At 63.2% G+C, this 51,638-nt stretch carries 45 protein-coding genes, 1 tRNA gene and 1 pseudogene (1 of these 47 cut by a window edge); 20 read left to right on the top strand and 27 right to left on the bottom strand.

Translation table 11 applies throughout. The features are described from left to right. Positions 1-73: 73 nt before the first annotated feature. The 4 genes from AAFX91_RS00540 to AAFX91_RS00525 form a co-directional block, all read right to left on the bottom strand. Positions 74-751, bottom strand: a complete 678-nt coding sequence (locus tag AAFX91_RS00540; RefSeq protein WP_130580909.1) for a class I SAM-dependent methyltransferase — start codon at positions 749-751, stop codon at positions 74-76. Positions 752-1,000: 249 nt separating this feature from the next. Then, the gene (locus tag AAFX91_RS00535; protein WP_394565225.1) at positions 1,001-2,371 is read right to left on the bottom strand and encodes a sensor histidine kinase; all 1,371 of its coding nucleotides are present in this window, start codon (positions 2,369-2,371) and stop codon (positions 1,001-1,003) included. After that, complete coding sequence (locus AAFX91_RS00530; protein WP_394565224.1) at positions 2,368-3,042, bottom strand: response regulator transcription factor; 675 nt, start codon at positions 3,040-3,042, stop codon at positions 2,368-2,370. Before AAFX91_RS00530 ends, AAFX91_RS00535 begins: the two co-directional genes overlap by 4 nt. 76 nt (positions 3,043-3,118) lie before the next feature. Next, positions 3,119-5,926, bottom strand: a complete 2,808-nt coding sequence (locus AAFX91_RS00525) for a cation-translocating P-type ATPase (RefSeq protein ID WP_394565223.1) — start codon at positions 5,924-5,926, stop codon at positions 3,119-3,121. Positions 5,927-6,146: 220 nt separating this feature from the next. On the opposite strand from AAFX91_RS00525, the gene AAFX91_RS00520 reads away from it, so the two are divergent. Beyond that, a complete protein-coding gene (locus tag AAFX91_RS00520; protein ID WP_394565222.1) occupies positions 6,147-7,049 on the top strand; it encodes a universal stress protein in 903 nt (300 codons plus the stop codon). Between the two features lie 206 nt (positions 7,050-7,255). On the opposite strand, the gene AAFX91_RS00515 is transcribed toward AAFX91_RS00520, so the two are convergent. The 7 genes from AAFX91_RS00515 to AAFX91_RS00485 form a co-directional block, all read right to left on the bottom strand. After that, a complete protein-coding gene (locus AAFX91_RS00515; protein WP_394565221.1) occupies positions 7,256-8,341 on the bottom strand; it encodes a UvrD-helicase domain-containing protein in 1,086 nt (361 codons plus the stop codon). Further along, the gene (locus AAFX91_RS00510; protein ID WP_394565220.1) at positions 8,328-9,980 is read right to left on the bottom strand and encodes an ATP-dependent endonuclease; all 1,653 of its coding nucleotides are present in this window, start codon (positions 9,978-9,980) and stop codon (positions 8,328-8,330) included. Before AAFX91_RS00510 ends, AAFX91_RS00515 begins: the two co-directional genes overlap by 14 nt. 165 nt (positions 9,981-10,145) lie before the next feature. Continuing rightward, on the bottom strand, positions 10,146-10,799 hold the full coding sequence (locus AAFX91_RS00505; protein ID WP_394565219.1) for an ABC-type transport auxiliary lipoprotein family protein: 654 nt from the start codon (positions 10,797-10,799) through the stop codon (positions 10,146-10,148). After that, positions 10,765-11,247: an MlaD family protein gene (locus AAFX91_RS00500; protein WP_394565218.1), complete on the bottom strand. Its 483-nt coding sequence runs from the start codon at positions 11,245-11,247 to the stop codon at positions 10,765-10,767. Before AAFX91_RS00500 ends, AAFX91_RS00505 begins: the two co-directional genes overlap by 35 nt. A gap of 13 nt (positions 11,248-11,260) precedes the next feature. Continuing rightward, entirely contained in the window at positions 11,261-11,992 is a 732-nt protein-coding gene (locus tag AAFX91_RS00495) for an ABC transporter ATP-binding protein (RefSeq protein ID WP_394565217.1), read from the bottom strand. A gap of 2 nt (positions 11,993-11,994) precedes the next feature. Next, complete coding sequence (locus AAFX91_RS00490) at positions 11,995-13,116, bottom strand: MlaE family ABC transporter permease (protein WP_394565216.1); 1,122 nt, start codon at positions 13,114-13,116, stop codon at positions 11,995-11,997. A gap of 232 nt (positions 13,117-13,348) precedes the next feature. Next, on the bottom strand, positions 13,349-14,221 hold the full coding sequence (locus AAFX91_RS00485) for an NmrA family NAD(P)-binding protein (RefSeq protein ID WP_394565215.1): 873 nt from the start codon (positions 14,219-14,221) through the stop codon (positions 13,349-13,351). Between the two features lie 151 nt (positions 14,222-14,372). Between AAFX91_RS00485 and AAFX91_RS00480 the strand changes: the two genes are divergently transcribed. Then, the gene (locus AAFX91_RS00480) at positions 14,373-14,750 is read left to right on the top strand and encodes a winged helix-turn-helix transcriptional regulator (RefSeq protein ID WP_394565214.1); all 378 of its coding nucleotides are present in this window, start codon (positions 14,373-14,375) and stop codon (positions 14,748-14,750) included. A 13-nt stretch (positions 14,751-14,763) separates the two neighbouring features. Here AAFX91_RS00480 and AAFX91_RS00475 read toward each other — a convergent pair whose 3' ends face one another. The 11 genes from AAFX91_RS00475 to AAFX91_RS00425 all read right to left on the bottom strand — a co-directional run bounded on the left by AAFX91_RS00475 (position 14,764) and on the right by AAFX91_RS00425 (position 26,854). Next, the gene (locus AAFX91_RS00475; RefSeq protein WP_394565213.1) at positions 14,764-15,429 is read right to left on the bottom strand and encodes an energy transducer TonB; all 666 of its coding nucleotides are present in this window, start codon (positions 15,427-15,429) and stop codon (positions 14,764-14,766) included. 308 nt (positions 15,430-15,737) lie between these two features. Beyond that, entirely contained in the window at positions 15,738-17,474 is a 1,737-nt protein-coding gene (locus AAFX91_RS00470; protein WP_394565212.1) for a chemotaxis protein, read from the bottom strand. 4 nt (positions 17,475-17,478) lie between these two features. Beyond that, positions 17,479-18,570, bottom strand: a complete 1,092-nt coding sequence (locus AAFX91_RS00465) for a chemotaxis response regulator protein-glutamate methylesterase (RefSeq protein ID WP_394565211.1) — start codon at positions 18,568-18,570, stop codon at positions 17,479-17,481. Between the two features lie 80 nt (positions 18,571-18,650). Next, on the bottom strand, positions 18,651-19,493 hold the full coding sequence (locus tag AAFX91_RS00460; RefSeq protein WP_394565210.1) for a CheR family methyltransferase: 843 nt from the start codon (positions 19,491-19,493) through the stop codon (positions 18,651-18,653). A gap of 16 nt (positions 19,494-19,509) precedes the next feature. Beyond that, positions 19,510-19,995, bottom strand: a complete 486-nt coding sequence (locus tag AAFX91_RS00455) for a chemotaxis protein CheW (protein ID WP_394565209.1) — start codon at positions 19,993-19,995, stop codon at positions 19,510-19,512. A 104-nt stretch (positions 19,996-20,099) separates the two neighbouring features. Further along, positions 20,100-21,914: a methyl-accepting chemotaxis protein gene (locus tag AAFX91_RS00450; RefSeq protein WP_394565208.1), complete on the bottom strand. Its 1,815-nt coding sequence runs from the start codon at positions 21,912-21,914 to the stop codon at positions 20,100-20,102. Between the two features lie 83 nt (positions 21,915-21,997). Further along, on the bottom strand, positions 21,998-23,695 hold the full coding sequence (locus tag AAFX91_RS00445; protein ID WP_394565207.1) for a methyl-accepting chemotaxis protein: 1,698 nt from the start codon (positions 23,693-23,695) through the stop codon (positions 21,998-22,000). Positions 23,696-23,733: 38 nt separating this feature from the next. Beyond that, positions 23,734-24,204, bottom strand: coding sequence for a chemotaxis protein CheW (locus tag AAFX91_RS00440; protein ID WP_394565206.1), 471 nt, complete (start codon positions 24,202-24,204; stop codon positions 23,734-23,736). Next, positions 24,205-26,244 (bottom strand): chemotaxis protein CheA, encoded by a 2,040-nt coding sequence (locus AAFX91_RS00435; protein WP_394565205.1) that lies wholly within the window; start codon positions 26,242-26,244, stop codon positions 24,205-24,207. It lies immediately after the preceding gene. Further along, positions 26,241-26,537 (bottom strand): response regulator, encoded by a 297-nt coding sequence (locus AAFX91_RS00430; RefSeq protein ID WP_394565204.1) that lies wholly within the window; start codon positions 26,535-26,537, stop codon positions 26,241-26,243. The genes AAFX91_RS00435 and AAFX91_RS00430 overlap by 4 nt, the downstream gene beginning before the upstream one ends. Further along, positions 26,537-26,854 (bottom strand): lipid asymmetry maintenance protein MlaB, encoded by a 318-nt coding sequence (locus AAFX91_RS00425; RefSeq protein WP_394565203.1) that lies wholly within the window; start codon positions 26,852-26,854, stop codon positions 26,537-26,539. The genes AAFX91_RS00430 and AAFX91_RS00425 overlap by 1 nt, the downstream gene beginning before the upstream one ends. Before the next feature lie 297 nt (positions 26,855-27,151). Here AAFX91_RS00425 and AAFX91_RS00420 point away from each other — a divergent pair, with 297 nt between their 5' ends. Together AAFX91_RS00420 and AAFX91_RS00415 are read left to right on the top strand one after the other, a co-directional pair. Then, positions 27,152-28,234, top strand: a complete 1,083-nt coding sequence (locus AAFX91_RS00420) for an HD domain-containing phosphohydrolase (RefSeq protein ID WP_282530085.1) — start codon at positions 27,152-27,154, stop codon at positions 28,232-28,234. Positions 28,235-28,532: 298 nt separating this feature from the next. Beyond that, entirely contained in the window at positions 28,533-28,787 is a 255-nt protein-coding gene (locus AAFX91_RS00415) for a hypothetical protein (protein WP_130577804.1), read from the top strand. A 426-nt stretch (positions 28,788-29,213) separates the two neighbouring features. Here the strand turns inward: AAFX91_RS00415 and AAFX91_RS00410 are convergent, their stop codons facing one another. Continuing rightward, positions 29,214-29,555 carry a hypothetical protein gene (locus AAFX91_RS00410; protein WP_394565202.1) on the bottom strand — a complete coding sequence of 114 codons (342 nt, stop codon included), beginning with the start codon at positions 29,553-29,555 and terminating at the stop codon, positions 29,214-29,216. Positions 29,556-29,584: 29 nt separating this feature from the next. Further along, entirely contained in the window at positions 29,585-30,415 is an 831-nt protein-coding gene (locus AAFX91_RS00405) for a hypothetical protein (RefSeq protein WP_394565201.1), read from the bottom strand. Positions 30,416-30,467: 52 nt separating this feature from the next. On the opposite strand from AAFX91_RS00405, the gene AAFX91_RS00400 reads away from it, so the two are divergent. The 9 genes and pseudogenes from AAFX91_RS00400 (at position 30,468) to AAFX91_RS00360 (ending at position 45,120) form a co-directional block, all read left to right on the top strand. Then, positions 30,468-31,652 (top strand): efflux RND transporter periplasmic adaptor subunit, encoded by a 1,185-nt coding sequence (locus AAFX91_RS00400; protein WP_130577801.1) that lies wholly within the window; start codon positions 30,468-30,470, stop codon positions 31,650-31,652. Then, a pseudogene (locus AAFX91_RS00395) lies at positions 31,649-34,764 on the top strand (efflux RND transporter permease subunit). The gene AAFX91_RS00400 and the pseudogene AAFX91_RS00395 overlap by 4 nt, the downstream one beginning before the upstream one ends. Before the next feature lie 122 nt (positions 34,765-34,886). After that, positions 34,887-35,042 carry a hypothetical protein gene (locus AAFX91_RS00390; protein ID WP_282530090.1) on the top strand — a complete coding sequence of 52 codons (156 nt, stop codon included), beginning with the start codon at positions 34,887-34,889 and terminating at the stop codon, positions 35,040-35,042. Positions 35,043-35,285: 243 nt separating this feature from the next. Beyond that, a complete protein-coding gene (locus AAFX91_RS00385) occupies positions 35,286-36,509 on the top strand; it encodes an MdtA/MuxA family multidrug efflux RND transporter periplasmic adaptor subunit (RefSeq protein ID WP_394565200.1) in 1,224 nt (407 codons plus the stop codon). Beyond that, positions 36,506-39,613: an MdtB/MuxB family multidrug efflux RND transporter permease subunit gene (locus tag AAFX91_RS00380; protein ID WP_394565199.1), complete on the top strand. Its 3,108-nt coding sequence runs from the start codon at positions 36,506-36,508 to the stop codon at positions 39,611-39,613. Before AAFX91_RS00385 ends, AAFX91_RS00380 begins: the two co-directional genes overlap by 4 nt. Positions 39,614-39,616: 3 nt before the next feature. Beyond that, positions 39,617-42,904 carry an efflux RND transporter permease subunit gene (locus tag AAFX91_RS00375; protein ID WP_394565198.1) on the top strand — a complete coding sequence of 1,096 codons (3,288 nt, stop codon included), beginning with the start codon at positions 39,617-39,619 and terminating at the stop codon, positions 42,902-42,904. 85 nt (positions 42,905-42,989) lie between these two features. After that, the gene (locus AAFX91_RS00370; RefSeq protein WP_130577796.1) at positions 42,990-44,447 is read left to right on the top strand and encodes an efflux transporter outer membrane subunit; all 1,458 of its coding nucleotides are present in this window, start codon (positions 42,990-42,992) and stop codon (positions 44,445-44,447) included. Between the two features lie 55 nt (positions 44,448-44,502). After that, the gene (locus AAFX91_RS00365; protein ID WP_130577795.1) at positions 44,503-44,799 is read left to right on the top strand and encodes a hypothetical protein; all 297 of its coding nucleotides are present in this window, start codon (positions 44,503-44,505) and stop codon (positions 44,797-44,799) included. Between the two features lie 9 nt (positions 44,800-44,808). Further along, positions 44,809-45,120 (top strand): BA14K family protein, encoded by a 312-nt coding sequence (locus AAFX91_RS00360; RefSeq protein ID WP_282530096.1) that lies wholly within the window; start codon positions 44,809-44,811, stop codon positions 45,118-45,120. Between the two features lie 142 nt (positions 45,121-45,262). Here the strand turns inward: AAFX91_RS00360 and AAFX91_RS00355 are convergent, their stop codons facing one another. Then, positions 45,263-45,508: a hypothetical protein gene (locus AAFX91_RS00355; protein ID WP_394565197.1), complete on the bottom strand. Its 246-nt coding sequence runs from the start codon at positions 45,506-45,508 to the stop codon at positions 45,263-45,265. Positions 45,509-45,703: 195 nt separating this feature from the next. Next, entirely contained in the window at positions 45,704-45,931 is a 228-nt protein-coding gene (locus AAFX91_RS00350; protein WP_130577792.1) for a hypothetical protein, read from the bottom strand. Between AAFX91_RS00350 and AAFX91_RS00345 the strand changes: the two genes are divergently transcribed. The 6 genes from AAFX91_RS00345 to AAFX91_RS00320 all read left to right on the top strand — a co-directional run bounded on the left by AAFX91_RS00345 (position 45,918) and on the right by AAFX91_RS00320 (position 50,975). Further along, a complete protein-coding gene (locus AAFX91_RS00345) occupies positions 45,918-46,220 on the top strand; it encodes a BA14K family protein (protein WP_394565196.1) in 303 nt (100 codons plus the stop codon). The two genes, AAFX91_RS00350 and AAFX91_RS00345, sit on opposite strands and share 14 nt — an antisense overlap. A 213-nt stretch (positions 46,221-46,433) precedes the next feature. Further along, on the top strand, positions 46,434-47,498 hold the full coding sequence (locus tag AAFX91_RS00340; RefSeq protein WP_394565195.1) for a ketopantoate reductase family protein: 1,065 nt from the start codon (positions 46,434-46,436) through the stop codon (positions 47,496-47,498). Between the two features lie 193 nt (positions 47,499-47,691). Beyond that, a complete protein-coding gene (locus tag AAFX91_RS00335; protein WP_394565194.1) occupies positions 47,692-48,471 on the top strand; it encodes an alpha/beta fold hydrolase in 780 nt (259 codons plus the stop codon). Positions 48,472-48,589: 118 nt separating this feature from the next. Further along, entirely contained in the window at positions 48,590-49,015 is a 426-nt protein-coding gene (locus tag AAFX91_RS00330; RefSeq protein WP_394565193.1) for an OsmC family protein, read from the top strand. Between the two features lie 530 nt (positions 49,016-49,545). Next, complete coding sequence (locus tag AAFX91_RS00325; RefSeq protein WP_394565192.1) at positions 49,546-49,935, top strand: DUF1330 domain-containing protein; 390 nt, start codon at positions 49,546-49,548, stop codon at positions 49,933-49,935. A 197-nt stretch (positions 49,936-50,132) separates the two neighbouring features. Further along, positions 50,133-50,975, top strand: coding sequence for a class I SAM-dependent methyltransferase (locus tag AAFX91_RS00320; RefSeq protein WP_394565191.1), 843 nt, complete (start codon positions 50,133-50,135; stop codon positions 50,973-50,975). Between the two features lie 46 nt (positions 50,976-51,021). Here the strand turns inward: AAFX91_RS00320 and AAFX91_RS00315 are convergent. Next, positions 51,022-51,131: transfer RNA gene (locus tag AAFX91_RS00315), tRNA-Arg, on the bottom strand. 140 nt (positions 51,132-51,271) lie between these two features. Between AAFX91_RS00315 and AAFX91_RS00310 the strand changes: the two genes are divergently transcribed. Next, positions 51,272-51,638, top strand: the 5' end (the start) of a protein-coding gene (locus AAFX91_RS00310; RefSeq protein WP_394565190.1) for a helix-turn-helix domain-containing protein. It continues 782 nt past the right edge of the window; 367 of the gene's 1,149 nt are visible here — the first part of the coding sequence; its start codon is at positions 51,272-51,274; the stop codon falls past the right edge of the window.

Raw genomic sequence — 51,638 nt, 5'->3', positions numbered from 1 at the left:
ACCGCGCGAAACTACTTCGCCGTCGTCGCCATTGCCGCCACTCTGCTCTGGATAAGGTAACTGTCCACACGGCCTAGCCCGGCTCCAGGACTGTTGGCGTATCCACCAATCGCGGGCGCAGCCCGAAATCGTCGAGCTGCGACTGATCCTCGATCGCGCCGGAACGCAGCGCGGACAAGCGGGACGGCGCGCGCCGCACCAGCCGATAGACGGAAGCCGGCGGCAGATTGCTCATGGTGCGGCCGACCAGCGTGGCCTTCAGCCCGAGCCGATCGAGGATCGGCCGCGGGATCGGCGCCCTCGGTCCATAGGTGAACTGATAGAACGCGCCGTTCGGACGCACATAGCGAAACGCGCCGCTTACGATCGACAGCACCTTGCGCGGCGACATCGTGAGCAACGGCAAGCCGCTCACGACCGCGCCGACCGAGCCGTCGTCAGCAAGCTTCACCGTGCCGAGCCGCGCCGCGTCCATCCACAGCACGCGCGCGCCGGGAAAGCGCAATTGCAGGATCTGGACGAATTCGGATCCGTATTCGACGATGGTGAGATCCTGCTGCCGAATTCCCTTCTGCAATAGCTTGTAGGTGAAGACGCCGGTGCCGGCGCCGAGCTCGATGATCGGGCCGGATGACGGCGTGATCTCGCGGGTGATCAGCTCAGCGAGCGCATTGCCGGATGGGGCGACCGCGCCGACCCGGCGCGGGTTGAACAGCCAGGAGAGAAAAAACGATGTGGCATCGTGAGACATGAGTCCATGACCTTGCAATAATAAGCACAGTGTCCCGGCGCCGCGCCGCAAGCCCCAGATGCGATTCGGATCAAGACGCGCTCACCATCCACGCTTGGCATTGCGAGAGCATTGCGTGTTGTGAGGAGATGATGTGATCACACGAAAGGCGCCGTAGCCCGGGTGGAGCGTCAGGGTAACCCGGGACCGGTCGTCGATATTGATGCAGATGTCCCGGGTTGCGCTTCGCTTCACCCGGGCTACGGATCGTCAGGCCAAAGCGGGGAGCGCGATCGGTGGGAGGGAGATGCGGAAGCAGGCGCCGTGGCCGCTTCGTTCGGTGACGCTCACCTCGCCGCGATGCAGATGGATGATCTCGCGCACGAGGTTGAGGCCGAGGCCCGCGCCGCGGTGCCGCGGCTGCAGGCGGTGGAACGGCTCGAAGATGCGCTCGCGCTCTGAAGCCGGAATGCCGGGGCCCTGATCGCGGACTTCGACCGTCGCCGGCGCGCTCACGGCAACGACGATGGCACCGCGATGACCGCCATGCTGGATCGCATTCTGGACCAGATTGACGACGGCGCGTTCGAGCGCGCCGCGATCGCCCCACACGTCGATGCGCGCGCCCTCATGCTGCAACGAGATCTCATAACCGGCCGCAATCGCGAGCGGCGCGAGATCGGCGATCACCTGTGCGCAGAGACCTGCAAGATCGATGGCGGATGATTGTGCCAGCCGCTGCTCGAGCCGCTGCAGATCGAGCAACTGCTCGGTCAGCGTCGCAAGCCGCGAGACGTCCTCGATCAGGCGCGCCTTCTCGGTGCTTTGCGGCAGGCCTTCCAGGCGCGTGGTGAGGATCGCGATCGGCGTCCGCAATTCGTGAGCGGCGTCGGCGAGGAAGCGTCGATGCCGCTCATAGCCTTCATCGAGCCGTCCCAAGGCGTCATTGACGGCGGTCACCAGCGGCGCGATCTCGGTGGGGACGGCGCCGACCGGCAGCCTGGCGCCGCGCTTGTCGATGTCGATCTCGCCGGCCTGATGCGCGGCTTCGTCGAGGCCTGCGAGCGCGTTGCGCACCACGAGCGGGGTCGCCACCAGCGTCGTCAGCGCCATCAGGGCAAAGCCGGGCAACATCAGCCCGAAGAAAGCCAGCGTGATCTGCAGCAGCGACTGCGCATCCGAGATCCTGATCTCGCTGGTGACGATGATCTGCACCGGGCCTGCTGCGGTCTCGACCACTTTCATCTGCCCGCTGATGTGACGCGAATCGTCACGGGCGCGATCCCAGCTCCGATCGCCATCGACATCGCCGCCGCCGAGACGTCCAAACTCCGGCGGCACGTTGCCCTCGGAGAGCGAATGGCCGGACTTGTCGTGGATCACGAACCACAAATTCCGCGTATCGCCGCGCAGCTCCTTCAGCGCCGGGGTCTCGCGCAGGAAAAGCGTTCCGTCGGTGCTGCGCGCCACCGCGTCGCGCAGCACGTCGATGCCGCGCCCATCATCGCGCCGATACACGCAACCGGACGCCCACAGAGTTGCAATGAGCAAGACAACAAAAGCGACGAGCAGCACCGCATGCAGCGGGATCAATCGGCGGATCAGGCGCGAGCGCAGTGACGCCGTATTCATGGCCGTCATGATGCCGCCCTCAGGAGATAGCCGACGCCGCGGATGCCGTGGATCTCGACGCCGGCGCCGGCCTCGGTGAGCTTGCGGCGCAACCGCGAGACATGCGTGTCCAGCGCATTCGACTGCACCTCTTCGTCGAGCGAATAGACGGCGGCCTCGAGCGAGGAGCGCACGACCGTGCGCCCCATCCGCCGCATCAGGGTCTGCAGCACCAGCAATTCGCGGCGCGGCAATTCCAGGAGGCGGCCGTCGACCTCGGCTTCGCAATGGTTCAGATTGAAGCTCAGTCGCCCGAGCCTGACGATATCGGGCTGCAGGTCGGCGGACCGCCGCCACACCGCGCGCAGCCGCGCCAGCAATTCCTCGGCCGCAAACGGCTTGGCCAGATAATCGTCGGCGCCGGTGTCGAGGCCGGTGACGCGGTCCGACAACTCGCCCCGCGCCGTCAGCACGATGACCGGGGTCGGGATCGCCTTGGCGCGGAGCTTCGGGATCAGGCTGATGCCGTCGCCGTCGGGCAGGTTGCGGTCGAGCAGGATCGCGTCATAGGCTCCCGCCACCATGATTTCCGCGGCGTCCAGCAGCGAGGTCGCCCGGTCGGCCAGCATGTCGTAGCTTTTCAGGACCGCAGACAAGGCCGACGCCATCTCGTCTTCGTCCTCAACCAGAAGTATTCGCACCACCCTGACCCAGGCAATTCAAGTTGACCTGGTTCCATAGAGCAGCTGGATTGCGGCTACATTGCGTGTTTGCCGGTCATCGGGGCGCCAAATGGTGGCTCGAACGGCCGCCGAAGCCCCGCATCGCGAGCTTGCTCAGTTCGCGCAGCCACAGCACCGAGGTTGCGACCGCTGCACAGAACAGCCAGTCGCCGACGCTCAGACTGACGGTCGAGAACGCTTGCTGGAGGAAGGGCGCATAGATCACGAATGCGTGCAGCAGGAGCGAAAGCGTCACCGCCGCCCAGAGCCAGCCATTGGTGAAGAGGCCATGGAATGCGCTGAGCTGGTCGGAACGGGCGTTGAAGACGTTGAAAAGCTGGAACAGCACCAGCGTCGTGAAGGCCATGGTTCGCCCATAGGCGATCGTGCCTGAACCTTCGATCAGGCCGCCCGGAAGCGCGGCGTCCAGCACCAATAGCGTGCCTGATGCCATGATGATCCCGACCAGGAAAATCCCGCCCCACATCTGCAGCGTCATGACGCCCTCATCGCGCGGGCGCGGCGGGCGCTGCATGATCGCGGGGTCCGCCGGGTCGACCGCGACGGCAAGCGCGGGCGCGCCGTCGGTCACCAGATTGATCCAAAGGATCTGCGTCGCCAAGAGCGGAAGCACGACGACACCGCCGGCGGCGGCAAGCCCGATACTGTCCGCCAGCACGACGCCGAAGAACATCGTCAAGACCTCGCCGATATTCGACGACAGCAGATAGCGCAGGAATTTCCGGATATTGGCGAAGATCGCGCGGCCCTCCTCGACCGCGGCGACGATGGTGGCAAAGTTGTCGTCGGCGAGGACCATGTCGGCCGCCTCCTTGGAGACGTCCGTGCCCGTAATTCCCATGGCGACGCCGATGTCGGCGGCCTTCAGCGCCGGCGCATCGTTGACGCCGTCCCCGGTCATCGCCACGGTTTCCCCTGCCCGCTGCAACGCCCGCACGATGCGGAGCTTGTGACTGGGATTGACGCGGGCATAGACCGAGACCTCCTGGACAATGCGGTCGAGTTCTTGCTCCGTCATGGCTTCAAGCTCGGCGCCGGAAACCGCACGCTGGCCTGATGTGATGATGCCGAGTTCGGCGGCGATGATCGCCGCGGTCTTGGGATGATCGCCGGTGATCATGATGGGGCGGATGCCCGCTGCCCGGCTGCGTGCAACCGCATCGCGCGCTTCCTGGCGCGGCGGATCGATCATGCCGATCAGGCCGAGAAAGACGAGATCCTGCTCCACATTCTCGTCGAATGCATCAGGCTGCGACCTTTCCGCGGGCAGCGAGCGGAACGCAATGCCAAGCGTCCGCAACGCTTCCGCAGCCAGCGCATCATTGCTCGCCATGATCTCCGACTTACGCGCGTCGGTGAGCGTGACCGCATCTGGTCCGACGAGTTCGTGGGTGCAGCGCGCGAGCAGGACATCGGGCGCGCCCTTGGTCACCGCGATCAGGCGGTCGCGCCGCTCCGCATCCGTATGCACCGTGCTCATCAATTTGCGTTCGGACGAGAACGGAATCTCGCCGATCCGGGCGAAGCGCTGATCGAGCGCGGCGGGCAGCAGGCCGGCCTTGCAAGCGGCCACGATCAATGCGCCTTCGGTCGGATCGCCCTGCACGATCCAGGCGCCATCGCGTTCCTCCAGTATCGCATTGTTGGCGCGTTCGGCCGCCGTCAGCGTGCGCTCGAGTTCGAACTGCAGCGCGCCGTTGTCCGACGCATCGCCGACCAGATGCACGTCTCCCTCCGGCGCATAGCCGGTGCCGGAGAGATTGGTGCAGCCGCTCGCCGTCACGACCCGGCGCACCGTCATCTCGTTCCTGGTCAAGGTGCCCGTCTTGTCGGATGCGATGACGGTCGCCGAACCGAGCGCTTCCACGGCGGCGAGACGACGGATGATGGCATTCTTCTTCGCCATCCGCTGCATGCCGATCGACAGCACGGCCGTGACCACCGCCGGCAGTCCTTCCGGAACCGCGGCCACCGCCAGCGCCACGCCGAGCAGCAGCACGGCGAAAATCTCGGAGAAGCCGCTGACGTCGCTGACGAGAAAGATCGTGCCGATCATGGCCACTGCAATCAGCACGACGGTGATCGCAAGCACCTTGCCGACGCGCGCGAGCTCGCGCTGCAACGGCGTGGTCTCCTGCGGCGCCTCCCGCAGCATGCCGGCGATCCGGCCCATCTGGGTCCGCATCCCCGTGGCGGTAACCACCGCGCGGCCATGCCCATAGACCGCGGTGGTCCCGCTGAAGATCATGTTGTGCCGGTCGCCCAGCTCGGCCTTGTCAGCCACCGGCGCGACGTGCTTGCTCACCGGCAGGCTTTCGCCGGTGAGCGCGGCCTCCGCCGTCTGCAGCGCGGCTGACTCTATCAGCCGGGCGTCGGCCGGAATGGTGTCGCCTTCCACGATGAGGATGATATCGCCCGGCACCAGCTCTGCCGCCGGGATGTTGCGCCGCTCGCCATCGCGGACTACGTTGGCGTGCGCGGCGGACATCTCACGCAACGCGGCTGCGGCGCGCTCCGCCCGGGCCTCCTGGATGTAGCCCATGAGCGCGTTGAGCAGCACGATGGCAAGGATCGCGATGGCCTCGTAAGGCAGCGCGGTTTCGTGCTCATTCAGCCAGATCGCGATCGAGATCACCGCCGCCGCGATCAACAGGAGCACCAGCACGTCGGTGAACTGATCGAGGAATTTCAGCCATTCGGGACGCGGTGGCGCCGTATCCAATTCGTTTCGGCCATCGCGCGCCAGGCGCTGGGCGGCCTCCGCACTGCTCAGACCGCGCTCGGCATCTGTATGCAGGGCGGCCACCGTCTCCGCCGCCGTCTGCCGGTATGCCTCGTGCATCGTCGGATCGGAGGATTTTCTGTGCATGCTGCAATGATACGTTGCGACGACGTTTCCTGGTACCGGGAACCGCGCCTGCCGGGATGATCCATGTCAATCGACACGACGCGATCGGCGCTGCAGGATGAAGCTGAACGAAATGTCGCAGCCAAGATCGTTGCGGTCTCGCGCCGGAACCCGGACGATCGAAGCCGGCCGCATGGCTGAAAGGTAGCGTCACATGAGCGAAGCAAGCCCGACGAAAGAACCGCCGAGATCAATTCTGCTCGCCACCGATCTCAGCCCCCGCTGCGACCGCGCGCTCGATCGCGCCGTGCTGCTGTCGCAGTCGTGGCAGGCAAAGCTGGTGATCCTGCACGTTCTCGAAAAACTTCAGGATGCGGATTTCGATCCGACCGTTCCATCCTGGCGACGCCCTCCCGATCCCGTCAGCGTGGCGGCAAAGCAATTGCTGGCCGATATCGGCCCGCTGGCGAAGATGGCCGATATCGTGATCGATGAAGGCGACCCGGCCGAGGCGATCGTGCGCACCGCCGAAAAGAAAGGATGCGATCTCATCATCACCGGCGTTGCAAGGGATGAGCCGTTCGGGCGACTTTTCCTTGGCACGACGGTCGACCGCCTGCTTCGCAGTTCGCACACACCGATCCTGATCGCGAAGAAGAGAGGACAGCGGGCTTACGGCTGCATCGCCGCAGCGATCGACTTTTCAGCTTCATCGCGCCATGCGCTCGAGGCCGCGGTCCGCTGCTTCCCCGACCAAACGCTCATGATATTCCACGCCTACGAGATGCCGATGAGTGGGTTGGCCCACGATTCCGCTGCCTATCGACGGCAATGTCAGCAGGCTGTCGAGCTGGACTACAAAGCCTTCCTGACGACAGTGACATGCGGCGAGACGATCAGGCAGCGCGCGCAGTCGTTCATCGAATTCGGGACGCCGGATGAAGTGCTGCGCCGCGGCGTGCGCGACATGGACATCGACGTTGTCGTGCTCGGCACCGAGGGGCGCGGCGCGCTCTCCGAAATGCTGATCGGAAGCATCGGCAAACATCTCATGGCCGAATTGCCATGCGACGTCCTGATGGTCAGGGAACCGCCCGCCGCACCAACAGCCGCCTGATCCGCTGTTTGCCGCAACAGGTAGCGGTCAGGTCGGCTCCTGCGCGAGATAGACAATGCTGCCCCCATTCCCCACCGGCATGACGAAGGCAGGCCCGGGCCCCGGTCGGGTACCGCTGCTATCGGGCCAACCGAGGTAAATCTCTGCGATGGTCGCGCAAAGTCGAGGCAGAAGCCGACGGCTATGATCAGCGCAAAGTATCTGCCTCAACTCTCATTCGGCCGATACACTGGGATGCGCTTCACTTGGAATCCATCGGGCACGACAAAGGCAACGCTTTGCCGCGCCCGTGTAATCGCCACGTAAAGCTTCGGTATCTCGGCTCCCGCATCAGCGATATCGCCGGTTTTTAGAAATTTGCTCAGCGGCCCATGCGGATAGATAAGCGTCCGATCAAAGGTCATACCCTTCGCATTGCCGAAATTGATCGGTACCCCCGGGATGCCTGTGTGGGTCCGGTTGTACCTAAGGGTCTGAGGCGCGAAGCGTGCGAAGTACGATTCAACATGACTTGCCTCAACCGCAAACACTCCGTCATGACCAGTGACCTCGTCGTTGCGCGACGTCGTCTTTGGAAATAACGGATAGAACTGATCGGCGAGATCGCAGATCGCCTGCACGCAGCGATGGCTTTCCGTCTGGTATTCCATCGCGCAAAGTCCGAGTTTCTGCCACTCCGAGAATTTGTCGACGATCTTCGCCCGCGCAAATTTCTTGTTCTTTCGCGAGTCGTTCGTTGAATAGGTCGCCTGCCTGTGGTCGCCAACGAGCACGACCTCAGTCTCGGATTTCAGGAGCAACTCGACCAGATCTAGATCGAATCCCTGAAGGTCCTGGCTTTCATCGATGTACAGACGATCAAATATCCGTTCGAAGCGCCGGATCGGAAGTCCGTCCGTGCGCTTGATTGCCTCACAGGCAAACTTCGATACCTTGTCGAGATAGATGACACCTTCCCGTGAAAAATAGTGCCGGCGGATGTCGTTTGCCGTCGTATACCGCGCGGATTGGCCGCGAACAAAGTTTATGTGCGATACCCGGGGCACATAGAGGTGATTTTGATACGGCCGCACGAAATGTCGCAGCAGAAAGGCATACCAGGTGCTGATGGTGATCTTGGGCGGAATCGCTCGCGCGTGTGCGTAAGCCGCTCTTGTCAATTCTCCAGCACCATTGATCGTATAGGTAATCAGCGCCGAGCGTCGCGCGGAGTCGTCACAGGCATCCCTAACGATCCTAGTGGTCTTCCCCGATCCCGCGCAGGCCAGCACGATCTGATTAGGCGATGGCATCTCTGATGTATCCGGGGATGTCGATCGCCTCTGTGCTATCGAACAGCCTTAGGGCCGTGTCGGCCTTGTGAGCCGTCATGTAATCGGTCAGCTCACCTTCGTTGGTAAACTTCTTTCCGAGAATGCGATTGAGCTTTTCTAGGCCGTTCGCCTTGACGAGTTGCGGCTCCAGGGTCGGCAGGGAATCGTCCTGGCCGATATGAATTCCGATGGTTTTCTCCGCTGCATACGGCGCATATGACGCCGCCTTCGCCACGGATTTTCCGTCGTTATCGCCGATAACCCGCACCTCAAGCTTGAGCAGCTTGGCGATGTCGAGAAACCGCTTGAACGCCAGCGAATTGACCGAAATCACCTCAACACCAGCCTCGATCGGCAACCGCCCGTAGGTCTGAAGATAGGCCTTCTGGACAACGAGCTCGTCGGAGGGACCTTCGACGAGCAGAGTCTTGTCCGCCAAGATCATGCGCAGGGTGTCGTACCCAGGCAACTTTCGGAAATACGCCTCCGTCGTCTTCGGCAGGTCGTTCAAGCGAACGGAATTCTTGCCGTTGAACATCAGCGTGTTGTCGATGCCGAGCTTGTTCAGGACGAAACTGCTGTGGGTGGTGATGATGATCTGCCGCCCGTTCGACTTCTCGATGATCTTGTTGATGAGGCGATTGAGATTAGTATGCGAGAGGTGGTTCTCCGGCTCCTCCATGAGGAAGATGTCGCACTTTTCGGATGCCTCCATCGCCAACTTCACCTTGACGGCGTTCTGCTCCCCCTTCCCTACTAGGGTCAGCGGGATGCGGTCGAGGTGTGGAAGGACGCTGGATTCCCAGCTTGCCTTCGATGTCATGTCCATCGCAACCGACAGGGTCTTGTCGGAGACGATGCCGGTCTTGGAAGCCAAATCCTTGTTGATGGCGGCAATTTTCTCATCACTGACGAACTCGTCGCGCATCTTGCGGTATGACAGCGCCAGATCGACGGCCTGCGCCTTGTCGAGATAGTCCTTGACGATCTCAAGGACGTAGCGATTGGCGGCGTTCGTGTTCGAGATGGAGCTGGGATCGATCAGAATCGATTTGAGCGGGATCGCGCGCGCCTGGAGCGGGTGGCCTGCGAAGCTCTGCCAGACGATTTCGTAGTATTCAACCGGGACGCTATTGAGGGCGTCAGGATCGGCAATGTATTCGCGATACTCTTCCTTGAAATTCTCGTCGAGCCGGATGGTGAGGCTGATGCCGGGCTGGTCCATCATAAGGCTGTTGATCGAGCCCTGAAGGTCGGCGAACGCTTTGTCTTCCTTCAAATAGAGCTCGATTAAGATTTCTGGCGGAGGCTGCGGTTTTTTGGCCCGGTGACCGGCGACGAACTCGGCCACTGTGTCAGCGTTGAAAAGAAACGGATGCAGCTCATAGGCGGCCGGCCGACGGCCCAACTGGCACTTGAGCGCCAGATTGATCGCCTCAAGCAATGTCGACTTCCCGGTCTCGTTGTTGCCTACGATGATATTGGTACCAGTACCGAATGTGACTTCCACGCCGCGCAAGGCCCGGTAATTACGTACTACAACTCGCTCGATCGACACGAATCGCCTCTCCCCGTGCAACCCACAGTGGCGTTCATGACGAAAGGTTTCAAGCGTCATCCCGTTCAACGCGTAATGCTGCGGGTTTTCCGCTTGGCCTACGGAGAGTTCGCGCGGCGCTCTTCAGGATCGCTACGTTGGAGTATCCAAGAGAACTCCCCAAGCCAGCCCACGACCATGTCGGGAATCTACACACCTAGCCCGTCGTGGGACGTCGCGCGGACGTTAGGAATTGCTGGCCGTCCATGGGATCAACTCGCGCGCCAGCGCATCGAAAGCGGTGTTGAAGGCCTTTGCCGCCGGCGCGGGGGCCAGCGTCTCGATCGGCGCTTCCTGCTGGAAGACGCGCGCGGCGCGCAGATGTCCTGATGCATCGAGGAGCTTGGCTGATAGCGCGATCACGGCGTGCGGCTGCGGCGCCGTGACGATCTCGAACTTGCGCATGTCGAGCAGCAGGCGGGACGAGCCTTCCGGCGCAGTGTCGGGCCGGAACGGAGGATGGGCGATGTCGTAGTTCTCAAAACTCTGCAGCAGTTTCGCCTGCACGAGCTGCGGCAGGGCGTCGCTCCATTGCGCGTCGGAAAAATCCTTGTCGTCGTCGCCCGCGAACAGGAAGCGCTGGGTCTGCAGCGCAGTGATCGCCGTCGGCTCGGCAATGGCAAGCGTTCCCTTGAAGGGGCGAATCGGCGCATCGAACCGGCTGGCCGGGCTGAGGTCGAAAGTCGTCTTGCGCGCCGGGGCAGAACCGCCGCCCATGGTCCGATCGAGACCGGCGATGATATTGTCCAGGCGCGGGGTGTTGCGCGCGAGCCCATCGGCAAAGGTGCCGAGGTTGCCGATCGCGTCATGCAGCGGTCCAGAATTTTCGCTGAGCCGCATCGACCTTGCGCAGCGCATCGCGCGCGGCCTGCGTCATGCTCTGTCCCGCCCCTTTCTCGGCGATCAGCGGCCCCTGCACGCGCGGCGCGTCGATGCGCTCACCACCTTCCAGCGCCACCACGGGGACGCCGGTCAGGCCCTGGAAATCGAGGCCGACCTTGGTGTCGGCGCGAACCGGCGTGCGCTCGAGCACGGCGATGGTGGCGTGGACGTCGCGCGGCCGGTCGGGCACGAATTCGAGCGAGGTGACTTCACCGACGCGGATGCCGTTGAACAGCACCGCGGCGCCCACGAGCAGGCCGGGAACGGGGCCATTGAAGACGACCTGGTAGGTCTCGCGCTTGCCGATGCCGCCGGTGTTGTTGAGCCAGTAGACGAAGCCGAACACGGCGACGATCGCCGCCAGGACGAAGGCGCCGACAACGATAAAGGGTGCGCGCGTTTCCATTGATGTCGTTCCGTTAAGCGTTGAGATGAAGCATTTGCGCTCGCGCGCCGTGGAAATAGGCCCGCACCCACGGATGATCGGATTCCAGCACCGATTTCAGCGGACCGAGCGCGGCGATCTTGCCGTCGGCCAGCGCCGCGACGCGGTCGCAGACCGCGTAGAGCGTGTTGAGGTCGTGGGTGACCATGAAGACGGTGAAGCCGAGCGTCCGCTGCAGCGTCTTGATCAGGGAATCGAATTCGCCGGCGGCGATCGGGTCCAGCCCCGAGGTCGGCTCATCCAGGAACAGCAGCGCGGGATCGAGCGCGAGCGCGCGCGCCAGCGCCACGCGCTTGACCATGCCGCCGGAAAGTTCGGAGGGAAACTTGTCGCCATCGTCGACGGTGAGGCCGACCATCTCGAGCTTCGCATTGGCGATCTCGTCCAGCAGCGACGGCGACAGATGCGCGGCCTCGCGCAGCGGGAATTGCACGTTCTGCCGCGCATTCAGCGCCGAGAACAGCGCGCCCTGCTGGAACAGCACGCCACTCCTGCCGCCATTTTCGGCAAGCTCGATGATGCCGCCGCGCTTCGGTAGCAAGCCGATGATCGTGCGCATCAGCACGGATTTGCCGCCGCCGGACGCGCCGACGAGGCCCAGGATTTCGCCCTGACGGACATCGAGATTGAGATGGTCGAGCACAATCTTGCGGCCGAAGCCGACGATGAGATCCTGCACGTGGATGGCGATACGTTCTTCGGTCACGGCTACATTCCGATCGAGGCGAAGAACACGGCGAACAGGCCGTCGAGCACAATGACCAGGAAGATCGACTTGACCACGGAGGACGTCGTCTGCTGTCCGAGCGATTCCGCGCTGCCCTTGACGCGAAGCCCCTCGCTCGCGGCGATTAGGCCGATGACCAGCGCCATGAACGGCGCCTTGATCATGCCGACCTCAAAGCTGTTGATCGAGACCGCCTCATGCAGCCGCGCGACGAAGATCGCCGGGCCCATGCCGCCATAGAGCCAGGTGACGAGCCCGCCGCCATAGAGCGCGGCCATCGATCCCAAGAAGGTGAGGATCGGCAGCGCGATGACCAGCGCCAGCACCCGCGGCAGGATCAGGACCTCGACGGGATCGAGGCCCATGGTCGTGAGCGCATCGATCTCCTCGCGCATCTTCATCGAGCCGATCTCGGCGGTGTAGGCGCTGCCCGAACGTCCGGCCACCATGATCGCGACGATCAGGACCCCCAGTTCGCGCAGCACCAGGATGCCGACCATGTCGACGACGTAGGAATCGGCGCCGAACTTGCGGAAATGGAAAATGCCCTGCTGGGCGATGATGGCGCCGATCAGGAACGTGATCAGCGCCATGATCGGGATCGCGCGCCAGCCGACCTGGCCGAGCTGATAGACGGTGGAGGTGAAGCGAAACGATCGCGGATGGCGCAGCGTCCGGAACAGCGCGATGCCGACACTGCCGAGCATGTCGAGGAAGACCATGGTCTCGGCAATGACGCCACGTCCGACCCGCTCGAGCAGGTCGGCGAGCGCGTTGGTGCGCCGCGCGGGCGCCGGCGGCCTGCGGTTCAGTTTCCGAACTTCGCCTATCAATCCGGAATAGCTGGCGGAAAGGCCGGTTATCTCGGCCTCAGTCGTTTGCGCCGGCCCGCCGCGCGCCAATTTCTCGATCAACCAGGCGCCCACCGTGTCGAGCGCGGTGATCCCGCTGAGGTCGATCTTGCGGATGCCATGCGCAAGCCGCGGCTGGATGCCTGTGCACAGCCGCTCCAGAATCTCGACATTGGCAACCGTCCACGCGCCACGCGGATGGAGCGAGCCGACTGCGCCGTCATCCATGGTCAGGTCAGGGGCACTGCTCAAGATGATACCTCCGGAAGTCCGGACGCGACCCTAGCCAGGCCGGCCGGCAATCGTTTGACACAGCGCAATAAAGGCCCCGGCTGGCCCGAACCTTGAGGGCGTGATCATGCCGCAGGGCGATGCGGCAGCATCGTAGCCCGGGTGGAGCAGAACGCGTAACCCGGGGACATCTGCATCAACGTTTGCGAGCGGCCCCGGGTTGCGCTGGCGCTCCACCCGGGCTACGGGCCCTCTATCGCGCGAGCGCTGCTGACACCGATTCGGCTATCGGCGTCGTGGGGCGACCGATGAGCGCGCTCAATTGCCTGGAGTCGTCATAGAGCGCACCATTGGCCGCTTTGGCATCGCTGTCCGCCAAGAGCGCCGCGAAGGCCTCCGGCAAGCCGATCGACACCAGCGCAGCCTTGTAATCGGCCTCCGGCAAATCCTTGTACACGACGGGCTTGCCGGACTGCCTGGCGATCTCGGCGGCATAGTCGGCGAGCGTATAGCCATTGTCGCCGGCAAGCTCGTAGATCTGGCCCGCCTGATCGTCGCGGCTTGCGAGCACGGCCGCCGCAGCCGCGGCATAGTCGGCGCGCGCGGCGAGCGAGAAGCGGCCATCCGCTGCAGAGCCCAGCACAGCGCCGTGCTGGATCGCGGCGGCGACATTGGCGGTGTAGTTCTCGGTGTACCAGCCGTTACGCAGGAATACGAACGGCACGCCGGATGCGCGGATCAGCGCTTCCGTCTTGCGGTGCTCTTCCGCCAGCGCCAGCGGGCTCGTGTCGGCATGGAGGATGCTGGTGTAGGCGAGCAGCTTCACGCCCGCCGCTTTGGCCGCATCGATGACATGGCCGTGTTGGCGGACGCGCTGCCCGATCTCGCTCGAGGAGATCAGAAGCACCTTGTCGGCGCCGGCGAGCGCGGCCTCGACGGCGGCGGGGTCTTCATAATTGGCGGTGCGAAGCTCGACACCGCGCTCCGCCAGGTCCTTGGCGGCGACGGGGTCGCGGACGATGCCAATCGGATGCGCGCCAGGGGCGATCCGCAAGAGCTCGGCGATGACGAGGCGGCCCAACTGGCCGGCTGCCCCGGTGATGGCGATACGTTCGGAAATTGTCATGGTCCTCTTCCTGGTCTAATCTTGCTGGTCTAAAATGTAGACCAAGCCTAGATACGAGGCCGCCGGAGATCGCGGAAGGAGGCAGTTTTTGGTGACAGGGTTACGCGCAAATAACCTCGGGTCGGCCCATGAGTGCCTGGCGCAGCGCTTTATGACCTGGCGCAGCGGCGAGTTCGACCTCGCGCTTTGCCCGGTGCGCGGCATCCTGGATCGTCTCGGCGACAAATGGACCACGTTGATCGTGATCGTGCTCGCGCAGCGGCCGCACCGCTTCAGCGAGATCAGGCGGTCGATCCCCGACATCTCCAAGCGCATGCTGACGCAGACGCTTCGCGACCTCGAGCGCGACGGGATGATCACGCGCCGCGTGTTCCCGACCAAGCCGCCGAGCGTTGAGTACGGGCTAACGGAGCTCGGCGAATCCCTGCTCGAACCGTTGGCCCAACTCGTCACCTGGGCGGAGAAGAGCCAGCCGAAGATTGCGACGGCGAGATCGGCGTTCGATGCGGCGGAAGCGTCGCGGGGCTAGGCAGCCCCAGATCTCACGACGGATCGAAGCCGAGCGCGACTTCCACTGTCATGGAATCGGGAAGAGCCGGCGGTATCTGCGGCAGCGGCTGAGCGCGGCGAATGGTATCGATTGCGGCCTGATCGAGCACGGCTTGACCGGAGCTGGTCTTGACCCACGCGCCGAGCAATGTCCCATCGCGACTGACCGAGAAGACCGCAAGCACCGTCCCCTGCAGATGCTGCCGCTTGGCGGCCCGCGGATAGCGCTGGAATTTGTCGATATGACGCACCAGGATGTCCCTGAACTGCAGCTTTGCGGGGGTTGGCACGGCGTCCTCGGAACGCTGCGGGATCCTGCTCAAAACGGCCGCTTCGGAAGACGACGTCTCTTCGACCGACAGTGCCGCGAGCTTGTTGCGCGACATGTCGGCTGGCGTCTCAGTCGGAGCCTTGCCCGGGTTTGTTGCGTTCACGGCCGTTGATTGCGAAGCTTGGTTCACGGGAATCGGCAGCGGATCCGGACGCGGCAACAGCCGGACCTCGACGACCGCCGTCGGTTCGGCCTGCCCGCCAGCCCTGTGCAACTGAAGGTGAAGCCAATACACGCCCCCCACGAAAAGCAACCCGACGATCGCCGGAAACAGCATCAGCCGAAAGCCCTGCCCGAACAGCGAGGCATCCGGATGGTCATCAGTCACGAAGGATTTCATCGCGCGGTGCTTACCGTGACGACCGCGCGCAAGGGCTGAGGGACTTCAGCGCCGACATGCGCCCCCAATAGCGAACCCCGCGCTGGCATCCGGTCATTTCGTTCGTGCCTGTCTTCCGTGAAATCATCCGGCCCGCAAAGCGGCTCGCCAGCGAGGGGCGCGGCTTCGGCCGGAAGCTAGCTCATATAGCCTCTTTGTGACAGAAATCTTTTCCTGCCAAGCTCCCGACGAGGCCTATTCGAGCTTGATGAGACGGCCAATCGGCCGCTCAGTAGATTCCGATTCCGGATCATGCCCTAGAACAGCAGCACGCCGTCGTCGTGCACCTCCGGCTCCGGCCGGTGCGGCGTAGATTTTGACATCACGCCGAGGCGCTGCAGGACATCCCGATGGACCTGCCGCTCCCGTTCCATCGTGTACTGCGCGAACAGATCGTCCAGCACCGCCTCATCGCTCGAAGTCAGCGACAGCTTTCCGATCGTTACGCTCGACGCCTCGAGGCGCGAGGCAGCAGCCGGAAGGGACGCGGACGCTTCGCCGAGTGCGGTCATCAGATCGCGGGCACCACCCATCAAGGCCTCGAACTCGGCACCCTCGTGGACGAGCCGGTCCATCAACCGACCGAGCCGCGCGTTGCCGGCCTCGATCTCCTGCAGCGTTTGCAGAATCGACGGCTCGAGCCTGGTCAATTGCGCGGGATTTCCATGAGCGCGCAGCTCCTTGAGATCGCCGGCCGCGCGCTCGATGCGGTCGAGGATCGGCTGCAGCCTGGAAGCGCCGGCGGAGACCTGATCCGCGGTCATCTTGAGCTCGTTGGCGATCACGACGAACGCATTGCCCTTGACGCCCAGATGGCCGGCCTTGAGGCTGGCATTCATGCCGATCAGGATGATGTCGACGACGGCCTCGCCAAGGCCCGCGATCGCCAGACGAAACTTGCCGAGCGTATCCTCGACGACGGCGAGAGCAGCATCGACCGATCTGCCCGAACTCTCGCAGGTCGTAATCAGCTCCGAGGCCTGCGCCAGCGTTTGCTTGATGACGGCAAGGAACGACGGGGCCTCGCCGTCGTAGCCGCCATATACCGAGCGACCTTGCGCGACCACGCCGGTTGCATCGGCAAGGATGGCATTCAGCGAACGGACGATCGCGCCGATATCATCGCCGAACTCGCGATCCGCATCCTTGAGCTGCGCGGCCTGGAGCTGGCAGATGATTGTGGCTTTCTGCCCGCTGGCATCCGCCTCAAGCGCCGGAACGATGCGCGCCGGCATCCCGTTGGCACGCCGCAAGCCGCCGCAGACATGCTCCAGACGTTGCCGCGTGCTGTCGCCCGACTGCAGCGAGATGATCGCGCTGCCGACGGCATCGGCGATCTTCTTGGTGCTCCTGCCCGCCAACTCGACAAGATGGACGCTCTTGTCCTGCTGCTCGCGCATCCCTGCATAGGCCGAGATCAGGCCGGCGCTCGCCGAGAGAAGCTGATCCCGATAGAGCTTCTCGAATTCCTTCTGTCGATTGAGCGCAGTTTCGACCGCCACCGACAGCAGCTTCTGATCGCGCGCGCAGCCTTCGATCGAATGCTGGACCGATTGCCCGAGCTCGAATACCTCCTTTGTGAAATCAAGGAAGCTGTCGCGGTCGCCGTCCAGCGACGCCGCCTCGATGCGCGCGCTCCGCGCGATGATGGAGATCATCTGGATGTGCTTGAAGAGCGGCGCGATCTGCGCCGATGCCGCCTCGGCATCCTCGCCGATCCGCCCGAGAAGTGCGCTTTCCGCCGGCAGCGCCTCGGCCAGCGCGTTCAGCCGGCCGGCAATATCCTGAAGCGCCGTCGATGCACCTTCGATTTCCGCGCCCGACATTTCGCGCGAGAGCCCCGTGAGCGCGCCCTCCAGCTCCTTGAACAGAGCGTGACCGCGACCGAGATGATTGCCGACCTTGGCAAAACTATCCTCGATGCGGGACGATACCTCCTCGATGGAGGCAGCTGCCGCAGTAACCGTGTCGGTCTGGACGTCGGGAGAGATCATTCCATCATTCCGTCAGGGCAGGTTGTCCGGCCTGGTGCCAGAGCATGATCTCGCGCGCGATCTGGTTGAGCGAGACCACCTTCTCCACGGCGCCGTGTGCGATCGCCTCTTTCGGCATGCCGAACACCACGCAGCTCTCTTCGTCCTGCGCGCGCGTCGCAGCACCAAGCTTGCGCATCTCCAAAAGGCCCCGCGCGCCGTCGTCGCCCATTCCCGTCATGATGATCCCGAGCGCATTGCGCCCGGCATATTGGGCCGCCGAACGGAACAGGACGTCGGCCGAAGGCCGATGCCGCGACACCGGCGGGCCGTCCTTGATGGCGATGCTGTAACGCAGGCCGGAGCGCTGCAGCAGCATATGGCGGGCGCCGGGCGCGATATAGGCGCAACCGGGCTGCACCGGCTCGCCATCCTCGGCCTCTTTCACCGTGATCTGACAGGCGGCGTTGAGACGCCTCGCGAATGCCGCGGTGAAGCCCTGCGGCATGTGCTGAACGATCAGGATCCCGGGACAAGTCGGCGGCAGCGCCTCCAGCACGTCGAGCAGCGCCTCGGTGCCGCCGGTCGAGACGCCGATACAGACGATGCGCTCGGTGGTCGGACGCGAACGTCCCTGGATCGGCGGCGGCATGATGGCATCCGCGGTCAGCTTTTTCTCGACGCTGCGCCGCTGCAGGCGAGGGCGCACCCGCGCACGCGCCGCCGACTTCACCGATTCGCGCAGCCGGCTCGAGCATTCCAGCAGCGCCTGCCGGGTATCGATCCGCGGCTTGGGAACGATATCGACCGCGCCGGCCTCGAACGCTTCGAACATCTGATCGGAGCCCTCTTCGGTGAGCGAGGAGCAGATGATCACCGGGATCGGGCGCTGCGCCATGATCTTGCGCAGGAACGTGATTCCGTCCATGCGCGGCATCTCGATGTCGAGGATGATCACGTCGGGCAATTCGTTCTGCAGCCGGCGTGCCGCGGCGAACGGATCGGACGCGGTCGCCATCACCTCGATATCCGGATCCTCGCTCAGGATGGTCGTGAGAATTTGGCGCACCGACGCCGAATCGTCCACGATCAGCACGCGAAGTTTCTGCCTGGGCATTGCCGTGCGCTCCACGTTGCTCTCTTTTCTTTGAGCATGATCTTTTCGGAAAACCGGTTCCCACTTTTCCGGATCATGCTCTAGACTCTAAAGATCGTCGGCTGAACCTGCTTCAACGTCGGCACCGTGTTGTGGATCATCGATTCGGAATGCCCCACCAGCAGATAGCCTCCCGGCCGCAGATGGGCGCAAAGCTGATCGACGACCTTGCGCTGCGTCTGCCTGTCGAAATAGATCAGGACGTTCCGGCAAAAGATGATGTCGACGTCGCGGTCCACCGGATAGCTGGAATCCATCAAATTCATCCGCATGAAATTCGTCAGTCGCCGCAATTCCGGCACCACGCGGACTTCGTTGCTCGACCGGTCCCTCGACGACAGGAAGTAGCGCTTCACGAATTCGGAAGGGACCGGCGCGATGACGTCGCGCGTGTAGATCGCGGCCTTGGCAAGCCGCAGGACCGCGGTCGAGATATCTGTTCCGAGGACACGAAACTGGAACCTGGTGCCGGACCTCGTCATGTCGTCGAGAACCATCGCGGTCGTATAGGCTTCCATGCCGGTCGAGCAGGCCGCGCTCCATATCTTCAGGCCGTGCGATCCGCGGCCGCGCGGCTTCAGGAGTGCCGGCACCGCGACCTCCTTCAAGAAGGTGAAATGCGCCGGCTCGCGGAAGAAATCCGTCTTGTTGGTCGTGACCACATCGATCAGATGGGTGAGTTCGTTGTCGGGCAAGCCATTGTCGAACAGATGCTCGACATATTCGTTGAGCCCGGGATAGTTGAGCGCGCGGACGCGCTTGTGCAGCCGCCCTTCCAGCATCAGGCGCTTGCCGGCAGGCAGCTTGATGCCGACCTGCCCCTCGATCAATTCAGCGATCGTGCGGAATTGACGATCGGATAGATGTAGCCCGGCCCCCAGCATCGCCGATTTCGCAAATCTAGGCTGCGGCTGATGCGTCGACCCGGGCCTCGTCGGCGGACACGTCCGCATCGGCCATCAGTCGTGCGAGATCGAAGATGATGACGAACTTTTCTCCCTTGCGCCCGATGCCCGCGATGTAGTCGGATTGCCAGCGTCCACCGACCGAAGGCACGGGACCGATCGAGTCCTCGTCGATGTCGGTGACCTCGAACACGCAGTCCGCCACGAAGCCGACGCCGACCAGGCGGTCGTTCATCGGCACGTCCAGGATGATGATGCGCGTCGCTTCCGTCGCCGGCACGCTCTGCAGATCGAGCTTCAGCCGGAGGTCGACGATCGGATAGCCGCTGCCGCGCACGTCGATCATGCCGAGCATGAAATGCGGCGCGTGCGGCAGACGCGAAATCGGCCGCATGTCGAGGATTTCGCGGACGTTGCAGATGCTGATGCCGAAGGTCTCCCCGGCGAGACCGAGCGTCAGATATTGAGCCGTGCCGGCCATGTTGCGTCCTTCCAGTCAGAGATCGCGGGGACTTGCCTCGAAGGCCGGGCCCCGCCTATTTCTGAGCATGATCTTTTCGGAAAACCGGTTCCCACTTTTCCGGATCATGCTCTAGCGCTGAAAATCCGCGTCGCGATCGTCATCGCCGCCGTCTTCCATCGCGAAGGCGAAGCCGCCACCGTTAGCAGCCTTGAGCGCACGCGCCGGCTTGGCGGCGGGCTTCTTGGCGTTGCGGTCGGCGGCCGCCATGCTCGCGGCTTTCGCGCGGAGCTGGCCAAGGCCCGGTCGATCGGCATCGCAGCCGCGGGCTTGTCCTTTGCCTGGTCGATACGGAAATAGGCGATCGTCGACTGCAACTGTTCGGCCTGGGAGGCCAGTTCTTCCGACGTCGAGGAGACCTGCTCGGATGCGCTGGCGTTCTGCTGGCCGACCTTGTCGAGCTGCTGGATCGCCTGGTTGATCTGCGCCGAGCCGACATCCTGCTCGCGGCAGGCCGCCGTGATCTCCTCCACAAGCTCCGCCGTCCTCTTGATATCAGGCACCAGCTTGGCCAGCATGCCGCCCGCTTCCTGTGCGACCTTCACGCTCTCTCCCGACAGCGTGCCGATTTCGGCCGCGGCCGCCTGGCTGCGCTCGGCGAGCTTGCGGACTTCGGAAGCGACCACCGCAAAGCCCTTGCCGTGCTCCCCAGCACGCGCCGCTTCGACCGCGGCGTTCAGGGCGAGCAGGTCGGTCTGGCGCGCGATCTCCTGCACGATGGTGATCTTTTCCGCGATCGTCTGCATTGCCTCGACGGCGCGGCCGACTGCGGCGCCGCTGGCTTCGGCATCCTTGGCCGACTGCCCTGCGATCTTCTCGGTCTGGTTGGCGTTCTCGGCGTTCTGCTTCACGTTGGCGGCCATTTCCTCCATCGAGGAGGAGGCTTCTTCGGCCGAGGAGGCCTGCTCGGTCGCCCCTTGCGAGAGCTGTTCGGCGCTGGCCGAGAGCTCCTGGCTGCCGGCCGAGACGTTCTGCGCCGCGGTCAGCGCTTCCGCGACGATCGTGCGGAGCTTCTCGACCATGCGCTCCAGAGCCATGCCGAGCGTATCTTTGTCCGACAGCCGCTTGGCATCGACGGTGAGATTGCCCTGCGCGATCTCGTTGGCGACGGCCGCCGTTCCGTTCAGGTTCACCGTCATCGCATTCAGCGACTTGACGAGATCGCCGATCTCATCGTTGCTGGCAACGTCGATCTTCTGGCTGAGATCGCCGATCGCGACCGCATCGGCGAGGTTTACGGCACGGCTGAGCCCGCGGCTGATGTTGAGTGCGATCCAGGTCGCCGCCACCACCGCGAACACGAGCGAGGCGATCACCAGGATGACCAACAGCATCTCCGCGCGCGCCCCGTCCTGCCTTGCCTGTTCGGCCTGCTCGGCCATCGCCGACTTGACAAGCGAGATGTAGGCGTTTGCGGCTTCGAGCGCGTCGGCCACCACCTTGCGACCGTCATTCATCGAACGATCAGTCGCCGCCGCCTTGTCGACCTTTGCGAGGCGGACCGTCTCGTCCTGATAGGCATTCAGTTTGACATAGGCGGCCGAAAAAGCATCGATCAGCTTCTTGCCTCTGTCGGTCGCGCCGGCATAGATTTCGTCCTTGGTCTTGAGCAGCGTCTCGCGAATCTTCGCCAAGTCCGCAACGAACTGATCATAGTTCTTGTCCGAGGCGATGATGGAGTTCTTCTCGGCCCGCACCTGAAGCAGGATGCCCTTTTCGAGCTCGGCGGCCTTGTCCATGCGTCCGGCCCGCGAAACGAGACTCTCGGCCGTGCCGACCATATCGCTGAGCTTCATGTAGCCCACCGCGCCCGCGACCATGGATAACAGGATGACAAGGCCAAAGGCGCCGGCCAGCTTTGCTTTGACGGTAAGTCTCATTTCAGTCCCCAAGAGAGATGCTCGAATTGTCGGTCGGATTGCAAACAATCCGGTCTGCTACGCACCAACTAACGCTTCGGTCCTCAGCGCTGAAAATCAGCGTCGCGGTCGTCCCCGTCTTCATCCAGCGCGAAGGCGAAACCGCCGCCATTGGCGACCTTGAGGGGGCGACGACCCTGCGGCTTGGTCTCGGCGGCCGGCGACTTCCTGGCGCCGCGATCGGCGGCCGCCATGGTCGCGGCCTTCGCGCGCAGTTGGCTGACCGCCTTGTCGATCGGCGCGGCCGCGGCCTTGCGGCCATGGTCGATGCGGAAGAAGGCGATCGTCGACTGCAACTGCTCGGCCTGGGAGGCGAGCTCTTCCGACGTTGAGGAGACCTGCTCGGATGCGCTGGCGTTCTGCTGGCCGACCTTGTCGAGCTGCTGGATCGCCTGGTTGATCTGCGCCGAACCGACGTCCTGCTCGCGGCAGGCCGCCGTGATCTCCTGGACCAGGTCCGCGGTTTTCTTGATATCGGGCACGAGCTTCGAGAGCATGCTGCCCGCCTCTTGCGCGACCTTCACGCTCTCCGTTGACAGCGTGCCGATTTCGGCGGCCGCCGCCTGGCTGCGTTCGGCGAGCTTGCGCACTTCGGAGGCGACCACCGCAAAGCCCTTGCCATGCTCGCCGGCGCGCGCCGCTTCGACCGCGGCGTTCAGGGCCAGGAGGTCGGTCTGGCGCGCGATCTCCTGCACGATGGTGATCTTTTCCGCGATCGTCTGCATCGCCTCGACAGCGCGGCCGACGGCGGCGCCGCTGGCCTCGGCATCCCTGGCCGACTGCCCTGCGATCTTCTCGGTCTGGTTGGCGTTGTCGGCGTTCTGCTTCACATTGGAGGCCATCTCCTCCATCGAGGACGAGGCTTCTTCAGCCGAAGACGCCTGCTCGGTCGCGCCCTGCGAGAGCTGTTCGGCGCTGGCGGAAAGCTCCTGGCTTCCAGCCGAGACGTTCTGCGCCGCGGTCAAGGCTTCCGAGACGATCTGCCGGAGTTTTTCGACCATCACGTTCAGCGACTTGACGAGATCGCCGATCTCATCGTTGCTGGCATTGGGAATGGTCTTGCTGAGATCGCCGTCGGCGACTGCGCCTGCAAGACCGACCGCACGTCCCAGCGAACGGCTGATGCTGATCGAAATCCAGAGCGCCGCCGCGATCGCAACCGCGAGCGAGACGCCAATCAAGGTCATTAGCATCAGTTGCGCCTGGTGGCCCGCCTCCTTCGATTGGGCAGCCTGCTCGGCCATCTGCCTCTTCGTGTTGGTGACATAGGCGCCCATGGCCTCGAGCGCGTCGGCGACGACCTTGCGTCCCTCATGCATCGAGCGCTCTGTGGCCTTGGCCTTGTCGGTCTTCGCCAGCTTGATGGTATCTTCCTGGAAGGCGTTCATCTTGGCGTAGGCGGCCGCGAACGTGTCGAGCAGCTTCCTGCCGGCCTCGCTCGCCAGCGCGTAGACCTCGTCCTTTATCTTCAGCGCCGCCTCGCGGGTCTTCGCGGCCTCCGCGGCAAACTGCTCGACGTCAGCTTCCGTCCCCAGAATTGCATTCTTCTCCGCTCGAAGCTGGAGCAGGATGTCCTTTTCGATCTGAGTCGCCTTCTCCATCCGCGTGGCGCGTAGCACCATGCTGTCGGCGGTCTCCATCATGTCGCCGAGCTTCATATAGGCGACGCCGCCCGCGACCGCGGACAGGACGATGATCAAACCGAACGCAATGGCCAGCTTGGCCTTGACCGTAAATCTCATGTGCAGCCCCTAACCCCAGTCTCGCCCCCGAGACTTCCTCAATTCAGGATACGTTCCATATTCGGTACGATGACGAACTCTTCACGCCACTTGGTGATGAAGCGGATGAACTCCGGCTTCCAATGCATGCCGACGCGCGGCGTCTGCTGCACGTCGGTCCGCGAGATCTCGGTAACCTCGTAGACTTTGTCAGCGGTGACGCCGACCAGCACCGGCTCGTTGTCGATGCCGACCTCGATCACGACGATCCGTGTCTCCGTGGAGGCTTCGGTCTGCGGCATCCCGAAACGGATGCGCAGGTCGGCCAGCGGAATGACATTGCCGCGCACATTGATGACGCTGGGCACGAACGAGCGCGAGCCGGCCACTTTCGTTGCGGGAACCGGATCGATGATCTCGCGCACCAGGCCTGCATCGAGCGCGAATTTCTCGTCGCCGAGCCCGATCATGACCACCTGCATCGAACCGTCCTGGACGGTTCCGGCGTCTTGGTGCCGATCTGTCGCCATCTATGCCGCCTCGCTCATCTGCTGCTTTTCCGCACGCGACTGCGCCAGCGCGACGAGCTGCACCACGTCGAGAATAAGCGCGGCGGTGCCGTCACCGAGGATGGTCGCGCCGGAAAAGATCGTGACATCGGAATGCAGCTTCGAAAGCGACTTGATGACGGTCTGATGATTGCCGATGATCTGGTCGGCAACCAGCCCGACGCGGGTCTCGCCGGTCGAGATGATGATCGTCTTCTGATGCTGTCCGGGCACACCCGGCACGTCGAGAATGTCGCGGAGCCGCAGGAAGGGCACGAGGTTGCCGCGCACGTTGAGGAAATTGCGGCCGCGCGAGCGCTCGTCGTCCGCCGTGAGTTCGACGCACTCCTCGACCGCCGGGAGCGGAATGATGTAGCGCCCCTCGCCGACCCGGATCAGCAATCCCTCGATGATCGCAAGCGTCAGCGGCAGGCGCAGCGTGACATTCGTTCCCTCGCCGGGTTTCGTCGACAAATCGATCGAGCCGCGCATGTTCTCGATGGTGCGCTTGACCACGTCCATGCCGACGCCGCGGCCGGACAGCGCCGAGATGGTCTGGGCGGTCGAGAACCCCGGATGGAACAGGAACTGGTGGATCTCATGATCCGACATCGCGGCACCGGGCGCGATCAGCCCCTGTTCTTCGGCCTTGGCGCGGATGCGCGCCGTGTTGAGGCCGCCGCCATTGTCCTTGACGGTGACGAGGACCTGCGCGCCGGAATGGACCGCCTGCAGCTCGATCCGTCCCTGCTCGGTCTTGCCGGACGCCGTGCGAGCCTCGGAATCCTCGATGCCGTGATCGATCGCATTGCGGATCAGGTGCACAAGCGGATCGGCGAGACATTCGATCATGGTCTTGTCGAGCTCGGTATCCTCGCCCGAGGTGACGAATTCGACCGGCTTGCCGAGGTCGCGGGACAGATCGTGGACCAGTCTTCGGAAGCGCCCGAACAGGGAGCCGATCGGCACCATCCGCGCGCCCATGGTGGTGTCGCGCAGGCTTCCCGCCAGCCGCTCGATCTCCTCCGCGATCATCTTAATCGAGAGATCGGAGCCGGCCGCGGCTAACTGGCTGAGCCGCGCCTGGGCAATGACGAGCTCACCGACCCGGTCCATCAACTCGTCGAGCCGTTCGGCTTGCACGCGGACCGTGGCGATGCCACGCTCTTCGGTGCGCTTCGGCTCCTCGCGCTTCCGCTCCGGCGGCGTCGCCGGCTCCGCCGCAGCGGGGACGGGGGCAGCGGCCAGCACCGCAGCCGGGGCGGCCGGCTCAGCTTCCACCACCGGCAATGCGAGCGCCGGCGCCGCGCGCTCGACCTGCGCCAGCGGCACCAGCGTCAGCTTCATCTCGTCCTGCACGAACATGAAGACGTCGTCGATGGCGTCCTTGTCGCAACCGCTATGCAGCGTGACGTCCCATTTCAGGTAGCAGTCCTCGGGCTCCAGCTCGTCCAAAAGCGGCACGCCATCGGTGACCGGCACGACGAAGCAGGGACCGAGCTTGCAGAGATCATCCAGGAGGTCGAGCGGATTGGAGCCGTTGCGGAGAATATGTGACTCGAATTCGAGGCGCAGTTGCCAGCCCGCCGGACGGCTCTCGCTTACCGGCGGGGCGTCGACGTTAGACTCGACCGGCAGGACCTGCTCGACAGGTGAAACGAAGCGCTTCAGATCATCCAGGATGGCGTCGCCGATGATCGAATCAGCGTCATCGGGCGCTTCGATCAGGGCACGGATATAGTCCTTCGCCGCCAGCGCGACCGCGATCAGCTCCTGCGTCGGCTTGATCTCGCCTTTGCGGACCAGTTCGAAGGCGGTCTCGAATTCGTGGGTGAACGCGGCGACCTTGTCGAAGCCGAACATGGCGCCGGAGCCCTTGATGGTGTGCAGGGCCCGAAACGCCGAGTCGACCAGCTCGCGATCGTCGGGACGCAGGCCGAGATCCAGCAAGGCCCCTTCGAGGGTTTCGAAAAGCTCGCTCGCCTCCTGACGGAATATCTCCGTCGGGTCCATGCTGCTCATGACCGCACCAGCTTGTTGACCACCGCAAGCAATTGCTCAGGCTTGAAAGGCTTGGTGATCCATCCGGTGGCGCCGGCGCTCTTGGCTTCCTGCTTCACCGCGTCGTTGGACTCGGTGGTGAGGAAGACGATCGGCAGGCCGACCTGCGACGGCAGCTTGCGCAGGGCCTGCGCCTTCGCCAGGCCCTGCGCCCCGTCGCCGGCCTCGATCACGTTGTGGCCCGCCGGCTCGAGCACGACCTTGATCATCTGGCGGATGCTGGGCGAATCATCGACCGTCAGGACCGTAGCCATCACGCGCCATCCTTCTTGTGAAAATGTTGGTCGATCATCGCGTCGCTGGAGAAGCCTGCGCGGCGAAGGGTATTGCGGAGGCTTTGCGAGAACGCAGTCAGGACGACCGGGCGGCCCTGCGCCTTGCCGGTCTCCGCGGTGGAAAGCAAAAGCTGGATCGACGTGACGTCGGCCCTGTCGACGGCGGAGCAGTCGATCTCGAGCCGATCATTGCGGCTGAAGGCCTCGCGGATCGTTTCATAGACCTGGCGGATCGACGCGATGCTGCAGTCCGGTGGCAATTGTAGCCACCGTTTGGGCTCCGTCACTTCAGCCATTCGCCGTCCCCCGCATTCCCAGTGATTCGCTTTAGCCGGAATGCGAATCTCTTTCGGCTGAAGTATCGGCAGAGATGGTGATTAAGATGTTAATCAAGCGCGATCTCGTTTCTGTGCGAGACGTCCGTACGAATACGGTGCCGAGGATTCGATGGGTAGCCTGGTACGATTTGCGCCTGCATTCACGCGCATCGAACAGGTTGTGCAATCGGCGATTGTCAGGCTTAGGTCGACGTTAAGAGCCCGCACAGTAGCTCTTGATCTCGTACAATCGACCGTCGCGTACCTGGACACCCGATGCTTACACAAGCGCTTCTCGTTGACGACAGTCGCTCTGTCCTCGACTTCCTCACGCGGCTCCTGGAAGCCGACGGCGCCGTTCAGGTCACGGCGTACACGGATCCGCTCCAGGCGATGACATCGGCGATGCAGCGCCAGTACGACATCGTGCTCGTGGACTATGAGATGCCGAGAATGGACGGCGTCACCTTCATCCGCGAACTCCGTGCACTCCAGAACTTCGGCAATATTCCGATCGTGATGATCACCTCGATACAGACGGACGAGGTGCGGATGAAGGCACTCGAGGCCGGCGCCACCGATTTCCTGCCGAAGCATCCGCAAACTCTGGAGACGAGGGTTCGGCTCAGAAATCTTATCCGGCTGGGCATTGCCGTTCGGCAACTGAACGACCGCGCTGCCGACCTCGTCCGGGACGTTGCCAGCGCCACGCAGAAGCTCCAGGAACGCGAGGAGGAGATCATTCTGCGTCTGGCGCTCGCCGTCGAGTACCGCGACAACGACACCGGCGAGCACACGCTTCGGGTAGCGAAATACAGCCGCATCATCGCCGAAGAACTCGGCCTGCCGTCGCGGCTCATCCGCGACATCTATCTTGCGGCACCCCTGCACGACGTCGGCAAGGTCGCGATACCCGACAGCATCCTGCTCAAGCCGGGCCGGCTGAACGCGGAGGAGATCGCGATCATGCGCACCCACGCCACGATCGGCGGACGCATCCTCGCCGACAGCCATTGCGAGCTGATCCAGCTTGGAGCCGAGATCGCTGCCGCTCATCACGAACGCTGGGACGGCGGCGGCTATCCCAACGGGCTCAGGGAAACCGACATTCCGATCGCGGCCCGCGTCGTCGCAGTCGCCGATGTCTTCGATGCGCTGACAATGAAGCGTCCCTACAAGGACCCGATGCCGCTTGCGGACGCACGCCGTTACCTCCAGGACAACAGGGCGCGCCAATTCGATCCCGCCTGCGTCGACGCCTTTCTTTCGCGCTGGAACGAAGTCGTGACGATTGCTACCGCGCAACATACAATGGCACCGTGGCAGGCCGAAATGCGCGCGCTTTCGACGGCCGTCTAGCTTCAACTGAAATCAAGCTGCTCGAGCGGGATGATTTTTTCCTCGAATCATCATCCCGCTCTATCCTCTTGTTTGAGCATGATCTTTTCGGAAAACCGATATCCGCTTTTCCGGATCATGCTCCAGGTTGTGTAACGTCGTTGTGAGCGGGCAGCTCCCGTCTGCAACCTGCGCACGAATGTGCTCACGCGGCATTGAGAGAACGTGAGAAGACGCGCCCTTTAAACAGCCTGCCGTGATCCGCACTTCGGAGAGGGAGCCACGCTCCATTGGCTCCGCTTCCTGATGGAGAACACCTATGTCTGCAATCAAGTTCTTGTCGATAGCGCTGGTCGCTGCGGCGACGCTTGCGACTCCCGCGATGGCTCGCGAACACACCCGGCACGTCGCGCGTGCCAATGCCGTTGCGGCACCGGAGCAAGTCTATGTCGGCGGACCGGGCTGCGTTCCTGCCCCGCGGGTAGGCGCGTTTGCATCGCAGCCCTGGACCGACGGCAACGTTCCCTGTGAACCGGGCACCGGCTACGGCTATTACGGTTACGGCTCTTATTGATCCGGTCGCTTCGGAGCCACCGTCGAACGTTGGCCGTCACTGGCCGGAAAACGAGTGTCCTGTCGGTCAAGCTGACAGTCGAGACTGAAGAGGCCGGACCGCTTATGCGGTCCTGGCCGCTTTCTTTATTGATAGTATCGTAGATTCAAATCCCGCGATCCTGCGCATCCGCGCGTCCGTGGATTAGCGCTGCGCTATTGCCGCGCTCCGCGCAGCGGCTGCGCAAAGAAAAATCCCAAGCGATATCTCACTGCATTCCTAAAGACGAATTTAGTGGATGCGCCGTCGAACGCGCCTACGTTCAAGCCGTCGGAGAACCCGGTCGGCTCGTTCGGCTGGCGCATTCGATGCGGGGCGCTTCATTCACGGAGAGGAAGTGTCATGATGAGACGATTGACAGCGATCCTGGCGACAACCTTGCTTGCCTCAAGCTTGTTTACCGCTGCAGCGGAGGCGCGCGGCGGTGGCGGCCATATGGGAGGGTTTGGCGGCGGAGCTCATTTTGGCGGACTCGGCGCCGGCGCCCATGTCGGAGGTGGCGGTGTCCACGTCGGAGGAATTGGCGGCGGCGCGCATGTTGGCGGTGTCGGCAGCGGCATTCGCCCGGAAAGCTTCGGTGGTGGCGCCAATATCGGCGGCATGACAGGGCACGTTCGGGCAGACGGCCATACCAGCGCTTTCAGCCCGGGCCTCCATCATCACGCCCTTGGTCGCCTCCGTCTCGAGGAGGGCGACAGTCTCGGCTGTTCCGATTGGAACCTGCTGCATCCGGGCGAGCCGATGCCGCCGAGCTGCAGCTAAACCCGCCATGTCCCCAATCTGTCTCTGCTACGGAGAATGCAGATGAGATTCTCGCTGGCCGCTGCGATCCTTCTTCCCGCGTTGCTCACAGCGAATGCCGCTGTCGCGCAAGTGACTGGTATGGCGACCCCGACTCCGACGCTTGACGCAACCTCTCCGCTAGGCAGCGCGAGCTCGCCGGTCTCGCCAACGGGAATTCCGCTGGGCGCGACCGAGCTCTCATCCGCGGGAGTCAGTCCGCTCGCGGCTCCCGCGACGGGCACGATCGCCATTCCAAGCAGCGGCACGGTCTGCTCGACTGTTGGGACAGCGCCGACCCAGATGTTCGGATCGACCGCCACATTCGACGGCGCTGGAATGGCGGTTGGATCGACCCCGCCTGCAACCGCGGCCATGGCGGGCGATACGGCCGCAACACCGGGCATGTCGCCTGCGATATCGGCGACATCGGGCGTGTCGACGACGTCAGGCACGCTGGAGAGCTCGGGCATGGCGACGGCATCCGGCATCATCGACACGTCGGGAACGTCGGGGATGTGCGGTTCGGGCTCGACCAGCGTCATCGCATCATCGACGCCGTCATCGACCTCGCCCACGACAGTCGGCGGCGTCCAGCGAACCGGCATTCCCCTCGACTCGTCCGAGATCAGCAATCTCGGCGTCAGCTCGGGGGCGCCGGTGCCGACACCTGGCGTATCGCTGCTCCCAGGTGTCGTTGGACCGGTTGCAGCCTTGCCGACAGTGCCGACGGTTCTCGCTCCCGCTCCAACCGCCTCCACGATGGCGGGCAGCAGCGCCTGCTCAGGCTTCGTGACGGGGAGCGTCACGTCAAGCGCAGTTATTCCGGGTTGCTAACAACCTCTCAGCGAAGCCCAGACCATGAAAAAGAAGATCGTTGTCGGTGCCGTCATGCTGACCGCCGCAGTGGCGACCGGCGCTCTGCTCCACGCCATGCATGACTTCCCGTTCGAGACGGCGGTCGCCGCGCCGGCCCGGCCGTCCCCGGTGCCGATCGTCGCCGGAACGGTCAGCCAGCACGACGTGCCGATCTATCTGACCGGCGTCGGCACCGTGATCGCCTACAACACCGACGTGGTGCGCGCCCAGATCCAGGGCCAGATCTTCACCATCAACTTCACCGAAGGCCAGCATGTGCATGCCGGCGACCTGCTGGCGCAGATCGATCCGCGTCCCTATCAGGCGCTGATCGATCAGTATACCGGATCGCTCGAACGCGATCAGGCGCAGCTCGCCAACGCCAATGCCAACCTCGTCCGTTACAGCCAGTTGGGAGCCAAGGGCTGGGCGACGCCGCAACTGATCGAAACCCAGAAGGCGCAAGTCGGGCAGTTGGACGGCGCGATCACAACCGACAAGGCGCTGATCGAGGCCGCGAAAGTGCAGCTCAGCTTCACGCGCCTGACCTCACCGATCGACGGCGTGGTCGGGATCCGCCAGATCGACGTCGGCAATATCATAAGCCCGTCGAGCACGAACGGTCTGTGCGTCGTGACCCAGCTCGATCCGATTTCTCTGATCTTCACGCTTCCGGAGACGGTTCTGCCGCAAATCCAGAAGCAGCAGCAAATCACCAAGGCGCCGCTGACCGTCCTCGCCTATAACCAGGACGACACGATAGAGCTCGGTCAAGGCCAGCTCGGCCTCGTCAACAACGAGATCCTGCAGACCACGGGCTCGATCCAGCTCAAGGCCAATTTCTCCAACAAGGAGAACCGGCTCTGGCCGGGCGAGCTGGTCAACGCACGGCTGCTGCTCGACACACGACACAACGGCCTCACCGTGCCCGCGGCGGTGATCCAGCAAGGTCCGAACGGAGCCTATGCGTGGGTCGTCAATCCCGACAACACCGTATCGATCCGCCAGGTCAAGGTAGCGCAAATCAGCGACGGACAGGCGCTGATCGATTCCGGGCTCTCGGCAAATGAGCGGGTGGTCCTCGACGGCCAATACAAGCTGCAGCCGGGTACACATGTCATCGCGCTCCATGGCAAGGCGGCCGAGGAAGCCGCCGCGCAGGACGCCATGCAGACGCCAATCCCATGAATATTTCCGCACCGTTCATCCGGCGGCCGATCGCGACCGCCCTGCTCATGGTGGGGCTGCTGGTAGCCGGCCTGGTCGCCTATCCGCTGATGCCGGTGGCGGCGCTGCCGAACGTCAACTATCCCACGCTGACGGTGACCGCACAGTTGCCGGGCGCCGATCCGCAGACCATGGCGTCTTCCGTGGCATCGCCACTCGAGTTGCAGTTCGGCGAGATCCCCGGCCTCACCCAGATGACGTCGGCGAGTGCGCTGGGCTACACCCAGATCACGCTTCAGTTCGACCTCAGCCGTCAGATCGACGGTGCGGTGAGCGATACGCTCTCGGCCATCAATGCCGCTTCCCCGTATTTGCCGGCGGGCCTGCCGTATCCGCCGACGATCCGCAAGGTCAATCCCGCCGACACGCCGATCCTCGTGCTCGGCATCACCTCGGACAGTCTGCCGCTCACTACAGTGGACGCCTATTCCGAGAACATCCTGCTGCAGAAGATTTCGCAGATTTCCGGCGTCGGCCTCGTCGGCGTCGGCGGCCAGCAGAAAGCCTCCGTCCGCATCCAGGTCGACCCCGAGGCATTGGCCGCCCGCGGCATCAATCTCGAGGATCTGCGGACGGTGCTGGGCCAGGCCAATGTCGATCTGGCGAAGGGCACGCTCAACAGCCCGCGTCAGACCTACACGCTCAACACCAATGATCAACTGTTCAAGCCCGACCAATATGCCGATCTCGTCGTTGCCTATCGCAATGGATCTCCGGTCCGCATCCGCGACATCGGCCGCGCCATCAGCGCGCCGGAAAACGATCTGATCGCCGGCTGGTACAACAATCAGAGGGCGATCCTCCTGGCGATCCAGCGTCAGCCGGGCGCCAATGTCATCGACACGGTCGCGCGCATCAAGGCGATGATGCCGGTGCTGCAGGCGCCTCGATTCCCTCCGACATCAAGATCAACGTCATTTCCGACCGCACCGATACCATCCGCGCATCGATCGCCGACGTGCAGTTCACGCTGCTCCTGACGATCGGGCTCGTCGTGATGGTGATCTTCATCTTCCTGCGCAGCTTCTGGGCGACCATCATCCCGGCCGTCACCGTGCCGCTGTCGCTGGTCGGCACTTTCGCGATCCTGTACGAAATGGGCTACAGCCTCGACAATTTGTCGCTGATGGCCCTGTCGATTGCGGTCGGCTTCGTGGTCGACGACGCCGTCGTCGAGATCGAGAATATCACGCGGCACATCGAGGAAGGCCTCTCGCCCTATGACGCGGCGATGAAGGGCTCCGGCGAAATCGGCTTCACCGTCATGGCGATCACATTCTCGCTTATCGCCGTGTTCATTCCGCTGTTCCTGATGAGCGGCTATGTCGGACTGTTGTTTCGCGAGTTCGCGATGACGGTGAGTGTGGCGCTCGTTCTCTCGCTGGTGATCTCGCGCACGCTCACGCCGATGATGTGCGCATACCTGCTCAAGCCCGAGAAAGAATCGCACGGCCGGCTCTACCGATTGTCCGAACGCGGATTCGATGGGCTGCTCAATCTCTATGAGGCCGGTCTCAGGATCGTACTGCGTCACCGCTTCATCACGCTGATGGTGATGCTCGGCACCATCGCGCTGACCGGTTATCTTTACGTCGTCATTCCAAAGGGCTTCTTCCCGGAGCAAGATACCGGACTGATCCTCGGTCAGTCGGAAGCGTCGCAGGATATCTCCTTCCAGGCGATGGCCCAGCGCCAGCAAGCCCTGCTCGACGTCATCATGCGCGACCCGGCTGTCGCCTCCGTCGGGGCCGCGGTGGGCGCCGGCGGCGGTGTCTACACGGTCAATGACGGACGCGTCTACATCCAGCTCAAGCCTTACGACCAGCGCGATCCGATCGACAAGGTGATCGCGCGGCTGCGGACCAGCCTCGCAAAGATCCAGGGCATTACGCTGTACATGCAGCCTGCCCAGGACATCACGATCGGGGCCCGGCTGAACAAGACGCAATTCCAGTACACGATGAACGATGCCGATCCGGGCGAGCTGACCCGTTGGGCGGTCCTGTTTCTCGACAAGATCAAGACGATCCCGTCGATTACCGATGTCACCACCGACCAGCTCAATGCCGGGCCGCTGCTCGACATCACCATCAAGCGCGAAGTCGCCTCGAGCTACGGCATCCTGCCGTTCACGATCGACAACACGCTGGACGATGCGTTCGGTCAACGCATCGTTTCGACGATCTACACCACGCTGCAGCAATACCATGTTGTCATGGAGGTCAATCCGAAGTTCCAGTACTCGCCCGATGCACTTAACGGCATCTATGTGAAGTCTTCGAGCGGGCAGCAGGTGCCGTTGTCGACGCTGGTCGATTCGGTCGTGAAGGTCTCGCCGCTCGTCGTCAATCACCAGGGGCAGTTCCCGTCGGTGACGATCTCGTTCAACCTTGCGCCGGGTGCCGCTATCGGCCAGGCCGTGAGCGCGATCGACGCGGTAAAGGAAGAGTTGAATCCGCCGCTCTCGCTGCAGACCAGCTTCCAGGGCAACGCCCAGGCCTTCGGCGCCTCGCTGTCGAGCACGCCGATCCTGATCCTGGCCTCGCTGTTCGTGATCTACCTGATCCTCGGCATCCTCTATGAAAGCACGATCCATCCGATCACCATCATCTCGACCCTGCCATCGGCCGGCGTCGGCGCGCTGCTGTTGCTGATGGCGGCCCATTTCGATCTGACCGTGATCGCGATCGTCGGCCTCATCCTGCTGATCGGCATCGTCAAGAAGAACGGCATCATGCTGGTCGACTTCGCGATACACGCCGAACACAACGAAGGGCTCAGCACGGAAGAAGCGATCTACCAGGCCTGCATCAAGCGGTTCAGGCCGATCCTGATGACCACGATGGCGGCAATGCTCGGCGCCGTGCCGATGATGGTGGGCACGGGCGCGGGCTCGGAGATCAGGCAGCCGCTCGGCTATGCCATTGTCGGCGGCCTCGCGGTGTCGCAGATCCTCACGCTGTACACGACGCCGGTGGTCTATCTCTATCTCGACCGGCTGCAGATCTGGCTGTTCGGCGAGAAGGAGGCGGCAACCTCCTCCGTCCAACCCCAGGCAACGCCGGCCGAATGAGAAGAATCCGGCCGCCGCCGTGCACGTCTGCTGCAACGCGACCAAACTCCCGACTTTGTGAATTCGCATCGTGCACCGCGCACCTACATAATTGTTTGAAACCATGAGTTGCGGAGTTGAGTATGCCGAGCAAGGAATTTTCGAGCCCAGCGCAGACCTTGCGCCGGGTGGCGGAAAGCGTGAGCGACCAGGCGGTCGCCGATCGTCTCAAGGTTCTTGCCGAGAGCTATGAGCGGCGGGCCGAAATGGCGTCGCACGCCGATCCGGCCAAGAATTAGGCTGAGGCCGCCGATTGCGCCGAGCGCGCGGAACCATCGGACTTTGTTGAGCCGCCCTACCGAATGTTAATGGGCTTTCTGGCCCCTAATCGTTCAATATGTCGACCTGGAAATGTTGCAGGAACCGGGCTGCGGCGATATGCGCCCCACACGGGTTCGTTCATGCGCTTTCGCAGGTGACCCATGGATCAGCAGCTAAGGAAGTCGACGCCACCCCCTTCGATTGCGCCTGGGAAAAAAATCATGCGCCCGGCTCGCGGGCGCATTGGGTTCGCGATCGCCGTTATCCTCCTGCTGGGTGCCGGCATCGTCTGGTGGACGAAGCCGGCAGGCACGCCACAGGAAACAGCCGGCCGGCGAACCGCCCCGCCGATGTCTGTTGTCGCCGAGACTGTCGGCAAGGGTGATATCGGGATCAACCTCAATGGGCTCGGCACCGTCTCTTCACTCGCCACCGTCACGATCAGAAGCCAGATCAGCGGATATCTGACCCGCATCGCGTTCAAGGAAGGCGATGAGGTCAAGAAGGGTGATCTCATCGCGGAGATCGACTCACGCCCCTTTGAGGCGGCGCTTGCCCAGGCCAAGGGACAGCTTGCGCGCGACCAAGCCATGCTGAAGGGCGCCCAGGTCGACCTTGCCCGCTACCAAGGCCTGGCGAAGCAGAACGCCGTGCCGCACCAGCAGCTCGACACGCAAATAGCCCTGGTCGCGCAGGACGAAGGCACGGTTGAAGCGGACCGCGCCTCGGTGCAGGCCGCCGAAGTGAACCTGCGCTATTGCCACATCCTGTCGCCGCTGGATGGGCGCGTCGGATTGCGGCAGGTCGACCAAGGCAACTACGTCACCCCTGGTGATGCCACCGGCATCGTGGTGATCACGCAACTGCAGCCGATCAGCGTCCTGTTCACACTCCCGGAGGACCAGCTTCAGGCGATCGCCAGGCGGCTCCGCGAGGGGGCGGTGCTGCCGGCTGCGGCCTACGATCGGAGCGGCACCAACAAGCTCGCCAGCGGGGCGCTGCAGACCTTCGACAGCCAGATCGATCCGACCACCGGCACGATCAAGCTGCGCGCGCAATTCTCGAACGAAGCGCGGACGCTGTATCCCAATCAGTTCGTCAACCTGCGTCTCTTGCTGGACACCCGCAAGGACGTGACGACGATGTCGACGGCCGGCATCCAGCGCGGCACGCCCGGCACCTTCGTCTATCTCGTCAACAGCGACAGCACGGTCTCGGTGCGCCCCGTCAAGCTTGGCGTCACTGACGGCGACCGGGTCGAGGTTCAGTCCGGACTTTCCCCCGGCGACCGCATCGTGATCGATGGCGCCGACAAGCTGCGGGAAGGCGCCAGGATCGTCATTCGACCTCCGACGGGAGCGGGCGAGTCGGCCGCTGCAGCCAAGCCGACGGATTCAAAAGCTGGGGGCGGCAACGGGCAGCGCTCCGGAAACGGGCACCAATGAACCCGTCGCGACCATTCATCCAGAGACCGGTGGCGACGACACTGCTGATGATCGCCATCATGCTGTCGGGGATGCTGGCGTTCCGCTTCCTGCCCGTCGCCGCCCTGCCCGAGGTCGATTACCCGACGATCCAGGTCCAGACCTTCTATCCCGGCGCCAGTCCTGACGTGATGACGTCGTCCGTCACGGCGCCGCTGGAGGTGCAGTTCGGCCAGATGCCGAACCTGAGCCAGATGAGTTCGGTCAGTTCGGCCGGCGCCTCGGTCATCACCCTGCAGTTCGGATTGACGATCTCGCTCGATGTCGCCGAGCAGGAGGTGCAGGCCGCGATCAACGCCGCCGGCAATCTGCTGCCGTCAGATCTTCCGGCGCCGCCGATCTATGCCAAGGTCAATCCGGCCGATGCCCCGATCCTGACCCTTGGCCTGACGTCGAAGACCATGCCGCTGACGCAGGTCCAGGATTTCGTCTACACGCGCCTGGCGCAGAAGATCTCGCAATTCCCGGGAGTAGGCCTCGTCAGCATCAGCGGCGGCCAGCGGCCGGCGGTCCGCGTCCGCGCCGACATTCGCAAGCTCGCGGCCTACGGCCTCAATATCGACGACCTGCGCACCACCCTCGGCAATGCCAACGTCAACACGCCCAAGGGCAATTTTGACGGCGCGATGCGCTCCTACACCATCAACGCCAACGACCAGATCCGCGGTGCCGGTGGCTACAAGTCCCTGATCGTGGCCTACAAGAACGGCTCCCCGGTCCGTCTCAGCGACATCGGCGACGTCATCGATGGCGCCGAGAACGACAAGCTCGGCGCCTGGATGAATACGACGCCCGCGATCATCCTCAACATCCAGCGCCAGCCTGGGGCCAACGTCATCTCGGTGGTCGAAGGGATCAAGGCGGTGTTGCCGCAGTTGCAGGCGGCGTTGCCCGCCAGCATCGACCTGAACATCCTGACCGACCGCACCGTGACCATCCGCGCCTCGGTCAGGGACGTGGAATACGAGCTCTCGCTCGCAGTCATGCTGGTCGTGCTGGTGATCTTCGTATTCCTGCGCAGTCCGCGCGCGACGCTGATCCCAAGCCTCTCCGTGCCGCTCTCGCTGGTCGGCACGCTGGGGGCCATGTACCTGTTCGGCTTCAGCCTCAACAATCTCTCTTTGATGGCGCTCACGATCGCGACCGGCTTCGTGGTCGACGACGCGATCGTCGTCATCGAGAACATCTCCCGCTACATCGAGGAAGGCGAAGCGCCGCTGCAGGCTGCGCTCCGCGGCTCCGAGCAGATCGGCTTCACGATCATCTCGCTGACGGTGTCGCTGATCGCGGTGCTGATTCCGCTGCTGTTCATGGGTGACGTGGTCGGCCGCCTGTTCCGCGAGTTCGCCATCACGCTGTCGGTCACCATCCTGATCTCCGCCGTGGTGTCCTTGACGCTTGTGCCGATGGCCTGCGCCAAACTGCTCAAGGCGGAAGGCGAGGCGCATGAGAACATGCTCCAGCGTCTGAGCCGCGAAGGCTTCGATCACGTCATCGCGATCTATGCCCGGATGCTGAACTGGGTGCTGGACCACCAGACCCTGGTGCTGCTGGTGGCGCTCGCCACCTTCGGCTTGACCGCCCTGCTCTATGTCGCCATCCCCAAGGGGTTCTTCCCGCTGCAGGATACCGGCGTCATCCAGGCGATTTCGGAAGCGCCGCAATCGGTCTCATACGCCGCGATGGCGGAGCGGCAGCAGCAACTGGCCGACGTCATCCTCCGCGATCCCGACGTCGAGAGTCTCTCTTCCTTCATCGGCGTCGACGGCACCAACACCACGCTCAACAGCGGCCGCATCCTGATCAACTTAAAGCCGCATAATCAGCGGAAGTCCGATATCGCGACCGTCATGCGCCGTCTCAAGGACAGCACGGCATCGCTGACCGGCGTCACGCTCTATATGCAGCCGGTGCAGGATCTGACCATCGAAGGCACCGTCAGCAAGGCGCAATATCAGTTCATCCTGCAGGATGCCGATCCGGCCCAGCTCGCCGAATGGGCCCCGAAGCTCGTCGACAGATTGCGGCAGCTTCCCGCGTTCACCGATGTCTCGACCGATATTTCCACCAAGGGACTTGCGGTCTTTGTCGACATCGACCGCGAGCAGGCAGCGCGGTTCGGGATCACGCCCGCGACCGTCGACAATGCGCTCTATGACTCCTTCGGCCAACGCATCGTCTCGACGGTGTTCACCAATTCAAACCAGTACCGGGTGATCCTGGAAGCCGATCCGACGCTGCAGACATCCCTGCAATCGCTGTCGTCGATCTACCTGCCCTCCTCGGTCGGAGGCGCGCCGGTGCCGTTGCCGGTCCTAGCCAAGGTTCACGAGGACATCGCGCCGTTGCAGGTTTCGCATCTCGGCCAGTTCCCCTCGGCCACCATATCATTCAACCTGGCGCCCGATGCGTCCCTGGGAGAGGCGGTCGTCGCCGTCAAGCAGGCGCAGATCGATATCGGCCAGCCGCTCGGCATCATCACGAGCTTCCAGGGTGCGGCGCTTGCCTTTCAATCCTCGCTCTCGAACCAACTGTTCCTGATCCTGGCCGCGATCGTCACGGTCTATATCGTGCTGGGCGTGCTCTATGAGAGCTTCATCCACCCGCTGACGATTCTCTCGACCCTGCCTTCAGCCGGGATCGGCGCATTGCTCGCATTGATGATGGCGGGGCAGGACCTGACGATCGTCGCGATCATCGGCATCATCCTGCTGATCGGCATCGTCAAGAAGAACGCGATCATGATGATCGACTTCGCGCTCGATGCCGAACGCAACGAAGGCCGGTCGCCGCGCGAGGCGATCTACCAGGCCTGCCTGCTTCGGTTCCGGCCGATCATCATGACCACCATGGCCGCGGTGCTCGGCGCGCTGCCGCTGATGCTCGGAACCGGCGCCGGATCGGAACTCAGGCATCCGCTCGGCATTTCCATCGTCGGCGGCCTTCTGGTCAGCCAGTTGCTCACCTTGTTCACGACGCCCGTGATCTATCTGTGGTTCGACCGCCTCGCCGTGCGGCTTGCCGGAGGGCCCGGCGGTGCCCGCGAAACACGCGGAGCCCACTGAGCCATGGACCCGGCAACGCCCTTCATCCGCCGGCCGGTCGCGACCACGCTCTTGACCTTCGGGCTTGCGGCGGCGGGCATGGTGGCGTTCTTCAAGCTACCGGTCTCGCCGCTGCCGCAGGTCGACTTCCCGACCATCGCGGTGCAGGCGACGCTACCGGGCGCGAGCCCCGAGGATGTCGCGACCACGGTCGCAAGCCCGCTCGAGCGCCATCTCGGCCAGATCGCCGACGTCACCGAGATGACCTCGCAAAGCACAGTGGGCTCGACGCGGATCACCCTGCAGTTCGGGCTGAACCGCGACATCAACGGCGCGGCGCGCGACGTGCAGGCCGCGATCAACGCCGCCCGCGCCGACCTTCCGACCAGCCTGCGCAGCAATCCGACCTACCGCAAGGTCAACCCCGCCGACGCGCCGATCCTGATCCTGACGCTGACCTCCGACACGCTCACGCGCGGCGACCTCTATGACGCCGCCTCCACCGTGCTGGCGCAAAAGCTTTCGCAGGTCGAAGGGATCGGCGAGGTCGTGGTCGGTGGCAGCTCGCTGCCTGCGGTGCGCGTCGACCTCGTTCCGCAGGCGCTCTACAAATACGGCATCGGGCTCGAGGACGTGCGCGCCGCGCTCGCCAGCGCCAATGCGCACAGCCCCAAGGGCGGGATCGACGTCGGCGAGCGGCGCTACCAGATCTACGCCAACGACCAGGCCAACAAGGCCGACGACTACAAGTCAATGGTCATCGCCTATCGCAATGGCGCGGCCGTGCATCTTTCCGATGTCGGGGAGGTCACCGATTCCGTAGAGAATTTGCGCAATGCCGGCCTCGCCAACGGCAAGCCCGCCGTCCTGATCATCCTGTACCGGCAGCCGAATGCCAACATCATCAGCACGGTCGATCTGGTCAAGGCGCTGATGCCCCAGCTCAGGGCCTCGGTCTCGCCCGCGATCGACATCGATCTCGCGGTCGACCGCTCGACCACCATCCGCACCTCGCTGCATGACGTCGAGCGGACTCTGGTCCTTGCCGTGCTGCTGGTGATCCTCGTGGTGTTCTCGTTCCTGCGCAACGCCCGCGCGACGCTGATCCCGGTGGTCGCGGTCTCGGTGTCGCTGGTCGCGACCTTCGGCGTCATGTATCTCGTCGGCTACAGCCTCGACAATCTGTCGCTGATGGCGCTGACGGTGGCGACCGGCTTTGTCGTCGACGACGCCATCGTTGTGCTCGAAAACGTCACCCGCTATATCGAGCACGGGATGTCGCCGTTTGAGGCGGCGCTGAAGGGCGCTGGCGAGGTCGGCTTCACCGTGCTTTCGATGAGCATCTCGCTGATCGCGGTGTTCATCCCGATCCTGCTGATGGGCGGCATCGTCGGCCGGCTGTTCCGCGAATTCGCGATGACGATCTCGATCTCCATCCTGATCTCGCTTGCGGTCTCGCTCGCGACCACGCCGATGATGTGCTCGGTGCTGCTGCGCCGGGAAAGCAGCCGGGCACACGGCTGGCTCTATCGCGCCAGCGAGCGCTTTTTCGAAGCGATGCTCAGCTTCTATCGGCGGACGCTCTCGGCCGCACTCGCGCACCCGAGATCCGTGATGCTGATCCTTGCCGCGGTGCTGGGGCTCAACTTCTATCTCTACGGCGTGATCCCCAAGGGCTTCTTCCCCCAGCAGGACACCGGCCGACTGGTCGGCTCGATCCAGGCGGACCAGAGCATTTCGTTCCAGTTGATGCAGCAGAAGCTGACTCAATTCGTCACGATCATCAAGCACGACCCCGCGGTGGAGGCCGTCGTCGGATTCACCGGCAGCAACCAGACCAATTCCGGTTTCGTTTTCGTCTCGCTGCGCCCGCTCGACCAGCGCAAAGTCGGCGCCGACCAGGTGATCGCGCGGCTACGGCGCGAGCTCGCCACCGTGCCCGGGGCGACCCTGTTCCTGCAGTCGGTGCAGGACATCCGCGTCGGGGGACGGGTATCCAGCGCGCAGTACCAGTACACGCTGCAAAGCCCGACGCTGGAAGAGCTCAACGAATGGACGCCGAAGATCACGGCGGCGCTGCAGCGCGAGTCCAATCTCGCCGACGTCAACAGCGACCAGCAGGACAAGGGGCTCGAATCCAACCTGGTCATCGATCGCGACGCCGCGGCGCGGCTCGGAATCACCGTCAGCCAGATCGACAACACGCTCTATGACGCGTTCGGCCAGCGCCAGGTCTCAACCATCTATGTCGCGCGCAACCAGTATCACGTGATCATGGAGGTGGCGGCGTCCTACTGGCAGAATCCGGAGACGCTCAAGGACGTCTATATCAGCACCTCGGGCGGCTCGGTCGGCGGCTCGCAGGCGACCAACGCGGTGGCGGGAACGGTGGTGGCGCCTGGAATATCAAGCGCGGCCAACTCGGCCAACGCACAGGCCGCACGCAATCTTGCAACCAATTCGATCGGGTCGACCGGCAAAGGCGTGGCCTCGACCGGCGCGGCGGTCAGCACCAGCAGCGAAACGATGATCCCGCTTTCAGCGGTCGCGCATTTCGGTCGGGGCGCAACGCCGCTCTCCGTCAACCATCAGGGACTTCTCGTCGCCAACACGATCTCCTTCAACCTGCCTCCCAACGTGTCACTCGGCAGCGCCGTCAGCACCATCGAGGCCACCATGAACCGGATCGGCGTGCCCGCGACGATCCGCGGCACCTTCCAGGGCACGGCAAAGGTCTTCCAGGATTCGCTCAGCAATCAGCCGCTGCTCATCCTGGCCGCGTTGGTGACCATCTACATCGTGCTCGGCGTGCTCTATGAGAGCTACATCCATCCCCTGACCATCCTCTCGACGCTGCCGTCGGCCGGCGTGGGCGCGCTGCTGGCCCTGATCGCGTTCCGCACCGAGTTCAGCATCATGGCGCTGATCGGCGTGATCCTGCTGATCGGCATCGTCAAGAAGAACGCGATCATGATGATCGACTTTGCGCTTGACGCCGAACGCAAGCGCGGCCTCGATCCGCTCGAGGCCATTCGCGAAGCCTGCCTGCTCCGGTTCCGCCCGATCATGATGACGACCATGGCCGCACTGCTCGGCGCGGTGCCGCTTGCCATCGGAATGGGCGAGGGCGGCGAATTACGCCAGCCGCTCGGCATTGCCATCGTGGGCGGCCTCATCCTCAGCCAGATGCTGACACTTTATTCGACACCTGTGATCTATTTGTATCTGGACAGGTTCCGGCTCTGGGGCCAACGTCGAAGGGGCAATGCGCCTCCCAACCTGCCAAAGTCCTCACTGCAGCCAGGCGAGTGAGATGTCGAAATCCCCGGTGGTACGCGTCCGACACCGAAGTCTGGCCCGGGCGATTTTGCCGTGGGGGGACGGTCGCATCCGCGCGATGTCCGCTTTGATCGCACTCGCGCTCGGCCCCGGCTTGTCCGGCTGCATCCTGGGATCGGAACGGCCCGAGCTTAATCTCGAAGTGCCGGAGAAATATCGCGCGGCAAGTTCGGCGAGTCCCGATGCCGCGGTCCCGGTCCTGGACTGGTGGCGCGGCTTCGGCTCCGGCGAACTGACGTCGCTGATGGACGCGGCGCAGATCAGCAATCTCGACGTTGCAGTTGCGGTCGCCCAGGTCGTGCAGGCCGACGCCCAGGTGGGCGTGGCGGGTTCGCCGCTATTGCCGTCGCTAACCGGAGCAGCCAGCGCCGAGCGCGCGCATTTCGGCTCCACAAGCAGCGCCAGCAGCAGCAACCTTGGCGGGGGCGTCACCGGGACCGGAGGCGGACGCGGCGGCGGAAGTTCGAACTTCTCGCAATTCAGCACCAGCCTGACTGCGAGCTACATGCTCGACTTCTGGGGCAAGAACCAGGCAGCCCTCCTTGCAGCGGAAGAAAGCGCGACGGCATCGAGATATAATCGCGAGGTGGTCACGCTGACCGCGATCGTCACGGTGGCCAACACGTACTTCCAGATTCTAGCGGCGCAGGACGAGTTGCGGGTGACGCGCCAGAACCTCGCAGCGGCCGAGCGAATCCTTGCGCTGATCAAGACGCAGTTCGCCGGCGGAACGGCCTCGCAGCTCGACGTTTCGCAACAGGAGGCGCTGGCAGGAACGCAGCGGGCGGCGATTCCGCCTCTCGAAGTCACCATCGGTCAGAACATTGCCGCGCTCGCGGTGCTTGTTGGACGAGCGCCGGCGAATTTCACGGTGCGGGGCGGATCCACCAGCCGCATCAAGGTGCCTCGGGTGACCCCCGGCCTGCCATCGGAACTGCTTTACCAACGGCCGGACATCCGCCAGGCAGAGGCGCTGCTTGCGGCATCGAACTTCAGCGTCGAGCAGGCTCGCGCGGCGTTCTTTCCGCAGATCCAGCTCACCGGCACCGGCGGATTCCAGAGCAGCGCGCTGGCCTCGCTGTTCACGCCAGGGGCGGCGTTCTCCACCCTTACGGCCAGCCTCGCGCAACCGATTTTCGACGGCTTCTTGCTCGAGAGCCAGTTGAAGCAGGCGAAGGGCGTGCAGCTTCAGAACCTGCAGGCCTATCGCAAGGCGGTTCTGTCGGCATTCTCTGATGTCGAGAAGGCGCTCATTGCGTTGCAAAAGTTCACGCTGCAGGAGCGGCTGCAAGCGCAGGTCGTTGCGAGCTCACAAACGGCGTTCGATGTGGCGGAGAAGCAATTGCGGGGCGGGACGATCAATCTGATTACGGTCCTGCAGGCCGAACAGACGCTCTTCACCGCGGAAGTTACGCTGGTTCAGGTGCGGCTCTCGAAATTGTTGGCGGCAAGCAGTCTGTTTCAGGCCCTCGGCGGCGGCTGGACGCCGGCCGGGACGTTGGTCTCGCTACAATGATATCCGCCTTCGCCGCATTGGTTTGCGTTTGCCGTGCCGCAAATGGGTGTATCGGATGAAGAAAACCGGCTTGCTTGTGATGGCGCTCGCTCTGGCAGCACTCGAAGCAGCGTCAGCGGCTGCACAGCAAAGCGCGCCGTCGCTTCGGTTTGGGATGAAGCCCGATGAGGTCGCTGGCACGCTCGGCGTGCCCTTGACCTATGTGCGAGGGCGCCGCGGCAGCGAACTCTATCTGGCGCTGCCCAATGTCAAGGGAAGCGCATTCGCGAGCCGAAGCGACGGGCTCTATCTGCAGTTTCGCAACGGAAAGCTTGCGGGTTGGAAGGGCGACTGGGGCACGATCCGGCCATAAGGAAAGCCAATGGGTAGATTGAAGATCGTAATTTGCGCGGCGATCCTGGCAGCGATCCCTATCTCGCCGGGATCGGCGACCGAGTTTGGGTATCGCGTCATACGATACGGCCAGACGAGCGGCTGGTTCTATGACAACCGCAATGATAATCGCGACTTCCCGACCAATGGTGTGTTTCCGGGCAATTTTGCCGCGCAGCCTAATGTTGCGTGGATCGGCGCCGCAGGCTTTCTCGAGAGCACGCCTCAGCGCTCGGCTTCTCCTTATCCATCGCAAGTCGTGTTCGGCACCGTTAGCCGCAGCAGACGATCGAAGAAGTGATCTCGACGTCACTTCAGCTATCGATCAAGCGATCGATGTAACGCCGTCTCGCGCCACTTCAACGACGCGCGAGGTTCGCGCGTCGTTACCTTGGGGTGGCGCGGTGGCTTTCAAGCAAAGCCCGATCAACTGCGGCTTTCACTTAGTTGTAACCGCTGGTGCCGGGCGACGAGCCACCGAATTGAGAATCGCCGGTGCCGCTCAACGTGGTCGGACCATCCGGATCGCCGTTCGGATTGCCGTAGTTCGGATGCAAGACGACCGGCGGAGCAGCCTCTCTGTATATCGGATAGCTCCTGACCACCGGTTCATGACGCGCCGTATTGGCAAAAGCGTATGTGCTTGAGAGCATGGACGCAGCGACCAATGCTACCATTGCGACTTTCATGGCTTTGTCCTTTCGAGTGGTGACATAAAGAACGTTACACAGAGAAAGGTGGGGCTCTTTCTCGTCGCTCCCACTAAATTCGCGTTTAGGAACGCGGCACAACCGGCATAAGGAATTTCTGGCTACTGAAAGCGTTTCGCTCGCGTTTCGCTGCTTCGTGATGATAGTCGCGACACGTATCCTGTTGGCGATCTCTCACGTTCCCGCCGTCAACTCGAGTTGAGGAATCGTAAAGCAGAATTTAGTGGGATGCGCGCGCAGGCCGCTTAGATCTTGGATCGAAAGCTCCGAGCATTCGGACAACCCCAATACGAGAAACTCGTATTTGACGGCGCGCACCGCCTGGCGGTGCGCCATGCGGACCTGCGCGCCCCGATCGAGCTTTCGTATCGATCGATGGAGAATTTCGATGACCTCACTCAAGATCCTCGCGGCCGCCGCGCTGCTATCGGCAACGGCTGCAACACCAGTATTCGCTCAGGCGGCTATCCAGGAGCCCGGACTGTACGCGTTCTATCATCCCAATGCAGACATTCTGAACGGCGGCGCGCCCACGCCCGCGGCCAGACTGGAGTCAGAGCCGCCTTCTGCTCTGCAATACTATAACGAAGAGGCCAGCGGCATCGACACCTGCGCGCAGCGCCACCGCTCGTACAATCCCGCGACCGGCACATTCCTTGGCCGCGACGGTCATCGCTATCGGTGCGAGTGATGACCCCCTTCTGCTTCTGCGGTCTGAAACCAGGAGCCGCTGTGCGATTGTAATGCCCATCAATTGGCGGTAGACAAGTATGCTCCTTGCCCGAAGAGGCTGTCCCCGTGTGATGTAGAGGTCCGGCCTGCGCCGTTCCTTCGCCCAAGCGGATACCCGAAAATTCGAGACTGGCTTGGGTTGGGACGTTGGAGGAAACCTTAGGAGAGGGACATGGCGCGCAACATTCTGATCCTAGGAGCCTCGTACGGCTCATTGCTCGCGACGAAGCTGCTGATGGCCGGTCACAACGCGACGCTGGTTTGTCGCAAGAAGACCGCAGAGCTCATCAATCGCGACGGTACCGAGGTTCGCATCAAGCTGCGTGACGAGCCGACGCACCGGTCGATCTTCTCGCGCGATCTACCCGGGACCTTGGACGCGGCATCGCCCGCAGACGTCGACCTCTCCCGTTACGATCTGGTTGGCCTTGCCATGCAGGAGCCGCAATACACCAACCATACGATCCGGGTTCTGATGATCAAGATCGCCGAGGCGAAGCTGCCTTGCCTTTCGATCATGAACATGCCGCCGTTGCCCTATCTCAAACGGATCCCGGCGCTGTCGGACATGGACCTCGAAGAGGCCTATACCAATGCGCAGGTATGGGAGCGCTTCAAGCCGGGACTGGTCTCGCTCTGCTCGCCTGATCCTCAGGCCTTCCGTCCGCCGGACGAGGCGGCGAATGTCCTTCATGTCGGACTGCCGACAAACTTCAAGGCAGCGGCATTTGCGGATGAGACGCATAACCGGCTGCTTCGCGAGCTGGAGGCGGACATCGACGCGGTGAAGCTGGATGGCCAGGACGTTCCGGTGAAGCTCAAAGTGTTCGACTCGCTGTTCGTCCCGCTGGCCAAATGGTCGATGCTGTTGACCGGCAATTACCGCTGCATCACGCCGCAGGAGCCGCAGTCGATCCGCGACGCGGTGCACGCCGATCTGAAGCGCTCGCAGTCGATCTATGAACATGTCGATGGGATCGCTCGCCGACTGGGAGCCGACCCGAAGGATCAGGTGCCGTTCGAGAAATACGCCAAAGCGGCGGAAAGCCTTCTCAAGCCCTCATCGGCGGCGCGCGCGGTGGCGAGCGGAGCGCCCTTCATCGAGCGGGTCGACCTGCTGGTGAAGCTGATTTCGCATCAGCTTGGCGCGCCCAATGCCGAGATCGATCGTACGGTCCAGATCGTAGATCAGAAGCTCAATGAGAAGATCGTGGAGGGCGGATCCAGCGCGCTGTGACGTGCTGCTCCGTGCGATCCAGAAATCTTTCCGTTTCGCGGTCAACTATCTTCGCGGCCACTACAGCATCGAGAACAACCGCGAGGCCTTCGCGCGCGGCGGCATCACCGTGTGTTCACGCTGGGACTGCTTGAAACCGCGCGGCCATTCCGCGCCCTCAAGACAATCCCCTCGTGGTCAAAGGAAGAGCATCATGACGATGAACAGACGAGCTTTTTCGACCGCTCTGCTTGCCGGCGCAGCGGCCTCGCTGATCTCCACTCGCGGCATGGCCGCAAACGCAACCCCGCCGAAGGCGCGCAACGTCGTGCTCGTGCATGGACTGTTCGCCGACGGCTCGTGCTGGTCGGAGGTGATCGCGCGATTGCAGACGACCGACCTGAACGTGACCTCCGTGCAAAATCCGCTGACCACGCTGCCTGAAGCGGTCGCGTCAGCCGAGCGCGTGCTGGCACGGCAGGACGGCCCGACGGTTCTGGTCGGCCATTCCTTCTCCGGCATGATCGTCACCGAAGCCGGCGTGCATCCGAACGTCTCGGCGCTCGTCTATGTGGCGGCGCGCGCGCCGGATGCCGGCGAGGACTACACGGCGCTCGCGAAGACCTATCCGACCCCGCCGGCAACGGCCGGCATCGTGTTCGACGGCGATGAAGGACGGCTTTCCGAGGAAGCTTTCCTGCGCGATTTCGCGGGCGACCTGCCGGAGGCGAAGGCCAAGGTGCTCTATGCGGTCCAGCAGCCGTTCCACAAGGCACTGCTCACCGGCAAGACCACGAACGCGGCCTGGCGGTCAAAGCCGAGCTACTACGCCGTCTCGACCGAGGACCGCACGATCAATCCGGACCTCGAACGATTCATGGCCAAGCGCATGGGAGCCAGGACCATAGAGGTCAAAGCGAGTCACCTATCGCTGATCTCTCAACCCGATGAAATCACGCAACTGATCCTGGAGGCTGCCGGCCAACGCCCATGAGGTGAACACACTTGGGATGGCCGCGTCCTCGACATGATCGAGGCCGGGAAGAGACGAGCGGTGGTGCTGACGCGCTCGTAAGCTGCGGGGCATGCACAACAGGAAGGAGTAAAGACCGATGAAACGTTTCGGATCCGCCGCCTGGAATGGCAGCCTGCGCGAAGGCAAGGGTTCGGTCTCGACCGAGAGCCACGCGCTGGACAACCATCCCTACACCTTCTTCAGCCGCTACGGCGAGAAGCCGGGCACCAATCCGGAGGAGTTGTTAGGTGCAGCGCATGCCGCGTGCTTCACCATGTCATTCGTCAGACAGCTCGGTCAGGCGAATTTCGTGCCGGAGCACGTGGACAGCAAATCGGAAATCACCATCGAGAAGGACGGGGACGGCTTTTCGATCACCTCGGCGCATCTCACCACCACGGCGAAGATACCGGGCATCGACCACGACACGTTCCAGTCGATCGCCGCAACCGCAAAAGCCGGCTGCCCCGTCTCCAAGCTGATGAAGGTCGAGATTGATTTTAGCGCCACACTCGTTTCGTGAGGCTGCATAAAAGGGGCGCCCATTCGGAACAAAGTCGCGAATTCCTGCACTATCGAAATCCAGACATAATTTCGCCTAGGCGCTCGGTTGCCTGACGTCGCAGCCTGGTTTGTCGGATCGGCGCCGGCGGAAGACGCAATCGCAGAAGACCTGGAGGTGAGGCGATCGCCAACCTCGCTGCGACGGAAATGCTGCACGCTAGCAGCGCGCTCGAATCGGCAAAACCGCGAGCGCCTGCGATTTCGCGCTACGCCCAGCGGGCCGCCCCCCTGATTTTGCAGGGTCGTTCGGTTAGCGCCTGATAGCTGCCTTCTCGCCTATTTCTAGAATTGACGCGATGGACTACCTTCAGACATTCGTCTTGCCAATGGTGTTGCCAGCGCTTGCGTCGCTCATCTGTAAATCCGCTAGGGACAGCAAGCGTTTTGGCGCATTAGCCGCCCGTCTGCCTTGAACCTTCAGTTGGCCATCCCGACTCACGTCCAGGGGGTGTACGTCTTCGATTGAAATTGCAGAATCGGAGGAATGCCATGAGATCTCGTTCCAAACTCGCAATGGTATTGCTCGCGGGCGTCGCAATTGGAGCTATCGCGGTCCAAGGCCTCCACGCTCAAGGAGCTAAGCCGAAAGCTTACTCTGTCGGCGAGATCGAAACCCTCGATGCTTCAGCCCAAGCCGCGTACCTGCCTGCCGCCCGGAAGGCGATAGAAGCAGCCCATGGTCACGCTTTACGCACCGCGGCGGGACGGATTGTTCAGGTAGAGGGTGGGCCAGCCCCGAAAGGGGTGGGGATCGTCGAATGGGATGGCTTGGATGACGCCGTAGCGTTCTACAAGTCGAAAGCCTGGGCGGACCTTGCACCCCAGCGTGATAAGGCGGTCAAGGTTGTACGGAGATACGTCGTCGAAGTCGAAAGGTAGCCGCGTCCATCCCACACCGCGCTGCTGTCTTCGCGATTTCGCGAGGCGGTCCGGTTACGGTTCGATAACGGCCGTTCGATCAGTTTCTGCATCGACGTAATGGGGTCATAAGCGGTCAGCGCTTGGCTCGCCAGCAGCCGAATTTGAGGCCGTGCAGCGACCTCGACATTCCCCGACCGTCAGGCAATCATCCCCGCATGAATCAGAGCAGCCCCCGGCCGGCGCTGACCAAAGACGAGGTACGAGTGCGCGCGTGGGCAGAGGTCCGGGAGCTATTGGAACTGCAACTCGCTCCGCTGGGTCGGCGGCCTTTGCAGGCGCTTGCGCCAAATCCTGGTGAAAGCGTCCTGGACATAGGCTGTGGCGGAGGCGAGACAGCGCTGGACTTTGCCCGCGCCGTCGCGCCAGACGGCACAGTCGTGGGGGTCGATGTGTCGGCTGCGGTGCTGGCGTTCGCGAAACGCGCGGCCAACGGGTGCAAACGAGTGCGGTTCCTCCATGCGGACGCCCAAGTGCTCCCTTTCGAACCGGCCTCGTTCGGCGCCGCTTTCTCGCGGTTTGGGGTGATGTTCTTCAACGACCCCACGGCGGCGTTCAGCAACGTTCGGCGTAGTCTCAAACCGAATGGGCGGCTAGCGTTCGTCCGCTGGCGCGCGCTCGAGGAAAATCCGCTAGACATCCTGCCGCTTAGGGCCGCGTCTATTCATCTGCCGCCGCAGCCCGCTCACGACACGGACGCAGCCGGCCCATTCGCATTCGCCAACCCCGACCGCGTGCACCGCATTCTGGAAAGAGCGGGCTTCCGAGAGATCGAGATCACTGCCCATGACGAGCTGGTTGGAAGCGGCGACCTCGATTCGATGCTGGCGGTTTGTTCGAGGGTTGGAGCTCTCGGCAAAGTTCTTCGTGAAAATCCCGAACTGCGGGCGGCAATGCTACCGGCGGTGCGATCCGCGCTTGCGGCACACGATGGACCTGATGGGGTCAGGCTAAATGCAGCGACGTGGGTCGTGACAGCTCGGGCTCCGGCCGGGCTCTAGAGCAAGACGTCGGCCAAAGGTCCACTGAGGGTCATTCGCCTCGAAGTGGCGCGCCCGGAACGATTCGAACGTCCGACCCTCAGATTCGTAGGCTGACCCAGCGATCAGGAATCACTCACGAATCTTGCAAACCGGGCCTCAAAGCTGCCCAGACGCATCAAGGGGTTAGTGCCCCGTTTGCAAACCAAATCTCCCGCGCGACCAGCTCGACCAGATCCACCATCCTGAGTCTTGAGCGTGTCGCGCTGGCGCGCCGCCTACGCGAGTAGCAGCGCGCGGAATCATAACTACATGAAATGAAATTCGAGCTCGATAGCCGGGGACGGCGAAACGCAAGGCTCACGCAGGCGATCGCGACGCATCCGGGGACGGGCAAACGCAGAGGTCGCAAATCCGAAAGCCAGAAACAGGAAACCCCGCCGCGTAGTCAGCGCGACAGGGCTCTTAAAAAAATTCGAGCCTGGGGCACCACACCCAAGCTCGCCACCAACATCGCGATGATGGAGCACCGCGACATGAAGACATCTAGTAATCCGTCCCCCGCCGGTCAAGCGTCTAACGCTTGGCAGACCTTCAAAGATCGCGACGACTGGATCAGGCTGTTTCTCGCCGCAGATGGCGAGGTACTGAGCTGCACCGCGAAGATCGTCGGTACCCGTCTCG

Source organism: Bradyrhizobium sp. 31Argb (assembly GCF_043638955.1).
Classification (GTDB): Bacteria; Pseudomonadota; Alphaproteobacteria; order Rhizobiales; family Xanthobacteraceae; genus Bradyrhizobium.
Note: the sequence above shows the minus strand (reverse complement) of the source record. Positions and strands in the feature narration are given on the sequence as shown.

Coding starts and splice junctions, on each gene's coding strand:
- AAFX91_RS00325 (WP_394565192.1), top strand. CDS start 49,546: ATGAGATCTCGTTCCAAACTCGCAATGGTATTGCTCGCGGGCGTCGCA.
- AAFX91_RS00420 (WP_282530085.1), top strand. CDS start 27,152: ATGCTTACACAAGCGCTTCTCGTTGACGACAGTCGCTCTGTCCTCGAC.
- AAFX91_RS00445 (WP_394565207.1), bottom strand. CDS start 23,695: ATGAGATTTACGGTCAAGGCCAAGCTGGCCATTGCGTTCGGTTTGATC.
- AAFX91_RS00525 (WP_394565223.1), bottom strand. CDS start 5,926: ATGCACGAGGCATACCGGCAGACGGCGGCGGAGACGGTGGCCGCCCTG.
- AAFX91_RS00480 (WP_394565214.1), top strand. CDS start 14,373: ATGACCTGGCGCAGCGGCGAGTTCGACCTCGCGCTTTGCCCGGTGCGC.
- AAFX91_RS00440 (WP_394565206.1), bottom strand. CDS start 24,204: ATGGCGACAGATCGGCACCAAGACGCCGGAACCGTCCAGGACGGTTCG.
- AAFX91_RS00500 (WP_394565218.1), bottom strand. CDS start 11,247: ATGGAAACGCGCGCACCCTTTATCGTTGTCGGCGCCTTCGTCCTGGCG.
- AAFX91_RS00410 (WP_394565202.1), bottom strand. CDS start 29,555: ATGCAGCAGGTTCCAATCGGAACAGCCGAGACTGTCGCCCTCCTCGAG.
- AAFX91_RS00535 (WP_394565225.1), bottom strand. CDS start 2,371: ATGACGGCCATGAATACGGCGTCACTGCGCTCGCGCCTGATCCGCCGA.
- AAFX91_RS00425 (WP_394565203.1), bottom strand. CDS start 26,854: ATGGCTGAAGTGACGGAGCCCAAACGGTGGCTACAATTGCCACCGGAC.
- AAFX91_RS00450 (WP_394565208.1), bottom strand. CDS start 21,914: ATGAGACTTACCGTCAAAGCAAAGCTGGCCGGCGCCTTTGGCCTTGTC.
- AAFX91_RS00370 (WP_130577796.1), top strand. CDS start 42,990: ATGTCCGCTTTGATCGCACTCGCGCTCGGCCCCGGCTTGTCCGGCTGC.
- AAFX91_RS00470 (WP_394565212.1), bottom strand. CDS start 17,474: ATGATCTCTCCCGACGTCCAGACCGACACGGTTACTGCGGCAGCTGCC.
- AAFX91_RS00335 (WP_394565194.1), top strand. CDS start 47,692: ATGACGATGAACAGACGAGCTTTTTCGACCGCTCTGCTTGCCGGCGCA.
- AAFX91_RS00515 (WP_394565221.1), bottom strand. CDS start 8,341: ATGCCATCGCCTAATCAGATCGTGCTGGCCTGCGCGGGATCGGGGAAG.
- AAFX91_RS00380 (WP_394565199.1), top strand. CDS start 36,506: ATGAACCCGTCGCGACCATTCATCCAGAGACCGGTGGCGACGACACTG.
- AAFX91_RS00390 (WP_282530090.1), top strand. CDS start 34,887: ATGCCGAGCAAGGAATTTTCGAGCCCAGCGCAGACCTTGCGCCGGGTG.
- AAFX91_RS00355 (WP_394565197.1), bottom strand. CDS start 45,508: ATGAAAGTCGCAATGGTAGCATTGGTCGCTGCGTCCATGCTCTCAAGC.
- AAFX91_RS00365 (WP_130577795.1), top strand. CDS start 44,503: ATGAAGAAAACCGGCTTGCTTGTGATGGCGCTCGCTCTGGCAGCACTC.
- AAFX91_RS00340 (WP_394565195.1), top strand. CDS start 46,434: ATGGCGCGCAACATTCTGATCCTAGGAGCCTCGTACGGCTCATTGCTC.
- AAFX91_RS00415 (WP_130577804.1), top strand. CDS start 28,533: ATGTCTGCAATCAAGTTCTTGTCGATAGCGCTGGTCGCTGCGGCGACG.
- AAFX91_RS00520 (WP_394565222.1), top strand. CDS start 6,147: ATGAGCGAAGCAAGCCCGACGAAAGAACCGCCGAGATCAATTCTGCTC.
- AAFX91_RS00360 (WP_282530096.1), top strand. CDS start 44,809: ATGGGTAGATTGAAGATCGTAATTTGCGCGGCGATCCTGGCAGCGATC.
- AAFX91_RS00320 (WP_394565191.1), top strand. CDS start 50,133: ATGAATCAGAGCAGCCCCCGGCCGGCGCTGACCAAAGACGAGGTACGA.
- AAFX91_RS00375 (WP_394565198.1), top strand. CDS start 39,617: ATGGACCCGGCAACGCCCTTCATCCGCCGGCCGGTCGCGACCACGCTC.
- AAFX91_RS00430 (WP_394565204.1), bottom strand. CDS start 26,537: ATGGCTACGGTCCTGACGGTCGATGATTCGCCCAGCATCCGCCAGATG.
- AAFX91_RS00485 (WP_394565215.1), bottom strand. CDS start 14,221: ATGACAATTTCCGAACGTATCGCCATCACCGGGGCAGCCGGCCAGTTG.
- AAFX91_RS00400 (WP_130577801.1), top strand. CDS start 30,468: ATGAAAAAGAAGATCGTTGTCGGTGCCGTCATGCTGACCGCCGCAGTG.
- AAFX91_RS00505 (WP_394565219.1), bottom strand. CDS start 10,799: ATGCGGCTCAGCGAAAATTCTGGACCGCTGCATGACGCGATCGGCAAC.
- AAFX91_RS00435 (WP_394565205.1), bottom strand. CDS start 26,244: ATGAGCAGCATGGACCCGACGGAGATATTCCGTCAGGAGGCGAGCGAG.
- AAFX91_RS00385 (WP_394565200.1), top strand. CDS start 35,286: ATGCGCCCGGCTCGCGGGCGCATTGGGTTCGCGATCGCCGTTATCCTC.
- AAFX91_RS00330 (WP_394565193.1), top strand. CDS start 48,590: ATGAAACGTTTCGGATCCGCCGCCTGGAATGGCAGCCTGCGCGAAGGC.
- AAFX91_RS00510 (WP_394565220.1), bottom strand. CDS start 9,980: ATGACGCTTGAAACCTTTCGTCATGAACGCCACTGTGGGTTGCACGGG.
- AAFX91_RS00465 (WP_394565211.1), bottom strand. CDS start 18,570: ATGCCCAGGCAGAAACTTCGCGTGCTGATCGTGGACGATTCGGCGTCG.
- AAFX91_RS00345 (WP_394565196.1), top strand. CDS start 45,918: ATGACCTCACTCAAGATCCTCGCGGCCGCCGCGCTGCTATCGGCAACG.
- AAFX91_RS00455 (WP_394565209.1), bottom strand. CDS start 19,995: ATGGCCGGCACGGCTCAATATCTGACGCTCGGTCTCGCCGGGGAGACC.
- AAFX91_RS00540 (WP_130580909.1), bottom strand. CDS start 751: ATGTCTCACGATGCCACATCGTTTTTTCTCTCCTGGCTGTTCAACCCG.
- AAFX91_RS00460 (WP_394565210.1), bottom strand. CDS start 19,493: ATGCTGGGGGCCGGGCTACATCTATCCGATCGTCAATTCCGCACGATC.